This window comes from Kitasatospora sp. NPDC059327 (genome assembly GCF_042752535.1).
GTDB lineage: Bacteria > Actinomycetota > Actinomycetes > Streptomycetales > Streptomycetaceae > Kitasatospora.
Genome location: NZ_JBHYYB010000026.1, coordinates 57,672 through 113,079 on the forward strand (window position 1 = coordinate 57,672; position 55,408 = coordinate 113,079).

Annotated in this window: 46 protein-coding genes (1 of these 46 running past the window's edge); 34 read left to right on the top strand and 12 right to left on the bottom strand. The window is 73.3% G+C overall.

Annotation, left to right across the window (positions count from 1 at the left end):
• From ACFXHB_RS18085 to ACFXHB_RS18115, 7 genes are all read left to right on the top strand, one after another.
• Nucleotides 1-2,021: the 3' portion of a glycogen debranching N-terminal domain-containing protein gene (locus tag ACFXHB_RS18085; protein ID WP_380575371.1), read on the top strand. The gene continues 130 nt to the left of window position 1, outside the view; only the last 2,021 of its 2,151 coding nucleotides appear in the window; the start codon falls outside the window, past its left edge; it ends in the stop codon at nt 2,019-2,021.
• 131 nt (nt 2,022-2,152) lie between these two features.
• The gene (locus tag ACFXHB_RS18090) at nt 2,153-2,911 is read left to right on the top strand and encodes an NUDIX domain-containing protein (RefSeq protein ID WP_380575315.1); all 759 of its coding nucleotides are present in this window, start codon (nt 2,153-2,155) and stop codon (nt 2,909-2,911) included.
• Between the two features lie 307 nt (nt 2,912-3,218).
• On the top strand, nt 3,219-4,901 hold the full coding sequence (locus ACFXHB_RS18095; protein WP_380575316.1) for an ATP-binding cassette domain-containing protein: 1,683 nt from the start codon (nt 3,219-3,221) through the stop codon (nt 4,899-4,901).
• Between the two features lie 3 nt (nt 4,902-4,904).
• Nucleotides 4,905-5,810: a hypothetical protein gene (locus ACFXHB_RS18100; RefSeq protein ID WP_380575318.1), complete on the top strand. Its 906-nt coding sequence runs from the start codon at nt 4,905-4,907 to the stop codon at nt 5,808-5,810.
• 275 nt (nt 5,811-6,085) lie between these two features.
• The gene (locus ACFXHB_RS18105; RefSeq protein ID WP_380575319.1) at nt 6,086-6,964 is read left to right on the top strand and encodes a FadR/GntR family transcriptional regulator; all 879 of its coding nucleotides are present in this window, start codon (nt 6,086-6,088) and stop codon (nt 6,962-6,964) included.
• Between the two features lie 583 nt (nt 6,965-7,547).
• A complete protein-coding gene (locus ACFXHB_RS18110) occupies nt 7,548-9,188 on the top strand; it encodes an RNA polymerase sigma factor (RefSeq protein WP_380575320.1) in 1,641 nt (546 codons plus the stop codon).
• 325 nt (nt 9,189-9,513) lie between these two features.
• The gene (locus ACFXHB_RS18115) at nt 9,514-10,341 is read left to right on the top strand and encodes a S1 family peptidase (protein ID WP_380575373.1); all 828 of its coding nucleotides are present in this window, start codon (nt 9,514-9,516) and stop codon (nt 10,339-10,341) included.
• A 177-nt stretch (nt 10,342-10,518) separates the two neighbouring features.
• Here ACFXHB_RS18115 and ACFXHB_RS18120 read toward each other — a convergent pair whose 3' ends face one another.
• Nucleotides 10,519-10,752 carry a hypothetical protein gene (locus ACFXHB_RS18120; protein ID WP_380575322.1) on the bottom strand — a complete coding sequence of 78 codons (234 nt, stop codon included), beginning with the start codon at nt 10,750-10,752 and terminating at the stop codon, nt 10,519-10,521.
• Nucleotides 10,753-11,290: 538 nt separating this feature from the next.
• Here ACFXHB_RS18120 and ACFXHB_RS18125 point away from each other — a divergent pair.
• From ACFXHB_RS18125 to ACFXHB_RS18150, 6 genes are all read left to right on the top strand, one after another.
• A complete protein-coding gene (locus ACFXHB_RS18125) occupies nt 11,291-13,402 on the top strand; it encodes a type IIA DNA topoisomerase subunit B (RefSeq protein ID WP_380575324.1) in 2,112 nt (703 codons plus the stop codon).
• A 179-nt stretch (nt 13,403-13,581) separates the two neighbouring features.
• Nucleotides 13,582-14,067 (top strand): DUF1453 domain-containing protein, encoded by a 486-nt coding sequence (locus tag ACFXHB_RS18130; protein WP_380575325.1) that lies wholly within the window; start codon nt 13,582-13,584, stop codon nt 14,065-14,067.
• Between the two features lie 15 nt (nt 14,068-14,082).
• A complete protein-coding gene (locus ACFXHB_RS18135; RefSeq protein WP_380575326.1) occupies nt 14,083-15,258 on the top strand; it encodes a sensor histidine kinase in 1,176 nt (391 codons plus the stop codon).
• Nucleotides 15,255-15,956, top strand: coding sequence for a response regulator (locus ACFXHB_RS18140; RefSeq protein WP_380575328.1), 702 nt, complete (start codon nt 15,255-15,257; stop codon nt 15,954-15,956). Before ACFXHB_RS18135 ends, ACFXHB_RS18140 begins: the two co-directional genes overlap by 4 nt.
• A 124-nt stretch (nt 15,957-16,080) precedes the next feature.
• Nucleotides 16,081-16,605, top strand: coding sequence for a DUF485 domain-containing protein (locus ACFXHB_RS18145; RefSeq protein WP_380575329.1), 525 nt, complete (start codon nt 16,081-16,083; stop codon nt 16,603-16,605).
• Nucleotides 16,602-18,272 (top strand): cation acetate symporter, encoded by a 1,671-nt coding sequence (locus tag ACFXHB_RS18150; RefSeq protein ID WP_380575330.1) that lies wholly within the window; start codon nt 16,602-16,604, stop codon nt 18,270-18,272. The genes ACFXHB_RS18145 and ACFXHB_RS18150 overlap by 4 nt, the downstream gene beginning before the upstream one ends.
• Nucleotides 18,273-18,402: 130 nt before the next feature.
• Here the strand turns inward: ACFXHB_RS18150 and ACFXHB_RS18155 are convergent, their stop codons facing one another.
• Both ACFXHB_RS18155 and ACFXHB_RS18160 read right to left on the bottom strand, forming a co-directional pair.
• A complete protein-coding gene (locus tag ACFXHB_RS18155) occupies nt 18,403-19,092 on the bottom strand; it encodes a response regulator (RefSeq protein ID WP_380575331.1) in 690 nt (229 codons plus the stop codon).
• The gene (locus ACFXHB_RS18160; protein WP_380575332.1) at nt 19,092-20,738 is read right to left on the bottom strand and encodes an ATP-binding protein; all 1,647 of its coding nucleotides are present in this window, start codon (nt 20,736-20,738) and stop codon (nt 19,092-19,094) included. Before ACFXHB_RS18160 ends, ACFXHB_RS18155 begins: the two co-directional genes overlap by 1 nt.
• A gap of 261 nt (nt 20,739-20,999) precedes the next feature.
• On the opposite strand from ACFXHB_RS18160, the gene ACFXHB_RS18165 reads away from it, so the two are divergent.
• Genes ACFXHB_RS18165 through ACFXHB_RS18175 form a run of 3 tightly spaced genes read left to right on the top strand, consistent with a single transcriptional unit; the run spans nt 21,000 to nt 23,826 of the window.
• A complete protein-coding gene (locus ACFXHB_RS18165) occupies nt 21,000-21,833 on the top strand; it encodes an ABC transporter ATP-binding protein (protein ID WP_380575333.1) in 834 nt (277 codons plus the stop codon).
• 4 nt (nt 21,834-21,837) lie between these two features.
• Nucleotides 21,838-22,695: an ABC transporter permease gene (locus tag ACFXHB_RS18170; protein ID WP_380575374.1), complete on the top strand. Its 858-nt coding sequence runs from the start codon at nt 21,838-21,840 to the stop codon at nt 22,693-22,695.
• Between the two features lie 57 nt (nt 22,696-22,752).
• On the top strand, nt 22,753-23,826 hold the full coding sequence (locus tag ACFXHB_RS18175) for an ABC transporter substrate-binding protein (protein ID WP_380575334.1): 1,074 nt from the start codon (nt 22,753-22,755) through the stop codon (nt 23,824-23,826).
• Nucleotides 23,827-23,942: 116 nt separating this feature from the next.
• Here ACFXHB_RS18175 and ACFXHB_RS18180 read toward each other — a convergent pair whose 3' ends face one another.
• Both ACFXHB_RS18180 and ACFXHB_RS18185 read right to left on the bottom strand, forming a co-directional pair.
• Nucleotides 23,943-24,860: a sucrase ferredoxin gene (locus ACFXHB_RS18180; RefSeq protein ID WP_380575335.1), complete on the bottom strand. Its 918-nt coding sequence runs from the start codon at nt 24,858-24,860 to the stop codon at nt 23,943-23,945.
• A gap of 202 nt (nt 24,861-25,062) precedes the next feature.
• Nucleotides 25,063-27,513: a DNA topoisomerase (ATP-hydrolyzing) subunit A gene (locus tag ACFXHB_RS18185; protein WP_380575336.1), complete on the bottom strand. Its 2,451-nt coding sequence runs from the start codon at nt 27,511-27,513 to the stop codon at nt 25,063-25,065.
• Between the two features lie 270 nt (nt 27,514-27,783).
• Between ACFXHB_RS18185 and ACFXHB_RS18190 the strand changes: the two genes are divergently transcribed.
• The 3 genes from ACFXHB_RS18190 to ACFXHB_RS18200 all read left to right on the top strand — a co-directional run bounded on the left by ACFXHB_RS18190 (nt 27,784) and on the right by ACFXHB_RS18200 (nt 32,037).
• Entirely contained in the window at nt 27,784-29,157 is a 1,374-nt protein-coding gene (locus ACFXHB_RS18190; protein WP_380575338.1) for a M16 family metallopeptidase, read from the top strand.
• On the top strand, nt 29,154-30,545 hold the full coding sequence (locus ACFXHB_RS18195) for a M16 family metallopeptidase (RefSeq protein ID WP_380575340.1): 1,392 nt from the start codon (nt 29,154-29,156) through the stop codon (nt 30,543-30,545). The genes ACFXHB_RS18190 and ACFXHB_RS18195 overlap by 4 nt, the downstream gene beginning before the upstream one ends.
• 298 nt (nt 30,546-30,843) lie before the next feature.
• Entirely contained in the window at nt 30,844-32,037 is a 1,194-nt protein-coding gene (locus ACFXHB_RS18200) for an RtcB family protein (RefSeq protein WP_380575342.1), read from the top strand.
• Nucleotides 32,038-32,117: 80 nt separating this feature from the next.
• Here ACFXHB_RS18200 and ACFXHB_RS18205 read toward each other — a convergent pair whose 3' ends face one another.
• A complete protein-coding gene (locus tag ACFXHB_RS18205; protein WP_380575344.1) occupies nt 32,118-32,399 on the bottom strand; it encodes an HPr family phosphocarrier protein in 282 nt (93 codons plus the stop codon).
• Nucleotides 32,400-32,617: 218 nt separating this feature from the next.
• Between ACFXHB_RS18205 and ACFXHB_RS18210 the strand changes: the two genes are divergently transcribed.
• The 4 genes from ACFXHB_RS18210 (at nt 32,618) to ACFXHB_RS18225 (ending at nt 38,089) form a co-directional block, all read left to right on the top strand.
• A complete protein-coding gene (locus ACFXHB_RS18210; protein WP_380575345.1) occupies nt 32,618-35,482 on the top strand; it encodes a GNAT family N-acetyltransferase in 2,865 nt (954 codons plus the stop codon).
• 94 nt (nt 35,483-35,576) lie between these two features.
• The gene (locus ACFXHB_RS18215) at nt 35,577-36,176 is read left to right on the top strand and encodes a DUF5998 family protein (protein WP_380575346.1); all 600 of its coding nucleotides are present in this window, start codon (nt 35,577-35,579) and stop codon (nt 36,174-36,176) included.
• Nucleotides 36,177-36,214: 38 nt separating this feature from the next.
• Nucleotides 36,215-37,399 (top strand): alkaline phosphatase family protein, encoded by a 1,185-nt coding sequence (locus ACFXHB_RS18220; RefSeq protein ID WP_380575348.1) that lies wholly within the window; start codon nt 36,215-36,217, stop codon nt 37,397-37,399.
• A gap of 33 nt (nt 37,400-37,432) precedes the next feature.
• A complete protein-coding gene (locus tag ACFXHB_RS18225; protein ID WP_360630170.1) occupies nt 37,433-38,089 on the top strand; it encodes a thymidine kinase in 657 nt (218 codons plus the stop codon).
• A 6-nt stretch (nt 38,090-38,095) separates the two neighbouring features.
• Here the strand turns inward: ACFXHB_RS18225 and ACFXHB_RS18230 are convergent, their stop codons facing one another.
• Nucleotides 38,096-38,851: a VOC family protein gene (locus ACFXHB_RS18230; protein ID WP_380575350.1), complete on the bottom strand. Its 756-nt coding sequence runs from the start codon at nt 38,849-38,851 to the stop codon at nt 38,096-38,098.
• 155 nt (nt 38,852-39,006) lie between these two features.
• On the opposite strand from ACFXHB_RS18230, the gene ACFXHB_RS18235 reads away from it, so the two are divergent.
• Nucleotides 39,007-39,867 carry a sulfurtransferase gene (locus tag ACFXHB_RS18235; RefSeq protein WP_380575352.1) on the top strand — a complete coding sequence of 287 codons (861 nt, stop codon included), beginning with the start codon at nt 39,007-39,009 and terminating at the stop codon, nt 39,865-39,867.
• 108 nt (nt 39,868-39,975) lie between these two features.
• Here ACFXHB_RS18235 and sepH read toward each other — a convergent pair whose 3' ends face one another.
• Nucleotides 39,976-41,052 (bottom strand): septation protein SepH, encoded by a 1,077-nt coding sequence (sepH, locus tag ACFXHB_RS18240; RefSeq protein WP_380575353.1) that lies wholly within the window; start codon nt 41,050-41,052, stop codon nt 39,976-39,978.
• Nucleotides 41,053-41,568: 516 nt separating this feature from the next.
• On the opposite strand from sepH, the gene ACFXHB_RS18245 reads away from it, so the two are divergent.
• Nucleotides 41,569-42,459, top strand: a complete 891-nt coding sequence (locus tag ACFXHB_RS18245) for a hypothetical protein (protein WP_380575354.1) — start codon at nt 41,569-41,571, stop codon at nt 42,457-42,459.
• Nucleotides 42,460-42,505: 46 nt separating this feature from the next.
• Here ACFXHB_RS18245 and ACFXHB_RS18250 read toward each other — a convergent pair whose 3' ends face one another.
• Both ACFXHB_RS18250 and ACFXHB_RS18255 read right to left on the bottom strand, forming a co-directional pair.
• Complete coding sequence (locus tag ACFXHB_RS18250; protein ID WP_380575355.1) at nt 42,506-43,828, bottom strand: D-arabinono-1,4-lactone oxidase; 1,323 nt, start codon at nt 43,826-43,828, stop codon at nt 42,506-42,508.
• A gap of 115 nt (nt 43,829-43,943) precedes the next feature.
• Nucleotides 43,944-45,200, bottom strand: a complete 1,257-nt coding sequence (locus tag ACFXHB_RS18255) for an MFS transporter (RefSeq protein ID WP_380575357.1) — start codon at nt 45,198-45,200, stop codon at nt 43,944-43,946.
• A gap of 127 nt (nt 45,201-45,327) precedes the next feature.
• Here ACFXHB_RS18255 and ACFXHB_RS18260 point away from each other — a divergent pair, with 127 nt between their 5' ends.
• Nucleotides 45,328-46,470, top strand: coding sequence for a ferrochelatase (locus ACFXHB_RS18260; RefSeq protein ID WP_380575359.1), 1,143 nt, complete (start codon nt 45,328-45,330; stop codon nt 46,468-46,470).
• Nucleotides 46,471-46,490: 20 nt separating this feature from the next.
• Complete coding sequence (locus ACFXHB_RS18265) at nt 46,491-47,318, top strand: inositol monophosphatase family protein (protein ID WP_380575360.1); 828 nt, start codon at nt 46,491-46,493, stop codon at nt 47,316-47,318.
• Nucleotides 47,319-47,532: 214 nt separating this feature from the next.
• Here ACFXHB_RS18265 and ACFXHB_RS18270 read toward each other — a convergent pair whose 3' ends face one another.
• On the bottom strand, nt 47,533-47,718 hold the full coding sequence (locus ACFXHB_RS18270) for a hypothetical protein (protein WP_030301315.1): 186 nt from the start codon (nt 47,716-47,718) through the stop codon (nt 47,533-47,535).
• Between the two features lie 469 nt (nt 47,719-48,187).
• Here ACFXHB_RS18270 and ACFXHB_RS18275 point away from each other — a divergent pair, with 469 nt between their 5' ends.
• The 4 genes from ACFXHB_RS18275 (at nt 48,188) to ACFXHB_RS18290 (ending at nt 52,318) form a co-directional block, all read left to right on the top strand.
• The gene (locus ACFXHB_RS18275) at nt 48,188-48,841 is read left to right on the top strand and encodes a response regulator transcription factor (RefSeq protein ID WP_355364871.1); all 654 of its coding nucleotides are present in this window, start codon (nt 48,188-48,190) and stop codon (nt 48,839-48,841) included.
• 121 nt (nt 48,842-48,962) lie between these two features.
• Nucleotides 48,963-50,276 carry a sensor histidine kinase gene (locus ACFXHB_RS18280; protein ID WP_380575361.1) on the top strand — a complete coding sequence of 438 codons (1,314 nt, stop codon included), beginning with the start codon at nt 48,963-48,965 and terminating at the stop codon, nt 50,274-50,276.
• A 256-nt stretch (nt 50,277-50,532) separates the two neighbouring features.
• Entirely contained in the window at nt 50,533-51,516 is a 984-nt protein-coding gene (locus tag ACFXHB_RS18285) for an acyl-ACP desaturase (protein WP_380575362.1), read from the top strand.
• A 502-nt stretch (nt 51,517-52,018) separates the two neighbouring features.
• On the top strand, nt 52,019-52,318 hold the full coding sequence (locus ACFXHB_RS18290) for a DUF4193 domain-containing protein (protein WP_280668631.1): 300 nt from the start codon (nt 52,019-52,021) through the stop codon (nt 52,316-52,318).
• Between the two features lie 310 nt (nt 52,319-52,628).
• Here ACFXHB_RS18290 and ACFXHB_RS18295 read toward each other — a convergent pair whose 3' ends face one another.
• A complete protein-coding gene (locus ACFXHB_RS18295) occupies nt 52,629-53,078 on the bottom strand; it encodes a DUF3093 domain-containing protein (RefSeq protein ID WP_380575364.1) in 450 nt (149 codons plus the stop codon).
• Between the two features lie 141 nt (nt 53,079-53,219).
• Here ACFXHB_RS18295 and ACFXHB_RS18300 point away from each other — a divergent pair, with 141 nt between their 5' ends.
• From ACFXHB_RS18300 to ACFXHB_RS18310, 3 genes are all read left to right on the top strand, one after another.
• Entirely contained in the window at nt 53,220-53,792 is a 573-nt protein-coding gene (locus tag ACFXHB_RS18300; RefSeq protein ID WP_380575375.1) for a PaaI family thioesterase, read from the top strand.
• Nucleotides 53,789-54,256 carry a dUTP diphosphatase gene (dut, locus tag ACFXHB_RS18305; protein ID WP_380575365.1) on the top strand — a complete coding sequence of 156 codons (468 nt, stop codon included), beginning with the start codon at nt 53,789-53,791 and terminating at the stop codon, nt 54,254-54,256. The genes ACFXHB_RS18300 and dut overlap by 4 nt, the downstream gene beginning before the upstream one ends.
• A 69-nt stretch (nt 54,257-54,325) precedes the next feature.
• Nucleotides 54,326-55,132, top strand: a complete 807-nt coding sequence (locus tag ACFXHB_RS18310; protein ID WP_380575367.1) for a DUF3710 domain-containing protein — start codon at nt 54,326-54,328, stop codon at nt 55,130-55,132.
• The last annotated feature ends 276 nt before the right edge of the window (nt 55,133-55,408 follow it).

The following is a 55,408-nucleotide window of genomic DNA, read 5'->3' on the forward strand; positions in this document are numbered from 1 at the left end:
CGCGTCCGCAGCCCGCCGCCGTCCATCACGCGGTGCTCTGCGTCAACGCCCCCGCCATGGCCGCCTCCGGTCCGGACGGGCAACTGCGCGGCCACGGCCTCCACGGTTTCTACCGCTCCGGCGTCCGGGTACTGGCCCGGATGGAGTTGCGGATCGGTGGCATGGAGCCCCTGCCGCTCCAGGGCACCCTCACCACGGCGGCCCAGGCCCGCTTCCTCGGCGCCGTCCGGATCCCCGGCGATCCCGACCCCGATCCGGCGCTCACCGTCGAGCGCCTGCGCCACGCCGACGGGGTCGAGACCGTCACCGTCCGCAACACCGGTAGCCGGCCCGCCCGGCTGCCGCTGGAGATCGCCCTCGGCACGGACCTCGGCGCGGTCGGCGAGATCGCCGCCGGTCATCGGCCGCCGGACCTGCCCGGACAGGTGCAGTCCGCCGGGCTGCGCTGGGCCGGTCCCACCCACAGCGCCGTCGTCAGCGCCAAGCCGTCCCCGCACGCCGTCCTGGCCGGCGCCGGCGTGCTGCGCTGGGACTTGGAGGTGCAGCCCGGCGCCCGTTGGTCGGTCGAGCTGCGCACCGAGTTGGAGAGCACCACCCCCGGCCCCCGGCCGCCGGGTGGCCGGGGCACCGGAGTCCCGCTGCCGTGGGCGGAGCCGGAGATCCGCAGCGACGACCCCCGGGTCGGGCTGCTGGTGCCGCGCGCGCTGGACGCCCTCGGCGGCCTGCTGTTCGCCGACCCGGACCGACCGACCGACCTCTACCCGGCCTCCGGCGCGCCCTGGCGCTTCGGCCTCGCCCCGGCGGACGCGCTCTGGGCGGCCCGGCTGACCCTTCCGCTGGGTACCCGGCTGGCGGCCGGCACCCTGCGGGCGCTGGCCCGCCGTCAGCAGCTCGCGTCCGCGGCCGGCCAGGGCGGTCCCGGGCAGCCCGGCCGCCGCTCCGAGGGGCTGCTGCCCGGGGCGTTGCGGCACGGCGGCCCGGAGCTGCCGCCCACCTGCACGGCCACCGAGGCGACGTTGCTGTTCGTCACGGTGCTGGCCGAGGCCTGGCGTTGGGGCCTGCCCCGGCACGAGGTCGCGGAGCTGCTGCCGGCCGCCGAGCGGGCGCTCGGGGCGCTCCGCGAGGGCCTGGTCGACGGCTTCGTCACCGACCTCAGCCGCCCGGTGGAGGAGCGCGCCGCCCATCCGGTGGCGGCCCGGGCCGAGGTCCAGGCCCAGGCACACCGGGCCGCGCTGCACGGCGCCGAGCTGTTGGAGGCCTTCGGCCGCCCCGGCGCCGAGGAGTGGCGCACCTGGGCGGCAGCGCTGCGCGGGCGCTTCCGCGAGCGGTTCTGGATCGACGACCTCTCCGGTGGCCGTCCGGCGGCGGGCCTCGTCCCGGGAGGCCAGCCGCTACCGGCCGTCTCCTCCTCCTTCGTCCATCTCCTCGACCCGGGGCTCTGTGCCGACGGCGGCCGGCACGAGAGCCTGCTCGACCGCGAACAGACCAGACTGCTCGCCCAGCGGCTGGCCGCACCCGAACTGGACAGCGGCTGGGGTCTGCGCACGCTCAGCGCCAAGTCGCCCCGGTTCAATCCGCTCGGCCACCGCAGCGGGGCAGTGCGCGTCCACGAGACCGCCCTCGCGATCGCCGGGCTGGCCGAGGCCGGCCACGAGAACGAGGCCGGCGCGCTGCTGGAGGGACTGCTCGGCGCGGCCGCCCACTTCGAGGGACGACTGCCCGAGATGTACGCCGGAGAGCAGCGCGTCCCCGGCTGCCCGCCGGTGCCGCACCCGGCCGCCTGCCACCCGGCGGCGGTCTCGGCGGCCGGAGCCGTCCACGCGGTGTTCGCCCTCGCCGGGGTGCGCCCCGATGTGCCGGGCGGGCGGGTGATGGTCCGGCCGGCCAGTACGGCCCCGCTCGGCGAGCTGGAGCTGACCGGGCTGCGGGTCGCGGGTGAGCCGTTCTCGGTACGGGTGAGCCGGATCGGCGTCGCGATGGTGGAGGAGGCTTCCGCGGAGCTCCAACTGGTCGCCCGCTGACCTTCCTGATCCGTGCCGCCGTCGGTCGGGGCCGCCGCCGCCCCGACCGGTGGTCGGGACCGGGTGCGGCCAGGGCACGGTTCGTGCGCGGGCCTGTGCTTATCGTCAGAGAGACGACTATGATCGTCGCCATGTCGCGTTATGACCCGTCGGCCTTCCCCCCGTTCGCTGTCACGGTTGACCTGGTGGTGCTGACGGTGCGGGACCACGCGCTGTGCGCCCTGCTGGTCCGGCGGGGTGAGCCCCCCTTCCAGGGCTACTGGGCCCTGCCCGGCGGCTTCGTCCGCCCGGACGAGGGTCTGGCCGAGGCGGCGTCCCGGGAGCTGGCCGAGGAGACCGGCCTGCGCGCCTACTTCGCTCCCGGCCACGACGCGGCCGGCCCCGGCACGGCCGGCGCGCACCTGGAACAGCTCGCGACCTACGGTCACCCGCAGCGCGACCCCCGGATGCGGGTGGTCAGCGTGGCCTACCTCGTGCTGGCACCGGACCTGCCGACCCCGCGGGCCGGTGGCGACGCCAGCGGCGCCCGCTGGGCGCCGGTCGCCGAACTGCTCGGGCAGAGCCCGGTCGACGGCGTCCCGCTCGCCTTCGACCACGGGCTGATCCTGGCCGACGGGGTCGAGCGCGCCCGTTCCAAGATCGAGTACTCCTCGCTGGCGACGGCCTTCTGTCCCACCGAGTTCACCGTCGGCGAGCTGCGCCGGGTCTACGAGGCGGTGTGGGGCGTGGTGCTCGACCCGAGGAACTTCCACCGCAAGGTCACCGGTACCCCCGGCTTCCTGCTGCCCTCCGGCGGCACGACCACGCGTCAGGGCGGTCGCCCGGCCCAGCTGTTCACGGCCGGCGGGGCCACCGTGCTCAACCCGCCCATGCTGCGCCCGGAGTCCTGAGGCCGCTGCGCCCGGCCGCTGTGCCCGGCGGTTGTGCCCGCCCGCTTCGTCTGGCCGCTGTGCCCGGCCGGCGCTCGTACCGCCGCCCCCGAGCGTCCGCGGCTCCGGGTCCGATCAGTACCCCGTGGCTCCGTCGCAGGATCGGATTGTCCCCTGATCGGGTGAGGTGCGCGGGCAGCGGGCCCGTGCCGCTCCCGTAATGCCCGGAATCGCCGCTCAGGCCCCCTAATGTGCTGGCGCGGGGCCGTGCGGGCACGGTCCCGCGTCGCGCAGACCAGGTCGGCCGAGGGCACGGGAGCAGCCAGCGATGATCCAGATCACCGGACTGACCAAGGTCTACCGCAGGAGCGGGCCGCCGGCCGTGCTCGATCTGACCTTCGATGCCCGCCCAGGTGCGGTGACGGCCCTGTTGGGCCCCGAGGACGCGGGCAAGTCCACCGCGCTGCGGCTGATGCTCGAACTCGAACGCGGCCAGGGTGTCACGCTCTTCGGTGGCCGCACCTACCGGCGGCTCCGGCGCCCGGAGCGTGAGGTCGGCGTGCTGCTGCCCGGCCCCGGAGGAGCCGAGGGGGCGATGGCGGGGCATCCGGGCCGCAAGGCCGTCAGCCATCTCCGCATGCTGGCGGCGGCCGTCGGAGTACCCGCCCGGCGGGCCGACGAACTCCTGGAGCAGACCCGGCTGGCCGCCGTGGCCGGACAGCGGCTGCGCACCTTCTCGCCCGGCATGCACCGGCGGCTGGCCCTGGCGACGGCGCTGCTCGCGGATCCCGGCACCTTGGTGCTCGACGCGCCCACCGAGGGGTTGTCGCCGCGCAACGTGGAGTGGTTCCACTCCTTCCTGCGGTCGTTCGGCGTCGCGGGCGGCACGGTTCTGGTGACCACCCGCACGCCGCAGGAGGCCGCCCGGCTGGCGGACCGTGTGATCACGCTCGACCAGGGCCGCCTGGTGGCCGATCAGCCGGTGGCGGAGTTCTGCCGCACCCGGCTCAGCCCCGAGGTCGCCGTGCGCGGGCCGCAGATGGCCCGGTTGGCCGATCTGCTGTCGGGCCAGGGCGCCGCGGTCCGCCGGGACGGCGGGGCCGGCCTCGCCGTGGCGGGGATCGGCCGCACCGAGATCGGTGAACTCGCCTACCGGCACGGCATCCTGCTGCACGAGCTGGCCGACCGGGTGGTCGAGCAGCCCGCTCCCCGCGTCACCCTGCCCGCGGCTTCGGGGCGTTCGGGGCGGCTCCAGGTCGCGTCGGCGCCGGGCGAACCCCGCCCGGCCGAGCCCCGTGCGGGGACCCGCCGGTCGGCGAGGGCCGCCGGTGTGGCGACCGCCGCGCGGGAGGACGAAGTGCCCGAGGACGAGGTGCCGGAGGAGCACCGGGTGTCCCCGAACACGTCGTCCCGGGTACCCCCACCGAGCGCGGGGACGCCGAGCGCGGGCGCGCCGACCGCCGCCATGCCGAGTGCGGGCGCGCTGCCGGTCCTCGCGCTGCCCTCCTCGTCCGCTGTGGCCGCGGCCGCCGGCAGTGCCGCCGTCGCGGCCGCCACGGCGCTGTCGGCGGTCACGGGCCGCGCCGTCCGGTCCTCGCGCCGGCAGGACCAGCAGCCCCGGCCGGACCGCCGGCCGGACCCGTCCCACCGGCCCGAGCCGGAGAGCGGCGGGGCCACCGGCAGGACCAGCACGACCAACACGACCAGCACCACCGGCATCACCGACGCCGTCGGGGCCGCCGACGGCATCGAGAGCGCCGACACCTCTCCGACCGTCGCCGTGGACCGCCTGTTCCGCGACGGTCTCCGCGGCCTGGCCCGCTCCGGCGGCGATCCGGCTCCCGAGCCGCGGACCCGGCACGAGGACACGGCCGCTGGCGACCTGATGACCGCCGACACCGTCCGGCTCGGACGGCTGGACCCGGCGACGGCCGTCGGCGCGCCACCCACCCACCCGGCCCCGGCGGTCACCCCCGCCACCCCCGCCGCCCCCGACCACCGGAGCGAGTGAACCGTGCGTGTACTGGCCTACGAACTGCGCCGACTGCGCGGCCTCCGCTCCACCTGGCTGCTCCTGGCCGCCGTGCTGCTCTGCGACGCCGCAGTGGCCGCGGTGCTGGCCGCCCAGACGCCCGCCGGGCCGCTGACCGGGTCGGCGGGAGTGCGGCTGCTGACGGCGACCGTGCCGCTGATCCCGCTGCCGTTCGCGGCACTCGGCGCCGGGGTGCTGGGCGCGCTCTCCTACGGTCACGAGGTGCGACACCCCGGGCTGGCGGCCTCGCAGGTGTCGTATCCGCGCCGGGTGCGGCTGCTGCTGGCCAAGCTGCTGGTGATCGGCCCGGTGGGGGGGTTGCTGGCGCTCGCGACCCTGCTGGTCGACACGGTGGCCGTGCACGTCGCGCTCCCGGCCGGGGTCACGGTGGCGGCCTGGTCGGAGCCGGCCGCCCTGTCGGACCGGGTGTCCGAGGCGCTGTCCTCGGCCGGCCTCGCCGGGCTCGCCGACCTGCCCGGGGCGTTCGCCCCGGCGGCGCTCGCGGTCGGCCACGGGGCGCCGGCCGCCCTGCTGGCCTTCGTCCTGCTGGTGGTGGTGGCCGGTTGGACCGGGGTGCTGACGGCCTCGCTGACCCGCAGCGCCGCTGCCGGCGTGCTGCTGCTCTGCGCGCTGCCGCCGCTGCTGGAGTCCGGAGTGGCGCTGCTGCTGCGGCAGACGGGTACGGCCTGGCCGGCCCGCGCGACGGAGTTGCTGCCGTTCCAGTCCGGTGTCGAGTGGGCGTACGGATGGGTGTACGGCGGGGACCGCCGGGTTGCGGAGAGCGGTTCGGTGCTGACCGATCCCGCGCTCCTGGCCGCGGTGACGGCGCCGGCGTTCGTGCTGCTGCTGGTCTCCCTCCTGGTCCAGGCCCGGCGTCGGGCCCTCTGAGCCGTCGGACCGGCCTCCGGCCCCCGCCCGGACCGCCCCGCCCCGGGACGTCGCCGGAGGCCGGTCGAAGGACTCGCCGAAGCGCTGGAGACCGCCGGGAGGGCCCCCGCCCGGCCCGGACCCCCGCTGACGGTTCGACAAGATCGACCAGCAGTGGCCGTAATGTGCGGTTCTTCCTGATAAGAAGTCAATTATCCAGTCACGGTCGATCACCCTTTCGTGTGCTTTTCACGAGAATTCTCAAGCTGCGCCCGCCGATCGCCGACAAAGGACCTGTGAGTACCCTTGCGCACCCCACCATGACCCCCACCCGTTCCGCCGAAGGTGCCATCCCCGGCGCCGGCGAGCTGGACCGCTTCTCGTACGCCGACCGGCCGACCCCGCCGGCGCCCCGCTGGGAGGGCGCCGAGTCGGATCTGGCCCGGGTCGGCCGCAAGACCACCAGCAGCCGCGGTCGAGGCCTGCACGGCCAGCTCGTGCAGCAGCTCGGCCAGATGATCGTCTCGGGCGACCTCGGTGCCGACCGCCCGCTCGTCCCCGAGGAGATCGGCCAGCGTTTCGAGGTCTCCCGCACCGTCGTCCGTGAGTCGCTGCGCGTGCTGGAGGCCAAGGGCCTGGTCAGTGCCCGGCCGAACGTCGGCACCCGGGTCCGCCCGGTCGGCGACTGGAACCTGCTCGACCCGGACATCATCGAGTGGCGTGCCTTCGGCCCGCAGCGCGACGAGCAGCGCCGGGAGCTGTTCGAACTCCGCTGGGCGATCGAGCCGCTCGCCGCCCGGCTCGCCGCCGGCCACGGCCGGGAGGACGTCCAGCAGCGACTGGTCGAGCTGACCGAGATCATGGGCCACGCCTCGGCCCAGGCCGACCTCTCCACGTTCTCGCGGGCCGACGCCGAGCTGCACGCCCTGGTCCTGCAGATGGCGGGGAACCGGATGCTGGAGCACCTCTCCGGGATCGTCTCCTGCGCGCTGCAGGTGTCCGGCGGCCCGGCCACCGCCTGCGAGCGGCCCTCGGAGGCCTCGGTCAGCCTGCACGCCCGGCTGGTGGACGCCCTGGGCACCGGCGACGGCACGGCCGGCGAGGCCGCGGTGCGGGCGCTGCTCACCGTGCACCCGGAGATCGAGCCGTCCGTCCCCGCCCCTCGGGAGCACTGAGTCGCCCACCCGGCGACCGAGCGGCCCCGCGACCCCCTGGCCCTCCGGCCGCACCGCACGGCGCGGTCGGAGGGCTTCGTCGCGCCCACGCCCCCTCGGCGGCCGTCCGCCGCCCGCCGGCCGCCGCGCCCCCGACCCGTCCGTCGCCGTCCCCGTCGCCGCCGCGGCCGCGCCGAGCGCGCCGGTGGGTCCGACGGTGCACCGCCCCGATCCGCCGAATCGCCGCACCCCCGCGGTGGCCGTGCGCGAGAATGGCCTGCCCATGCCAAGAGCTTGGCCGCGAGTGAGGGATGATGGATGCGGGCCCCGAGCCGCGCACGCCGAGTGGTGTGACCCGCGACACGAAGGCCATGCGTAACACTTGACGAGTAGCAGCGATGTGTCCTGAGCGGAAGCAGCTCCGGAATACCCCAACATGTCAGAATGCTGTGTTGGTCTGCGGCGCTGCTGCCGTCCTGCAAACCCAGTCCTCAAGCCCGAGTCGGTCGGAATCGACACCGCGCGTCCGACGCGCGATTTCCTTCCCCGCCCGCTCGGGCGGCCGGTACGGGTTCGAGTCCACTCATCGTCCGAGAGGTTGTTCGTGTCGGCCAGCACATCCCGTTCACTTCCCCCCGAGATCGCCGAGTCCGCGGCTCTGCTGGCGCTCATCGAGCGGGGCAAGGCCCAGGGGCAGATCGCCGGTGACGACGTGCGCCAGGCGTTCGAGGCGGACCAGATCCCGGTCACCAAGTGGAAGAACGTCATGCGCAGCCTCAACCAGGTTCTGATTGAGGAGGGGGTGGACCTTATGGTCAGCGCGGCCGAGCCGGCCGGCGCCAAGCGCAAGAGCGTCGCTGCCAAGAGCCCCACCAAGCGCACTGCCACCAAGGCGGTCACCACCCGGAACCCGGCCGCCCCGGCGGCCCCGACCAAGCCCCCCGTGCGCATCGCGCCCGGTGCCACCATCTCGACCCCGGCGGTCGCGGCCGCCGCGGCCCCGCTCGGCACGGTGTCCGCCGAGATCACCGTCGACGGGACCGGGCTCTCCGCCGAGGCGAAGGCGTCCGCGGCCAAGAAGGCGGCCCCGGCGAAGAAGGCGGCCGCCAAGAAGACCGCCGCGCCGGCCAAGAAGACCGCTGCCAAGAAGACCGCCGCCACCAAGACGGGCAAGGGCGACGAGGAGATCTCCGGCGAGGAGGAGCTGCTCGAGGACGTCGCGCTGCCCGGCGACAAGGCGGGCGAGGAGGCGGAGCCCGAGGAGGAGTCGCAGGGGTTCGTCCTCTCCGACGACGACGAGGACGACGCCCCGGCCCAGCAGGTCGCGGTCGCCGGCGCCACCGCCGACCCGGTCAAGGACTACCTGAAGCAGATCGGCAAGGTCCCGCTGCTCAACGCCGAGCAGGAGGTCGAGCTCGCCAAGCGCATCGAGGCCGGCCTGTTCGCCGAGGACAAGCTCTCGGCCGCCGACAAGCTGGCTCCGAAGCTCAAGCGCGAGCTGGAGATCATCGCCGAGGACGGCCGCCGCGCCAAGAACCACCTGCTGGAGGCCAACCTCCGTCTGGTGGTCTCGCTGGCCAAGCGGTACACCGGCCGCGGCATGCTCTTCCTCGACCTGATCCAGGAGGGCAACCTCGGTCTGATCCGTGCGGTCGAGAAGTTCGACTACACCAAGGGCTACAAGTTCTCCACCTACGCCACGTGGTGGATCCGCCAGGCCATCACCCGCGCGATGGCCGACCAGGCCCGCACCATCCGTATCCCGGTGCACATGGTCGAGGTCATCAACAAGCTGGCCCGCGTCCAGCGCCAGATGCTCCAGGACCTGGGCCGCGAGCCCACCCCGGAGGAGCTGGCCAAGGAACTCGACATGACCCCGGAGAAGGTCATCGAGGTCCAGAAGTACGGTCGCGAGCCCATCTCGCTGCACACCCCGCTGGGTGAGGACGGCGACAGCGAGTTCGGTGACCTGATCGAGGACTCCGAGGCGGTCGTGCCGGCCGACGCGGTCTCCTTCACCCTGCTCCAGGAGCAGCTGCACTCGGTGCTCGACACCCTGTCCGAGCGTGAGGCGGGCGTGGTCTCGATGCGCTTCGGCCTGACGGACGGCCAGCCGAAGACGCTGGACGAGATCGGCAAGGTGTACGGGGTCACCCGTGAGCGCATCCGCCAGATCGAGTCCAAGACCATGTCGAAGCTGCGCCACCCGTCGCGTTCCCAGGTGCTGCGCGACTACCTGGACTGATCCGCCACCGGCGGGACCGTCGCCGGACCACCCGGTCCGGTGAGGTCCGGCGACCCGCCTTCCGAGAGGGCCCGGAGCATCGCGCTCCGGGCCCTCTCGCGTTTGTCCGGTGGGCCGCTCGGAGCCCGGCCCGTCAGCGTCCGGGTGGCCGTTGTCGCTCGTCCGGGTGGCGGTGCGGCGGGAAACGGTCGCGGATCGTAGTCGATCACCTACGCTGTGCCGGTTGCCTGCTGCCGAGCCAACTGGAGACACGGTGCTGCCCAACCCGGATCGCGCGGACCTGCTGACCGGCGCCTCGCCATCGGTACACCCGGTCACCCGGCCGGTGCGCCGCCGCCACCGGGCCGCCGTCCTCGGTCTGCTCGCGGCGCTGCCCGCGAGCCTGGTGGCGTTCGGCCCGGCCGCGCCGGCCCAGGCCCAGCGGCGGATCGTCGGCGGGGTCGCGACGACCACCGCGGAACACCCGTGGATGGTCGCGGTCGCCAGTCGCCAGCAGTTCGGCAACGGCCGCTCGGGGCAGTTCTGCGGTGGCGCGCTGGTCACCCCGACCAAGGTGGTGACGGCCGCGCACTGCTTCTACGACGAGTCCAAGGGCCGACGGGTGGACCGGCCCGGCCTGAAGGTCGTGGTCGGCCGGGACGACCTGCGGGGCTCGGTCGGCCGTGAGGTGCCCGTCCAGGAGGTCTGGATCCACCCGGACTACGCCTTCGCCGCCAATATGAACGATGTGGCGGTGCTCACGCTCAGTGAGTCGCAGGGTGCCCGGCCCGTGATCGACCTGGTCGGCCAGGGGGAGGTCGAGTCGTACCGGGCGGGCAACCGGGCACAGGTCTACGGCTGGGGGGACAGCACCGGCCGGGGTGACTACTCGCCCACGCTCCGTGGTGTCGACGTCTCGATCGTGCCGGACCAGGCCTGCGCGCAGGCCTACCCCGGGGGGTCAGACGGGCACTTCGACGCCCGTGGCATGGTCTGCGCCGGCGAGGAGAAGGGCGGGAAGGACGCCTGCCAGGGGGACAGCGGCGGCCCGCTGGTCGTCGCCGGCCGCCTGGCCGGGCTGGTCTCCTGGGGGACGGGCTGCGCGGAGGCGGCCCACCCGGGTGTCTACACCCGGATCGGTGCGGTCTCCGACGCGGTACGCGCCGTCCTGTAGTCGCCGGGTCACGTTCTGACGTGGCGTCGCCCGCTCCGGCCGACGCCCTGTCGTCGGCCGGAAACAGCAGAGCCGGGTGACCGACCCCCCGAGGGGGAACGGTCACCCGGCTCACCGGTCGCGCGTGGTGCGCGGCCGGACACAGCTCGTGGCCTGCTGCTGCTGTGGCGCCCGGTATCAGCGCTCTTCGTCGGCGGCCGTGGCGTTGGTGGCGGTGCTGAGCCGGCCGCTCTCGTCCTGTATCTCCACGGCGATCTTCTTGAGCTCGGGCTCGAACTTCCGGCCGTGATGGGCGCAGAAGAGCAGCTCTCCGCCGCTGGCGAGTACGACGCGCAGGTAAGCCTGGGCGCCGCAGCGGTCGCAGCGGTCAGCCGCGGTGAGCGGGCTCGCAGGGGTCAGAACAGTAGTCACGTCGCCTCTTCTCTAGCTCGACGAGCTGTCGTACCAGGGTCAACATCCAACCAGGCCGAAAACGTTCCCGCTCGTGGCTTTTCTTCTTTGAGGATTCTGCTGTGTTGATGAGGACGTGCCCCGGGGGCCGGTGGTTCATGCGTACCGAATCCCAGGATCCGCCCGTCGCTCGAACGCCCGATCGGGACGGGGTGCGAGGTCCGCGTAGCATAATCCTCTGCTGGGTTGGAGCATAAGCCCCGTCCTGGGCCCCGGTAGCCTGCATAACGGCAGTTCCGGAGCCTGCCCCCGGCCCCACGATCCGCCAGGACCGCTGGTACCGGGAGGAGATGGCGCTCCGGTACGCGGAAACCGGAGCGGTGCTTGTTCGCGCAGCGCGTACAAGCTGCGCGGGACCCTCCCGTCGTGCTGTGCACTCACCGCAGGGGCGTGCACACGCGGAGGAACTGCTGTCGGTGCGGTGTGCTGCACTGGCGGACGTTCCGGCTGTGCCCGGATGTGACCGATGAGACAGAACTTCACCGAGGAGAGTGCCCGCGTGAGTGCCGAAACGACCGTGCCGTCCGCACTGCTGGCCGGCGACGACGGCTCCAACTACACCGCTCGGCACCTGCTCGTCCTGGAGGGCCTGGAGGCGGTCCGCAAGCGCCCCGGCATGTACATCGGCTCCACCGACAGCCGGGGCCTGATGCACTGCCTCTGGGAGATCATCGACAACTCGGTCGACGAGGCCCTCGGCGGCTACTGCGACCACATCGACGTCGTCCTGCACGAGGACTCCTCGGTCGAGGTGCGCGACAACGGCCGCGGCATCCCGGTGGACGTCGAGCCCAAGACCGGGCTCTCCGGTGTCGAGGTCGTGATGACCAAGCTGCACGCCGGCGGCAAGTTCGGCGGCGGCTCGTACGCGGCCTCCGGCGGCCTGCACGGCGTCGGAGCGTCCGTCGTCAACGCCCTCTCGGCCCGGTTGGACGTGGAGGTCGACCGCGGTGGCCACACCCACGCGATCAGCTTCCGCCGGGGCACCCCCGGCATCTTCACCGAGGGCGGCCCGGATGCCCCGTTCGAGCCCGCCAACGGCCTCAGCAAGGCCCGCAAGGTGCCGAAGACCCGTACCGGCACCCGGATCCGCTACTGGGCCGACCGGCAGATCTTCCTCAAGGACGCCCGGCTCTCGCTGGAGCACCTGCACAACCGGGCCCGGCAGACCGCGTTCCTCGTCCCCGGCCTGACCATCGTCGTCCGTGACGAGCGACTGACCGAGAGTGACCAGGTCGAGGAGTCGACCTTCCGCTTCGACGGCGGCATCGCCGAGTTCTGCGAGTTCCTCGCGCCGGACAAGCCGGTCTGCGACGTGCTGCGGCTGCACGGCGAGGGGACCTTCAAGGAGACCGTCCCCGTCCTGGACGAGGTCGGCCACATGACGCCCACCGAGGTCACCCGCCACCTCGGGGTGGACATCGCGCTTCGCTGGGGCGCCGGGTACGACACCACGGTGCGCTCCTTCGTCAACATCATCGCCACCCCCAAGGGCGGCACCCACATCACCGGGTTCGAGCGCTCGCTCGCCAAGACCGTCAACGAGGCACTGCGCGCCGCCAAGCTGCTGCGCGTCGCCGAGGACGACATCACCAAGGACGACGCCACCGAGGGTCTCACCGCCGTGGTCACCGTCCGGCTCGCGGAGCCGCAGTTCGAGGGCCAGACGAAGGAGGTGCTGGGCACCTCGGCGGCCAACCGGATCGTCGCCGCGGTGGTCGCCAAGGAGCTCAAGGCCTTCCTGACCTCCGCCAAGAAGGACGAGAAGCTGCAGGCCAGGGCGGTGCTGGAGAAGGTCGCCGCCGCCGCCCGGACCAGGGTCGCCGCCCGTCAGCACAAGGAGGCCCAGCGCCGGAAGACCGCGCTGGAGACCAGCTCGCTGCCGGCCAAGCTCGCCGACTGCCGCAGCGACGACGTCGAGCGCAGCGAACTCTTCATCGTCGAGGGGGACTCCGCCCTCGGTACCGCCAAGCTGGCCCGCAACTCGGAGTTCCAGGCCCTGCTGCCGATCCGCGGCAAGATCCTCAATGTGCAGAAGGCGTCCGTGAGCGACATGCTCAAGAACACCGAGTGCGCCGCGATCATCCAGGTGATAGGGGCCGGTTCGGGCCGCACCTTCGACATCGACCAGGCCCGCTACGGCCGGGTCATCTTCATGGCCGACGCCGACGTCGACGGCTCGCACATCCGCTGCCTGCTGCTGACGCTATTTCAGCGGTACATGCGGCCCATGGTCGAGCAGGGTCGGGTCTTCGCCGCCGTCCCGCCGCTGCACCGGACCGAGCTCACCAACCCCAAGCGTGGTCAGGACAAGTACCACTACACCTACTCCGACGCCGAGCTGCGCTCCACCTTGCTGGAGTTCCAGCGCAAGGGCATGCGCTGGAAGGAGCCGGTGCAGCGCTACAAGGGTCTGGGCGAGATGGACGCCGACCAGCTGGCCGAGACCACCATGGACCCGCGCCACCGCACGCTGCGCCGGATCAACCTGGGCGACCTGGAGCAGGCCGAGAGGATCTTCGACCTGCTGATGGGCAACGACGTCGCCCCCCGCAAGGAGTTCATCGTCGACTCGGCGGCCACCCTGGACCGCTCCCGCATCGACGCCTGAGCGGCGCCCCCGGGCACACCCCCGCACAGCCGTGCGACGAGGGCCCTCCACCCATGGGTGGAGGGCCCTCGGGCGTTCGGCTCCATCCGTTCGTCCACCCCGGCTCCGATCAGCCGGGAGCGTCCGATCCGTAGCGTCGGGGAGGTCAGCAACCACCTCCTGGCGGGACGGAGAGTCCGATGAGCACCCTGGTCAACGTCGTCGCGGTCATCGCGGTGATGGCCCTGGTCGTCCGGCGCCAGATGCGCGCCCAGCGGCTGGACACCGATCGCCGCGTCTGGGTGCTGCCGCTGGTCCTCGGCGCGCTCGCGCTGCGCGACCCGCGGCTGATCGACCACGAGCACACCGCGCAGTCGGCCGTCCTGCTCGGCTGCGGACTGGTCGCGGTGCTCGCGATGGGTTCCGTGTGGGGCTGGACCGTCCGGCTCTGGCGGGCCGGGGACGGCGGGCTGTGGGCCAAGGGCACCAGGGCCACGGTGGCCGCCTGGGTCGGGATGATCGTCATCCGGCTCGGCCTCTACGGGGTCGGCGCGGCCCTGCACGTCCACCAGGCGGCCAGTGCGCTGCTGCTCGGCCTGGCGGTGCTGCTGCTGGTCCGCTCGCTCGTGGTGAACTGGAGGGCGCGGACGCTGGAGGCCCCGGGCCAGGTCGCAGGGCTGCGCTGACCCACCACCGCGAGCATGGAGGAGGCACCCGTGGCCGGGTGGTACTGGACCCGCTGGCCGTCCCGCGAGGGGCTGGAGCGCGACGCCGACAGCCGGCCGCGACGGGTCCTGACCGCGCTCGGCCGGGCCGTCCTGCTGGTCACCGTCTGCTGGGGGACGTTCTCCGCCGGCACCTACACCGGCTGGGCGGTGGTGGTCGCGGTGGCCGGGCTGGTCGCGGCCGTCGGCCTGTCCGCCGGGTACCTGCGCGCCGCCCGGGAGCAGCGGCCGGCGCTGTCGTTCGGGCTGGCCGCCGGCCTGCTCGGGGTGGCCTGGCTGGCCAACCGGGGCCAGGCCTTCCTGCTCGCCGACGTCCTCTGGTGCGGCCTGGCGGTGACCGCCCTGATCCGGCTGCCGCCCGCGCCGGCGCTGCTCACCGCGGCGGCCGCCCTCGGTTCGTACGCCGCGGCCAGCTGGGCGAGTTGGCTGAGCGTCGTCGCCACGGTCGGCGGCCTCGCGCTGCTCGGCTACCTGCTGCGGCTGGACACCGAGGCACGCGGCACCGCCCGGCGGCTGCTGGCCCAGGAGCGGGCCGCGCGGGCCGCCGAGGCGGAGAGCGCCGCGCTCGCCGAGCGGGCCAGGATCGCCCGGGAGATCCACGACGTGCTGGCCCACAGCCTCTCCGCGCAGCTCGTCCACCTGGAGGCGGCCCGGCTGATGCTGGACGCGGGCACCGACCGGGAGCGGGTCCGCGAACGGGTGGTGGCCGCACGGCGGATGGCGCAGGACGGCCTGGCCGACACCCGGCAGGCGCTCTCCGCGCTGCGCGGCGAGTTCACCCCGGTCGGCGAGTTCCTGGTGGAGCTGACCGGGCGTGAGCGGGCGGCGCTCTCCGTCACCGGGACGCCGCGCCCGCTCCCCGCCGAGGCGGGGCTCGCGGTGCGGCGCACCGCGCAGGAAGCGCTGACCAACGTGCGCAAACACGCCCCCGGCGCACGCTGCGCGCTCGAACTGCGCTACCTGCCCGAGGCGGTGGAGCTGGAGGTGCGCAACGGCCGGCCGGGGCGCGGCGAGCCGGCGGGCGGGCTGACGGACAGCGGCAGCGGGTACGGTCTGCTGGGGATGCGCGAACGCGCGGAACTGCTCGGCGGCACCCTGCTGGCGGGCCCGGACGAGGGAGGGTGGCGCGTGCTGCTGCGGGTACCGGCGTGAACGGGACGGACCCGACCAGGGTGCTGGTGTCGGACGACCAGACCGTGGTGCGCGAGGGCATCGTGATGCTGCTCGGCCTGCTGCCGGGCATCGAGGTGGTCGCCGCCGCCGCCGACGGCGAGGAGGCCGTCGCGCTGGTCGAGCGGCACCGCCCGGACGTGGTCCTGATGGACCTGCGGATGCCGCGCTGCGACGGCGTCGAGGCGACTCGCCGGATCCGGGCCGCGCACCCGGAGACGGAGGTGGTGGTGCTCACCACCTACGCCGACGACGACTCGCTCTTCCCCGCGCTGCAGGCCGGGGCGCGCGGTTACCTCACCAAGGACGCGGGCGGCGAGGAGATCGCCCGGGCCATCGCGGACGTCCGCTCGGGTGCGGCCGGGCTCTCCCCGCAGGTGCAGTCGCGCCTGCTGGAGCGGCTGGCGGACGGTGCGGCGCGGGCCGCCGCGCCGAGTGCGGCGCAGGCCGGGACGGGCCGGCCGGGGGAGCTGCCGGACGGGCTGACCGCCCGCGAGGCCGAGGTGCTGGCCCTGATCGCGGAGGGTCTCTCCAACACCGAGATCGCCCGGCGGCTGTTCGTCAGCCCGGCCACCGTGAAGACGCACATCAACAATCTGTTCGCCAAGACGGCGGTGCGCGACCGGGCCCAGGCGGTCGCGTACGCCTTCCGCCACGGGATCACCGGTACGCAGCAGTAGTCGGATGAGCGCCTGTCGGATCATCGATCACCTCATCGAGTGAACGTATCTGCAATGGGAGTTTGCGGGCTCCGCGGGCCCCCATCATGGGTTCGGTCAGAGCCCCGCCGGTCCAGGAGCAGCAGTGCCACAGCAGCAGACGAGCAGTCCCGGGCAGGGGCAGCGATTCGACTGGTGGGCCGCTCCCGCCGCGGCCCCCCAACCCGGTCGGCCCGCGCCGTCGGCGCCCCAGGGGCCGCCGAGCCCGCCGCCCGCCCGGGGGGAGACCGCGGCACCCGCCCGGCCGCTCCCGCCGGTACCCGCGCCGCCGGTCGAGGCCCCGCCGGCCGTCGACACCAGCAGCGAGGTGTACCGCGCCGTCCAGGCCAGCCAGGCGTTCCAGGAGATCAAGCGCGGCTACCGGGCCTTCGTCCTCCCGGTCAGCGGGGCGTTCCTCGGCTGGTACCTGCTCTACGTCGCGGCCCAGGCCGCCGCGCCAGGGGTGATGCGCAGCCAGGTCGCCGGCCCGGTCAACGTGGCCTGGCTGCTGGGCCTGCTGCAGTTCGCCTCGACCTTCGTGCTCACCTGGCTCTACGCCCGCAACGCCCGCACCAAGCGGGACCGGGCCGCGCTGGAGCTCCGCTGGGACACCCAGGACCAGCTGCGATGAGGACCGCCACCCCGCCCCCCGTCGCCCCGGCCGGAGACCACCACGACCTGGCCGTCGTGCTGTTCGCCGTCATCGTCCTGGTCACCCTGGGCATCACCCTCTGGGTGGGCCGCCGGGGCAGCGCCGCCGAGGACTTCTACGCCGGCGGCCGTGACTTCACCCCGCTGCAGAACGGCTTCGCCCTCTCCGGCGACTACCTCTCCGCCGCGTCGTTCCTCGGCGTCGCCGGGCTGATCGCGCTGTACGGCTACGACGGCGTGCTCTACAGCATCGGCTTCCTGGTCGCCTGGCTGGTGGTGCTGATGCTCGTCGCCGAACTGGTCCGCAACGCCGGCCGGTACACCCTCGCCGACGTGCTGGCCCTGCGGCTGCGGCGGCGCAAGGTCCGGGCGGCCGCCGGCGGCGCCAGTGTCGTCGTCACCCTGCTCTACCTGGTCGCCCAGATGGTCGGCGCGGGCAGCCTGGTCGCCCTGCTGCTCGGCACCAGCAGCAGTGAGGCCCGGACCTGGACCATCGTGGCGGTGGGCGGTCTGATGATCGTCTACGTCACGGTCGGCGGGATGCGGGCCACCACCTGGATCCAGATCGTCAAGGCCTTCCTGCTGATCGCGGGCTCGGTGCTGCTCACCGTGCTGCTGATGGTCCGCTTCCACGGGGACGTCGCCGAACTGATGCGGCAGGCCGCCCAGCACAGTGGCGCCGGGCAGCGGTACCTGGAGCCGGGGCTCAAGTACGGGGCGAGCTTCACCAGCCGGCTGGACTTCTTCAGCCTCGGCCTCGCACTGGTGCTGGGGACGGCGGGCCTGCCGCACATCCTCTCCCGCTTCTACACCGTGCCCACCGCGCGGGCCGCCCGGCGCTCCACGATGTGGGCGATCGGGCTGGTCGGCAGCTTCTACCTGATGGCCATCGCGCTCGGCCTGGGCGCCACCGCGCTGGTCGGCTCGGCCGAGGTCCGGCACGCCAACTCGGCGGGCAACACGGCCGTCCCGCTGCTCGCCCTCGTGCTCGGCGGCGGCAACGGCAGCACCGGCGGGGTGGTGCTGTTCGCACTGATCTCGGCGATCGCCTTCGCCACCATCCTCGCCGTGGTCGCCGGGCTGACGCTCGCCTCCTCGGCGGCCTTCGCCCACGACATCTGGGCGGGCGCCTGGCGGGGCCGCCCGCGTCGGCGGCGAGGTGGTGTCCCGGCCTCCCGGCGGGCCCGCAGGGAGGCCTCCGAGCAGGAGGAGGTCGGCGTCGCCCGGATCGCGGCGGTGGGGATCGGCGCGATCGCGATCGCGCTCAGCCTCTTCGCCCAGCAACTGAACGTCGCCTTCCTGGTCGGCCTGGCCTTCGCGGTGGCCGCCTCGGCCAACCTGCCGGTGCTGCTGTACACGCTGTTCTGGCGCCGGTTCACCCCCCAGGGCGCGGTCTGGTCGGTGTACGGCGGGCTGATCCCGGCGATCGTGCTGGTGACCTTCTCGCCGGTGGTCTCCGGCAGCAAGGTGGCGCTCTTCCCGGGGGTGGACTTCCACTGGTTCCCGCTGGAGAACCCGGGCATCATCTCCATCCCGCTGGGCTTCCTGGCCGGCTGGATCGGCACCCTCCTCTCGCCCGAACCGGCCGATCCGGACCGCTACGCCGAGCTGGAGGTCCGCTCCCTCACCGGCGCCGGCGCGGCCTGAGCCGCGGCCCGCGCGCCCACGGAGCCCCGACGGGCCTGGGAACCGTCGGGGCTCCGTGCTGCCCGCCGGGGACGGTCCTCGGCGCCCGCCACGGACCCGCCCCGGACCCCCGCCCGGGTGCGGGGCTCCGTCAGGCCCGGACGGCCAGGACGTAGCGGTGCTCCGGCCGCCCGGTGTCGCCGTAGCGCAGGGTGAGCCGCAGCCGGCTGTCCCGCTCCAACTGCTTGAGGTAGCGCTGCGCGGTCGAGCGGCTCAGACCGGTGGCGTCCGCGACCTCCTGGGCGGAGAGCGGCCGCCCCGCGCGCCGGAGCACCCCGAGCACCAGGTCGGTGGTGGGCGCCGAGTGGCCCTTCGGCAGGGCGACCGCCGGGGCCGCCGTGCTGCGCAGGGTGGCGAAGAGCCGGTCCACCTCGTCCTGGCCGGCCTCGCGGGCGGCCGGTCCGGCCAGCGCGTGCCGCAGCTGCGCGTACGCGACCAGCTTCTCCCGCAGCCCGGCGAAGGTGAACGGCTTGACCAGGTACTGCAGCGCGCCGTGCTGCATCGCGGCGTGCACCGTGGAGACGTCCCGGGCGGCCGTCACCATCATCACGTCGCAGGCCACCTGCCGTTCGCGCAGGCGCCGCACCAGGGCGAGACCGGTCTCGTCCGGCAGGTGGTGGTCGAGCAGCAGGAGGTCCACCGGGCGGCGCTCCAACGCGGCCAGCGCCTCGCCGGCCGAGTGCGCGGTGCCGGTGACCCGGAAGCCGGGCACCTTGGCCACGTAGGCGGCGTGCACGTCGGCGACCCGGAAGTCGTCGTCCACCACGAGTACGTCGATCATCAGGCCTCCACGAGCGGTGCGACGGGCGGTGCGGCGGTCGCCGACCCGGCGGTGGGCGAAGCGGGAGGGTCGCCGTGCAGGGCCTCGGGCAGTCCGACGGTGAACCGGGCACCGCCGAGCGGCCCGGCGTCGAGCACGATCCGGCCGCCGGTCCGTTCGACCAGCCGCCGCACCATCGCCAGCCCCAGCCCGCGCGGCCGGTGCGCGGGCGCGTCCTTGCTGGTCCAGCCCTCCTCGAAGACCCGCTCGCGCAGGCTCGCCGGTATGCCCGGACCGCTGTCCGCGACCTCGACCAGCAGGGTGGAGCCGGCCGCCACCAGGGTCACCACGACCTGACCGCCGCCGCCCGGTGCCAGCGCGTCCACGGCGTTGTCGATCAGGTTGCCGAGCACGGTGACCAGGGTCCGGGCGTCCACCACCGCGTCCGGCAGATGTGCCGCGGGGGCGACCGTCAGCCGGACCCCGCGCTCGCCCGCCACCGCCGCCTTGCCGGCCAGCAGCGCCGCGACGTGCGGATCCTGCACCTGCTCGGCGATCCGGGCGGCGACCGCCGCGTGCGAACCCGACTGCTCGGAGATGAACTCCACCGCCTGTGCGTGGCGGCCGAGCTCCAGCAGCCCGAGCACCGTGTGCATCCGGTTGGCGTGCTCGTGGTCCTGGGCCCGCAGCGCCTCGGTGAGGCTGCGGGTGGTGTCGAGCTCCCGGACCAGGGACTCCAGCTCGGTGCGGTCGCGCAGGGTCACCACCGCGCCGCCCTCGGCCGTCGCCATCCGGTTCACCACCAGCACCCGGTCGTCCCGGACGGCCGGAAGGTCGGTCCCGGAGATCCGCCCGGCCAGCACGTCGGCCAGCCGGCCCGGCGGCAGCACCTCGTCGATCGCCCGGCCGGGGCAGTCCTCGGGCAGGCCGAGCAGCCGCGTCGCCTCGTCGTTGGCCAGCCGGATCCGCCCCCGCCGGTCCAGGGCCACCATGCCCTCGCGGATCCCGTGCAGCATCGCCTCCCGCTCCACCAGCAGTGCCGCGATGTCGGCCAGCGCGATGTTGTGGGTGCGCCGCTTCAGCCGCCGGGCCAGCGCCAGCGTGGCGCCGGTGCCGGCGGCCAGGCCGGCGCCGGCGCAGAGCAGGATGCCGGTGAGCATCTTCAGCAGCCGCCGCCGGATCGAGTCGTCGCTGATGCCGACCGAGACCTCGCCGACGATGCGCCCGCCCGCGACCCGCAGCGGCACCTTGCCGCGCGCGGTGCGCCCCAGGGTGCCCTCCTGGATGGCGGTGACGCTGCGCCCGCTGAGGGCGGGCTCGGGGTCGGTGGAGACCCGCTGACCGATCCGGCCCGGGTCGGTGTGCGAGAGCCGGATGCCGTCCAGGTCGGTGACCACGACGAAGCTGGCACCGGTGGCGGTGCGGATCTGCTCGGCGTTGCGCTGCGCGGTGGCGGTGTCGCGGGCCTCGGCGGCCCGGGCGATCACCTCGTCGCTGGCGGTGGCCTGGGCGATCGACAGCGCGCGCTGCATCGCGTCGTGGTCCAGCTCGGAGCTGACCGGGGCCAGGAACAGGCCGGCGGTGACGACGGTGACGCCGACGGTCACCACGGTCTGGCTCAGCAGCAGCTGGGCGAAGACCCGGCGGGGCCAGCGGGGGTGCTTCATCCGGGCCTCCTCTCGGGGGCGGGGCGGACCGGGGTGGACCGGGGTGGACCTGGTGGAACCGGGCGGGGACGGGGCAGTGGTCGGCACACCCTATGTTTCCGAGGTGTTTCTGTCAGCCGTGCCCCCGCTGTTGTAGCGGAAGCAAAAGGAGCAGAACACCCCTCAAGGCGGAGAACCCGCAGTTCGCCGAGAAGCCTCCCGCCGCCGCCCCCGCCGCTCCTAGCCTCCCGGGGCAAGCACAGACGAAACCCGGGAGGTCTCATGAGCACAACCCCGGCGACCGGGCCGGCGCCGGCCCCGGCGATCGAGTTGACCGGCGCCACCAAGCGGTTCCGCACGCCGTCCGGCGCCCTGCACACCGCCGTTCGCGATCTCGACCTGACCGTCGCGCAGGGCGAGTTCGTCGCCGTGGTCGGCCCCACCGGCTGCGGCAAGTCCACCACGCTGACCCTGGTCAGCGGCCTGGAGGAGCCCACCGAGGGCGAGGTCCGGGTGTACGGCGAGCCGGTCGACGGGATCGACCCGAAGGTCGGCTTCGTGTTCCAGCAGGACGCCGTCTTCCCCTGGCGCACCGTGCTGTCGAACGTCACGGCCGGCCCGCGCTTCCGCGGTGTCCCGGCCGCCGAGGCCCGGGAACGGGCCCGCGACTGGCTGGCCCGGGTGGGCCTGGACGCCTTCGAGGACCGCTACCCGCACCAGCTCTCCGGCGGGATGCGCAAGCGCGTCGCGCTCGCCCAGACCTTCGTCAACGACCCCGGCATCCTGCTGATGGACGAGCCGTTCTCGGCGCTGGACGTGCAGACCCGCGCCCTGATGTCCGACCAGTTGCTGGAGCTGTGGGCCGGCACCGGCTCGTCCGTCGTCTTCGTGACCCACGACCTGGACGAGGCGATCGCGCTGGCCGACCGGGTCGTGGTGATGACGGCCGGCCCGGCCACCGTCAAGGAGATCTTCACCGTCGACCTGCCCCGCCCGCGCACCGTGGAGGCCGTCCGACTGGAGCCGAGGTTCGTCGAGTTGTACCGCGAGATCTGGGCTTCGCTCGGCGAAGAGGTGCGCATCACCCGGGAGAGAGGAGCGGGTCGTGCCGCTTGAGACCGTGCCGGCCGTCGCCGGAAAGCCCCCGGTGGTCACCGCCACCAGGACCGAAGCCCGTGAACGGGCCGCCCGCCAGCGCAGGTTGGGCATCCTCGGGGCCCGGATCGCGGTGCTCCTGGCCTTCCTCGGGCTCTGGGAGCTGTGCGCCCGGACGAACGTCGTCGACCCGTTCAACTTCTCCCAGCCGTCGAGGATCTGGGCGCAGATCTGGCAGTGGATCACCCACGGCACCGCTCAGGGCTCACTGGGCGAGCAGATCGGCTACACCCTCTACGAGGCCCTGACCGGCTGGGTGATCGGTGTCACCGGCGGTGTGCTGCTGGGCATCGCGCTCGGCCGGATCCGCTTCCTGGCCGACGTGTTCGGGCCCTACATCAAGGTGCTGAACGCGATCCCGCGGATCGTGCTGGCCCCGATCTTCCTGATCTGGTTCGGCCTCGGCCCGGCCTCCAAGGTGGCCTCGGCGGTGGTGCTGGTGTTCTTCCCGGTCTTCTTCAACGCCTTCCAGGGCGCCCGCGAGGTCGACCGCAACCTGGTGGCCAATGCCCGCATCCTGGGTGCCAACAACCGCAAGGTCACCCTGCAGGTGGTCATCCCGGCCGCCACTACCTGGATCTTCACCAGCCTCCACGTCAGCTTCGGGTTCGCGCTGATCGGCGCCATCGTCGGCGAGTACATCGGCGCGACCAAGGGCCTCGGACTGCTGGTCGCCGCCGCCCAGGGCACCTTCAACGCGGCCGGCGTGTACGCCGCGATGACCATCCTCGCCGTCGTCGCGCTGTTCACCGAGGGGCTGCTGACCTTCGCGGAGAAGAAGCTGTTCCGCTGGAAGCCCGCCGACTCCGGCGACGGCCGCTGACCCCCACCCCGTTCCGTAGCAGAGAGCTCGTTCCGTAGCAGAGAGGCACCCCCACCCATGCGCTCGAACCCGACCGGCAGAGTCGCCGCCGCCCTCGCCACCGTCCTGCTGTTCCCGCTCGCCGCCTGTGCCAACGACGCCGCCTCGGTGTCCCACAGCGGGGCCGCCCCGGCCGGGCAGAAGGTCGACGGGCCCAAGGTCAAGATCATGGTCGGCGGCCTGGACAAGGTCATCTACCTGCCCGCCATGCTCACCCAGCGCCTCGGCTTCTTCGCCGACGCCGGCGTCAACGTCGAGCTGATGAGCGAGCCGGCCGGCGTCAACGCCACCACCGCGCTGCTCGCCGGGGACGTCCAGGGCGCGGTCGGCTTCTACGACCACACCATCGACCTCCAGGCCAAGGGCAAGAACGTCGAGTCGGTGGTGCAGTTCTCGCAGGCACCGGGGGAGGTCGAGATCGTCTCCACTAAGCAGGCCGACGCCACCACCTCCGGTGCCGACTTCAAGGGCAAGAAGCTCGGTGTCACCAGCATCGGCTCCTCCACCGACTTCCTCACCAAGTACCTCGCCGTCAAGAACGGCACCGCGGTGAGCGAGTTCAGCCCGATCGCGGTCGGCGCCGGCCAGACCTTCATCGCCGCGCTCCAGCAGGGCAGCATCGACGCCGGGATGACCACGGACCCGACCGTGGCCAACATCCTCGACAAGGGGCTCGGCAAGATCCTCTACGACATGCGCACCCCCGAGGGCTCGCGTGCCGCACTCGGCGGGCTCTACCCCTCGTCCTCGCTCTACATGAACTCCGACTGGGTGGAGAAGAACAAGGACACCACCCAGAAACTCGCCAACGCCTTCGTCAAGACGCTGAAGTGGATGGCCGGTCACAGTCCCGAGGAGATCGCGGCGAAGATGCCCGCCGACTACGCGCAGGGCGGCGCCGAGCAGTACGCGGCCGCGATCAAGGCGACCCTGCCGATGTTCACCACGGACGGCGTGATGCCCGCCGACGGGCCGAAGACCGTCCTCGCGGTGCTCGCCGCCTTCCACCCGGACGTCAAGGGCAAGGAGGGCTCCATCGACCTCGCCCGGACCTACACCACGGAGTTCGTCGACAAGGTCACCACCGGCTGACCCCCCCCTCCGGTGGTCCCGTGCCCGGTCGGGCCGGGCCCCCGCCGGGGCTCCCCACCCGCACGAACCGACCCCTCGCCGACGGTCCCGCGCCCACCCCCACGGGCGCGGGGCCGTCACAGTTCCCGGACCGACAGCTCCCGGAGCGCCGCCACGTCCATCCGCGACGGCGTGCCCGCCGCCTTGCCGCAGCTCTCCGGGCGGGCCGGCTCGCTCGCGCCCTCGACGACGTCCACCTCCCAGGCCCGGCCGTCCCGGTGCCTTACGGTCACCAGCCAGCGCCCCGGTCCGGCCGCGCGCTGGGTCAGGGTCAGCGCGTCCACCTCGGTCTCGCCGGTGGCCACCCGCACCGCGTGGTCGGCCGCCTGGCCGGGGCGCTCCCACCCCGAGCAGCCCCGTGACCACTCCGGCACCACGTGCCCGGCCGCCGTCGCCGCCAGCACCTCCTTGGCGCTCTCCGCCGTCAGCCGCCCGTACGCGAAGCCGTACGGCAGCACCAGCATGGTGGGGGAGAAGCGGTGCCCACCCAGGTGCGTCACCTCCCACACCTCGCTGTGCCCGGCCGCGGCCAGCTGGGCCGCCAGCGGCCGGCCGAGCAGCGCGCAGCAGCGGTCCCGCCGGCCGTTGGTGCACACCAGGGCCACCGGCCCGCCGACGTGCTCCACGCCGAACCCGCCGTGCTCGCCCGCCCCGAGCGCCGCGAAGTCCAGCCCGAGCAGCTCCGCCGGATCCGCGACGTCCGCCCGGCGTACCCAGCAGCGGCCCGGCACGGTGTGCGCGACGAACACCTCGTGCCGCGCCGTCGGCAGGCAGTCGGCGTGCCGGCCCGGCCGTCGGATCAGCGCCACCCGCACGCCCGTCCCGGCGGCGGCCGCCTCCAGCGCCCGCCCCACGGCGGCGTCCAGGTGGCTCTCCGCGAGCGCCTTCGCGCCCCACGGGCCGGTCTGCTCGACCAGCAGCCAGGTGGTGGCGGTGGCCGCCGTGGCGGCCAGCGGCTCCGACAGTTCACGCGACAGCGTCGCACAGGTGCTCACGCAGGCAAGGCTACCCTTGGCCCCTTCCGCGACCGGGGTCTTGGCACCCGCTTGGCCCCCTGGTTCGGCCGCACGGGACCGGCTGCGCCGCCGCCGCGATCACCGGGGCGTCCGGCCGCGCCGCCGCCGTGACCATCAGCCCCGACGCGAAGGAGGGACACCGGACGCCGGTACCCCTCCCTCGACCCGAGGCCGCCGGCCGTTACACCGGCCCGGCCACCACACCGATCGGCGCCGTCACCGGCGTGCCCGAACCGTCCCGGCGCGGGTCACGCTCCGGCAGGTCCACCGGGGCCCCCTTCGTGGTGGCGGCACGGGCGGGCGCGGCGCCCGCCCAGGCGAAGGACAGCGCCTCCTCACCGCGCAGGAACCGCTGACAGCGGACGCCGCCGGTGGCCCGGCCCTTGCGCGGGTACTGCTCGAACGGGGTGACCTTCCAGGAGGTCTGCTCCTCACCGGTCAGCGTGCCCGAGGCACCGGCCACCGAGACCACCACCGCGTCCACGCCCGGATCCACGGCGGTGAAGGAGAGCACCCGGGCACCGTCCGACAGCTTGATCCCCGCCATGCCGCCGGCCGGGCGGCCCTGCGGACGGACCTGGCCCGCCGGGTAGCGCAGCAGCTGGGCGTCGGAGGCGATGAAGACCAAGTCCTCCTCGCCGGTGCGCAGTTCGACCGCGCCGACCAGCTCGTCACCCTCCTTGAGGGCGATCACCTCGAACTCGTCCTTGTTCGCCGGCCACTCCGGCACCACCCGCTTCACCACACCCTGCACCGTGCCCAGCGCCAGGCCCGGCGAGGACTCGTCCAGCGTGGTCAACGCCAGTGCCCGCTCGCCCGTCTCCAGCCGCAGGAACTCGCCGACCGCGGCGCCGCCCGCCAGCGTCGGCGACGGCGTCGGCGGCAGCGCCGGCAGATCGATCACCGGCAGCCGCAGCACCCGGCCGGCCGACGTCACCACACCGATGTCCGCGCGTGCCGTCGCCGGCACCGCCGAGACGATCACGTCGTGCTTGGCCCGCTTCTCCGACACCTCGAACGGCTCGCCGTCCGCCGTCCGCGCCAGCAGCCCCGTCGAGGAGAGCAGCACCCGGCACGGGTCGTCCGCCACCTCCAACGGAACGGACAACGCCGCCGACGGGGCCGCGCCCGCCTCCAGCAGCACCGTCCGCCGCTCGGTGCCGAACTGCTTCGACACCGCGCCCAGTTCGCCCGACACCACGCTGCGCAGCCGGGAGTCCGACTCCAGGATCTCGGTCAGCTCCGCGATCTCGGAGGCGAGCTTCGCCTGCTCCTCCTCCAACTCCACCCGGTCGAACCGGGTGAGCCGGCGCAGCGGCGTGTCCAGGATGTAGGCGGTCTGCGTCTCGGAGAGCGAGAAGTGCTCCATCAGGCGCTCCTTCGCCCGCGCCGCGTTGTCGCTCGATCGGATGATCGCGATGACCTCGTCGATGTCGACCAGCGCCACCAGCAGGCCCTCGACCAGGTGCAGCCGCTCCTGGCGCTTGCGCCGGCGGAACTCGCTGCGCCGGCGGACCACCTCGAAGCGGTGGTCGACGTAGACCTCCAGCAGTTCCTTCAGACCCAGCGTCAGCGGCTGGCCGTCCACCAGGGCCACGTTGTTGATGCCGAAGGTCTCCTCCATCGGCGTCAACTTGTAGAGCTGCTCCAGCAGCGCCTCCGGCACGAAGCCGTTCTTCACCTCGATCACCAGCCGCAGCCCGTGCTCGCGGTCGGTGAGGTCCTTGACGTCCGCGATGCCCTGCAGCTTCTTCGCGTTGACCAGGTCCTTGATCTTCGAGATGACCTTCTCCGGGCCGACGTTGTACGGCAGCTCGGTGACCACGATGCCCTTGCGGCGGGCCGTCACGCTCTCGATCGTCGTCGTCGCCCGGATCTTGAAGGTGCCGCGGCCCGACTCGTACGCGTCCCGGATGCCCGAGAGGCCCACGATCCGGCCGCCCGTCGGCAGATCCGGACCGGGCACGAACCGCATCAGCGTGTCCAGGTCCGCGTTCGGGTGCTTGATCAGGTGACGGGCCGCCGCCACCACCTCGGACAGGTTGTGCGGGGGCATGTTGGTCGCCATGCCGACCGCGATCCCCGTCGCGCCGTTCACCAGCAGGTTCGGGAACGCGGCCGGCAGCGCCAGCGGCTCCTGCTCGCTGCCGTCGTAGTTCGGCCCGAAGTCGACCGTGTCCTCGTGGATCGACTCGACCATCGCCATCGACGCCGCCGTCAACCGCGACTCGGTGTAGCGCATCGCGGCCGGCGGGTCGTCGTTGCCCAGCGAACCGAAGTTCCCGTGCCCGTCGATCAGCGGCAGCCGCATCGAGAACGGCTGCGCCATCCGGACGACCGAGTCGTAGATCGACGCGTCACCGTGCGGGTGCAGCCGGCCCATCACCTCGCCCACCACGCGGGCGCACTTCACGTGCGCGCGGTCCGGCCGCAGGCCCATCTCATTGGCCTGGTAGAGGATCCGCCGGTGCACCGGCTTCAGACCGTCCCGCGCGTCGGGCAGCGCACGCGAGTAGATCACCGAGTAGGCGTACTCCAGGAAGGAGCCCTGCATCTCGTCCACGACGTCGACGTCGAGGATCCGCTCCTCGAAATCTCCGGGCGGCGGGGTCTGCGAACTGCGGCGGGCCATCGCGGCGGGGCTCCCTTACGTCTCGCTTGCGTCTCGTCTGCGTCAGTCGTCGTCTGCGTCTGCCGTCGTGTGCTGTCCTCGTCGGCTGTCGTCAACAGGGCTCAGCGCCCCCATTGTGGACCCTCGCGCCGACACTCCGAGCCAGCGCCCCTCTTCCGCCCCTGGCGAACGCCCGGTCAGCGCGGACACATCCGAGCCCTCCCCGCGTTGCACCACAATGGGGGACGCCACATGAACCCCCGACATCGACGACGGGAAGGACCCGAGCGCATGGCCAACCCGGCCCCCGCATCCGCCTCCACCGGAGGAACTGGCGCTGCCATCGCCATCACCGAGCACCGCCTGGCCAACGGCCTGCGCGTCGTCCTCTCCGAGGACCACCTCACCCCGGTCGCCGCCGTCTGCCTCTGGTACGACGTGGGCTCCCGCCACGAGGTGAAGGGCCGCACCGGTCTGGCCCACCTGTTCGAGCACCTCATGTTCCAGGGCTCGGCCAACGTCTCGAACAACGGCCACTTCGAGCTCGTCCAGGGTGCCGGCGGCTCGCTCAACGGCACCACCAGCTTCGAGCGCACCAACTACTTCGAGACCATGCCCGCCCACCAGCTGGAGCTCGCCCTCTGGCTGGAGGCCGACCGGATGGGCTCGCTGCTCGCCGCCCTGGACGAGACGTCCATGGAGAACCAGCGCGACGTCGTCAAGAACGAGCGCCGCCAGCGCTACGACAACGTCCCCTACGGCACCGCCTTCGAGAAGCTCACCGCGCTCTCCTTCCCCGACGGCCACCCGTACCACCACACCCCGATCGGCTCCATGGCCGACCTCGACGCCGCCACCCTGGCGGACGCCCGGGCGTTCTTCAGCACCTACTACGCGCCGAACAACGCCGTGCTCTCCGTGGTCGGCGACATCGACCCCGAGCAGACCATCGCCTGGGTCGAGAAGTACTTCGGCTCCATCCCCGGCCACGACGGCAAGCAGCCCCCGCGCGACGGCACCCTGCCCGACACCTTCGGCCGGGAGGTCCGCGAGCACATCCGCGAGGACGTCCCGTCCCGCGCCCTGATGGCCGCCTACCGCCTCCCGCACGACGGCACCCGCGAGGCCGACGCCGCCGACCTGGCCCTCACCATCCTCGGCAGCGGCGAGTCCAGCCGCCTCTACAACCGCCTCGTCCGCCGCGACCGCACCGCCGTCGCCGCCGGCTTCGGCCTGCTCCGCCTCTCCGGCGCCCCCAGCCTCGGCTGGCTCGACGTCAAGACCTCCGGCGACGCCACCATCGAGCAGATCGACGCCGCCGTCGACGAGGAGCTCGCCCGGTTCGCCGCCGAGGGTCCCACCGCCGCCGAACTGGAGCGCGCCCAGGCCCAGATCGAGCGCGAGTGGCTCGACCGGCTCACCACCGTCTCCGGCCGCGCCGACGAACTCTGCCGCTACGCCGTCCTGTTCGGGGACCCGAAGCTGCTGGGCAGCGCGCTGTCCAAGGTGCTCGACGTCACCGCCGAGGAGGTGCAGGCCGTCGCCCAGGCCCGACTGCACCCGCGGAACCGGGCCGTCCTGGTCTACGAGCCCACCACCGCCGACGACACCGATGCCGACGAGACCGCCACCGACGCCACCGAAGAGGAGGGCGCTGCCGCATGAGCACCGACTACGTCCCCGCCATGACGTTCCACCCCCAGCCCGAGCCCGGCACCGCCACCCCGTGGGCGTTCCCCGCCCCCGAGCGCGCCGCCCTCGGCAACGGCATCACCGTCCTGCACTGCCACCGCCCCGGCCAGCAGCTCGTCGCCGTCGAGGTCCAGCTCGACGTGCCGCTCGCCGCCGAGCCCGAGGGCCTGGACGGCATCGCCAACATCCTCGCCCGCGCGTTCAACGAGGGCACCGACACCCTCACCGCCGAGGAGTTCGCCGCCGAGCTGGAGCGCGCCGGCGCCACCCTCGACGCGCACGCCGACCACCCCGGCCTCCGGGTCTCCCTGGAGGTGCCCGCCTCCCGGCTCCCGCGCGGCCTCGCCCTGCTCGCCGACGCGCTGCGCGCGCCCGCGCTGCCCGAGGACGAGATCGAGCGCCTGGTCGCCAACCGGCTCGACGAGCTCGTCCACGAGCAGGCCAACCCGGCCCGCCGCGCCGCCAAGGCCCTCTACGCCGAGCTCTTCGACGGCGCCGACCGCCTCTCCCGCCCCCGCGGCGGCACCCCCGAGACGGTCAAGTCGATCGACCGGGCCGCCGTCAAGGCCTTCTACGACGCCCACGTCCGCCCCGCGACGACCACCGTCGTGGTGGTCGGCGACCTCACCGGCATCGACCTGCCCGCGCTCCTGGAGTCCACCCTCGGCGTCTGGACCGGCACCACCGCCGCGCCCACCGTCCACGCTCCGGTCACCGCCGACGACACCGGCCGCGTGGTGATCGTCGACCGGCCCGGCTCGGTCCAGACCCAGCTGCTGATCGGCCGGATCGGCCCGGACCGCCACGACCCGGCCTGGGCCGCCCAGATCCTCGGCACCTACTGCCTCGGCGGTACCCTCACCTCCCGCCTGGACCGCGTCCTGCGCGAGGAGAAGGGCTACACCTACGGCGTCCGGGCCTTCGCCCAGCCGCTGCGCTCCGCGGCCGACGGCTCCGGCCGCGCGCTGATCGCGATCAGCGGGTCGGTGGACACCGCGTCCACCGCCCCGGCGCTCGCCGACACCTGGACCATCCTGCGCACCCTCGCCGCCGAGGGCCTCACCGACGCCGAGCGCGACGAGGCCGTGCAGTTCCTGGTCGGCGTGGCCCCGCTCAAGTACGAGACCGCGGGCTCGGTCGCCGGCACCCTGGCCGACCAGGTCGAGCAGGACCTGCCGGACGACTACCAGGCCGAGGTCTACCGCAAGCTCGCCGAGCTGCCGACGGCTGCCGCCACGGAGGCCGTCGTCGCGGCCTTCCCCTCGGACCGCCTGGTCATCGTCCTGGTCGGCGACGCCGCCACCATCGCCGACCCGGTGCGCGAGCTGGGCATCGGCGAGGTCACCGTGGTCACCGCCTGACACCCGCGACGGACAGGGCCCGGTGGAGCACTGCGCTCCGCCGGGCCCTGTCGTGTTAATTCCCTTGCGGGCCCCGGACGCTGCGTGGGTAGATGTTCCCCGGCACACGGCACACACGTACGAGAGGAGGCGGTCACCATGCGGGTCGAGCGAACCATACGACGCTCCCCGAGGCCGTCCTCCCTCTGTGCCCAGGGCGTCTGAGCCCCACCCCAGGACTTCCCCGAGCCGCACCGGGACTCTTCGCGCGGCACCCCACCCAGGCTTGATTCAGCCGATCTTTGGAGGTCGTACCACCATGTCGTACACCGAGGTACCCGGTATCCGCGTTCCGATCCGGATGTGGACCGACCCGGCCGCCGTCGAGGGACAGGCCATGCAGCAGCTGCGCAACATCAGCTCGCTGCCCTGGCTGCACGGCCTCGCCGTGATGCCCGACGTCCACCTGGGCAAGGGCGCCACGGTCGGCTCCGTGATCGCCATGAAGGGCGCCGTCTGCCCGGCGGCGGTGGGCGTCGACATCGGCTGCGGGATGAGCGCGGTCAAGACCTCGCTCACCGCCAAGGACCTGCCCGACGACCTCTCGCGGCTGCGCTCCAAGATCGAGCAGGCCATCCCGGTCGGCCGCGGCCTGCACACCGACCCGGTCGACCCGACCAAGCTGCACGGCTTCGCCACGGCGGGCTGGGACGACTTCTGGCAGCGCTTCGACGGGGTGGCCCACGAGGTCAAGTGGCGGCGCGAGCGGGCCATGCAGCAGATGGCGACGCTCGGCGGAGGAAATCACTTCATCGAATTGTGTGTCGATAGCACCGGAGCGGTGTGGCTGATGCTGCACTCCGGTTCCCGCAACATCGGCAAGGAGCTCGCGGAGCACCACATGGGTGTCGCGCGCTCCCTGCCGCACAACCAGGGGCTGGTCGACCACGACCTCGCCGTCTTCATCGCCGACACCCCGCAGATGGCCGCCTACCGCGAGGACCTCTTCTGGGCGCAGGAGTACGCCAAGAAGAACCGCGCGGTGATGATGGCGCTCTTCCAGGACGTCGTCCGCCGTGAATTCCCCAAGGCGAAGGTCGGATTCGACCAGGTCATCAGCTGCCACCACAACTACGTGGCGGAGGAGCGGTACGACGGTGTCGACCTGTTGGTGACCCGCAAGGGCGCGATCAGGGCCGGCTCCGGTGACTTCGGCATCATCCCGGGTTCGATGGGCACCGGTTCGTACATCGTCCGCGGTCTCGGCAACGAGGCGGCGTTCAACTCGGCCTCGCACGGCGCCGGCCGGAAGATGAGCCGCAACGCCGCGAAGAAGCGGTTCACCACGCAGGACCTGGTCGAGCAGACCAAGGGCGTGGAGTGCCGCAAGGACAGCGGCGTGGTGGACGAGATCCCGGGCGCGTACAAGCCGATCGAGAAGGTCATCGCCCAGCAGCGGGACCTCGTCGAGGTCGTGGCCCACCTGAAGCAGGTCGTCTGCGTCAAGGGCTGACGCGCCGACTCCGGAACGCCCCGGTCATGCGGAAGGGGGGCACCGCCGTGTGGCGGTGCCCCCCTTCGCGTGGACGTCGCTCAGGCGGCGGCGGGGAGCTCGTCGAGGCCCTCCTGGACCAGCTTGGCGAGGCGGTCCAGGGCCTCGTCGGCGCCCTCGGCGTCGGAGGCGAGGATGACCTCTTCGCCGCCCTGGGCGCCGAGGCCGAGCAGTCCGAGCATGGAGGCGGCGTTGATCGGGTTGCCGCCGGGCTTGGCGATGGTGATCGGCACGCCGGTGGCCGTGACCGCCCGGACGAAGACGGAGGCGGGACGGGCGTGCAGGCCCTCGGCCCAACCGATGGTGACGCGGCGCTCAGCCATGAGACGTGCCTTTCCGGTGAAGCTGGTCATGGCCGCGTAGGGGGGTACGACCATGTTGTCTAGACCAGTGTTGCACGCAGGCAACCCCTTCGAGCCGCCGCGTTCGGGACTTGTGATTGTTTCTTTCGGGGGCATAACCCCCGGCCAGTGGCCGTGTCCACCCTGCCGTGAGGACACGTCCGGCGCCATTCGGCTCGCCGCCGGATAACCTGACGAATGTGGACGACTCCGCGGCACCGCACCCCGAGCAGGACCCGCAGAACCGGCCGGCTCCGCAGCGTCGGCAGGACCAGGACGCGGACTACCCGCAGCACTGGGAGGCCGACATCCTGCTGCGTGACGGCGGCACGGCCCGGATCCGGCCGATCACGCCCGCCGACGCCGGCCGGCTGGTCGAGTTCTACGAGCAGGTCTCGGAGCAGTCCAAGTACTTCCGCTTCTTCGCGCCCTACCCGCGGCTCTCCGACAAGGACGTCCGCCGCTTCACCCACCACGACTTCGTGAACCGGGTCGGCCTGGCCGTGGTGGTCCGCGACCACTTCATCGCCACCGTCCGCTACGACCGGATCGACGCCGACGGCCGCCCCTGCGAGACCGGGACCGACGCCGAGGTGGCGTTCCTGGTGCAGGACGCCCACCAGGGCCGCGGGGTCGCCTCCGCCCTGCTGGAGCACATCGCCGCGGTGGCCCAGGAGCGCGGCATCCGCCGCTTCCAGGCCGAGGTGCTGCCGGAGAACCGCAAGATGGTGAAGGTCTTCACCGACGCCGGCTACACCCAGCACCGCAGCTTCGCGGACGGCGTGGTCCACCTGGAGTTCGACCTGGAGCCGACCGCCGCCTCGCTCGCCGTGATGCGGGCGCGCGAGCACCGCGCCGAGGCGCGCTCCGTCCAGCGGCTGCTCACCCCGCGCTCGGTCGCGGTGCTCGGCGTCTCCCGCCATCCGCAGACCGTCGGCCGGGCGATCCTGCGCGACCTGCTCGGCGGACTGCCCCACGGGGACGACCGCCGGGTCTACGCGGTGAACCGCAACGCCCCGCCCGGGACCGAGCTGGACGGCGTCCCGGTGCACCGCTCGGTCCTGGAGATCCCCGGCCCGGTGGACCTCGCGGTGATCGCCGTCCCGGCGGCAGCCGTCCCCGCCGCGGTGGCCGACTGCGGCGCGCACGGCGTGCAGGGACTGGTGGTGGTCACCGCCGGGTACGCCGAGACCGGCCCGGAGGGCCGCGACCGCCAGCGCGCGCTGGTCCGCCAGGCCCGCGCGGCCGGCATGCGGGTGATCGGCCCGAACGCCTTCGGCCTGATCAACACCGACCCGGAACTCCCGCTGAACGCCTCGCTCGCCCCCGTGCTGCCGCGCCGCGGCGGCTTCGGCATCTTCTGCCAGTCCGGCGCGATCGGTGTCGCCCTGCTGGAGGCCGCCCACCGCCGCGGCCTCGGTGTCTCCTCCTTCGCGTCGGTCGGCAACCGTTCCGACGTCTCGGGCAACGACTTCCTCCAGTACTGGGCGGAGGACCCGGACACCGACGTGGTGCTGCTCTACCTGGAGTCCTTCGGCAACCCCCGCAAGTTCACCCGGATCGCCCGCCGGCTCGCCGCCGTCAAGCCGATCGTGGTGGTCAAGGGCGCCCGCCACACCGGCAGCCTGCCGCCCGGCCACGCCGTCCCGGTCACCGCCAGCGGGCTGCGCGACGCCACCGTCGACGCCCTGTTCGAGCAGGCCGGTGTCACCAGAGTGGAGACCATCACCGAGCTGTACGACACCGGGGAGCTGCTCGCCCTCCAGCCGCTGCCGCCGGGCGACCGGATCGCCGTGGTCGGCAACTCCGACTCGCTCGGCCTGCTCACCCACGACGCCTGCCTCAGCGCCGGCCTGCGCCCCCGCACCCCCGTCGACCTCACCACCGCCGCCACCGGCGAGAACTTCCGGATCGCCCTGGACGTGGCACTCGACGACCCGGCCGTGGACGCGGTGATCGCGGTCGCGATCCCGCCCATCGGCACCTCGGCGCACGCCTTCATGGGGGGCCGGTTGACCGGCCCGGACGACCCGGAGATGGGCTCCGACGACCCCGAGATCGCCGCCGCCCTGCTCGAAGCGGGCCGACGCGCCGGGGAGTTGGGCAAGCCGCTGATGCTCGCCCACCTGGCGTTGACCGATCTGCCGACCAGGCTGCGCCCGGGGGGCATCCCCGCCTACCCCGCGCCGGAGCGGGCCGTCCGGGCCCTCGCGCACGCCGTCCACTACGCCCAGTGGCGCCGCCGGACGGCCGAGGCCGAGGAGACCGCCCGGGTGCCGGAGCTGGACCGGGTCGACGAGGGCGGCGCCCGCGGCCTGGTCGAGGCCGCGCTCAGCACCCGCACCGCGATCGCCGCCCGCACCCAGCCCGGCGGTGCGCGGATCACGCTGCCGGAGGCCGACACCACCGCCCTGCTCGCCCGCTACGGCATCGACGTCTCCCCGACCCTGCCCGCGCCCGACGAGGAGTCCGCCGTCCGCGCCGCCGCGACGCTCGGCTACCCGGTGGCGCTCAAGGCGACCGCCCCGCACCTGCGGCACCGCCCCGACCTCGGCAGCGTCCGACTCGACCTGACCGGTGAACCGGGGCTGCGCCGTGCGCACCAGGAGCTGGACGCGCTGCTCGGCGGAGCCGCCCAGGCCGAGCTGGTCGTGCAGCGGCTGGCCCCGCGCGGCGTCGACACCGTGATCGGTGCCACCGTCGACCCGGCGGTGGGCGCGATCCTCTCCTTCGGTCTGGCCGGCGCCCCGGCGGAACTGCTGGGTGACGTCGCCCACCGTCTGGTTCCCGCCACCGACCAGGATGTCGCCGGACTGATTCGCGAGGTCCGGGCGGCGCCGTTGCTGTTCGGCTGGCGGGGTGCCGAGGCGGTGGACACCGCCGCGCTGGAGGAGCTGCTGCTGAGGGTGTCGCGGCTGGTCGACGACCTGCCGGAGGTCGCCTCGGTGGACCTCGAACCCGTGGTCGTCGCCCCGCACGGACTGGCGATCCTGGGGGCGCGGGTACGGATCGCGCCCCTGCCCGTCCGCAGCGATCTGGGCCCGCGCGCGATGAGCACGCTGTAACCTTCCTTGGTTGCGCCCTGCCCGGGGGCGCTGTTGTCCGGAAGCTCGGCGCCGCGCCGCCCGCTTCGTCGGCGGACCATGCCAGGATGGAGTTATGGCGAAGACCGGTACCACCACCACTCAGGACCTGCGCTCGGCGATCGAGCGCAGCGGTTACTACCCGGCCCTGGTGTCCGAGGCGGTCGAGTCCGCGGTGGGTCCCGAGCCGATCAGCTCCTACCTGGTGCACCAGGAGACCACCTTCGACGCCAACGAGGTGCGCCGGCACGTCACGGTGCTGGTGCTGACCCCGACCCGCTTCGTGGTGAGCCACACCGACGAGCAGTCCGGCGGCGAGGCCGGCCCCGCGGTGCCCTACGCGACCACGTCCACCGAGAGCGTCCGGCTCGACCGGATCGGCTCGGTCGTGGTGAGCCGGATGGTCGCCAACCCGGAGACCTACACCCCCGGCACGCTGCCGCGCGAGGTCGTGCTCACGATCGGCTGGGGTGCGGTGCAGCGCCTGGACCTGGAGCCGGCCGGCTGTTCGGACCCGAACTGCGAGGCCGATCACGGCTACACCGGCTCGGCCACCGCTGACGACCTGTCACTGCGGGTCAGTGAGGCGGGTGACGGCCCGGAGACGGTCGCCCAGGCCCTGGTGTTCGCCCGCGCCCTCTCCGACGCCACGATCAGCAACGCCCCGCGGGTCTGAGCGGACGCACCGGAAGCCAGGAAGCCAGCCTCACCACGATGTTCTTCGCACCCGACGGCCATGACGCCTTCGAGATCCTCGCCCCCGCCACCGCCCCGGCGCCCCTGTACGGCGGGGGTTCGCTCTGTGATCTGCTGCCCTCGGTGGCGGCCGGGCTCGGCGTATCCGGCTTCACCGCCACGCTGCCGCTCGCACCGGCCGACCGGGTGGTGGTGTTCCTGGTCGACGGACTCGGCTGGGAGCTGCTGCTGCGCCACCCCGAGTACGCGCCCTTCCTCTCCTCGCTGACCGGCAGCTCGCTCGGTGGCACCGGCCGTCCGCTGACCGCCGGTTTCCCCTCCACCACCGCCACCTCACTGGCCTCGGTGGGCACCGGCACCCCGCCCGGCCTGCACGGTCTGGCCGGTTACACGGTGGCGGTGCCGGGCGCCGGCCACCTGATGAACCAGCTGCGCTGGCAGCCGCCGGTCGACCCGGGCACCTGGCAGCCGTACCCGACGGTGTTCGAGCGGACGCATGCCGCCGGGGTGGCGACCGCCCAGGTCTCCTCGCCGCTGTTCGCCCAGACCCCGCTGACCCGGGTGGCGCTCTCCGGCGGCAGCTTCCTCGGCCGCACCACCGGTGAGGAGCGGATGGACCAGGCCGCCCGCTGGCTGGCCGAGCACGACCGTGCCCTGGTCTACACCTACGTGAGCGAGCTGGACGGCGCGGGACACCGGTTCGGGGTGGACTCCGACGACTGGCGGATGACGCTGGACGCGGTGGACCGCCTCGCCCGGCGCCTGGCCGAGCAGTTGCCGCCGCGCTCGGCGATGTACGTCACCGCCGACCACGGCATGATCGACATCGCTCCGGAGGACCGGATCGACTTCGACGAGGACTGGGAGCTCGGCGCGGGCGTCGCCCTGCTCGGCGGCGAGGGCCGGGCCCGGCACGTGTACGCGGTGCCCGGCGCGGCCGCCGACGTGTACACGGTCTGGAGCGAGGTCCTGGGCGACCGGATGTGGGTCGCCACCCGGGACGAGGCGATCGCCGCCGGTTGGTTCGGCCCCTCGGTGGACGAGCGGGTCTATCAGCGGATCGGCGACGTGGTCGCCGCGGCGCGGGACGACATCGCCGTGATCGCCTCCCGCAACGAGCCGGGCGAGTCCGCGATGATCGGGCTGCACGGCTCGATGACCCCGGTCGAGCAGTTCGTGCCCCTGCTCGAAGTCCGCGCGTGAACCTCCCCGATGTGAAAGGCCTTTGCACCACCCATGGCTGAACTGGTGTTCTTCTCGGGCACGATGGACTGCGGGAAGTCGACGCTCGCGCTCCAGATGGACCACAACCACGCCGCCCGCGGCCGGCAGGGGATCATCCTCACCCGCAACGACCGGGCCGGCGCGGCCACCGTCTCCAGCCGGCTCGGCCTGCGGACCGAGGCGGTCGAGGTGACGGACGACTTCGACTTCCACGCCCACGTCGTGCACCGGCTCTCGGCCGGCGGCCGGGTGGACTACCTGATCTGTGACGAGGCCCAGTTCTTCGCCGCCGAGCAGGTCGACCAGCTGGCCCGGGTGGTGGACGAGCTCGGCATCGACGTCTTCACCTTCGGCATCACCACCGACTTCCGCACCCGGCTGTTCCCCGGCTCCCAGCGGCTGATCGAGCTGGCCGACCGGGTCGAGGTCCTGCAGGTCGAGGCCCTCTGCTGGTGCGGCGCGCGGGCCACCCACAACGCCCGGACGGTGGGCGGCGTGATGGTGGTCGAGGGTGCCCAGGTCGTGATCGGTGACATCTCGGTGCGCGAGGACGAGGTCGGGTACGAGGTGCTCTGCCGCCGTCACCACCGTCGTCGGCTGACCGCCGCCACCGCCCGCGTCTCGGTGCTCTCCCCGGACGTGCTGCCCTTCGAGGAACAACAGGCCTGACCGCTCCTACCGGAGACCCGCCCGCAGCACCGAGAAGTGCCCGCCCTGCGGGTCCGCCAGCCGCGCCACCGGGCCGCGCCCGCTGTCGTGCGGCTCCACCAGCACCCGGCCGCCCAGCGCGACCGCGCGACGGGCCGTCAGTTCGACGTCCTGGACGGCGAAGTGGACCCGCCAGCGCGGCGGGTGGCCGCGCAACTCGGCGCCGCGCCGGATGCCCGCCACCGGCCGGCCGCCCACCAGCAGCGCGGACCCGGCGCCTACGGGTGCCACCGGCCGCCCGAGCACCGCGCCGTAGAAGACCGCGGCGCCCTCCTCGTCCGGGGTGAGCAGTTCGGCCCAGGCCGGTCCGCCGGGCTCCGGCCCGGCCTCGTGGCCGAGGTGCTCCTCGCCCTGCCAGAGGCCGAAGACCGCGCCGGAGACGTCGGCCGCGATCGCCAGCCGGCCGGCCCGCTCGGCCTGGAGCGGTCCGACCGCCACCGTTCCGCCGCACTCGCGCACCAGTTGGGTGGTCCGGTCGGCGCTGTCCACCGCGAAGTAGGTGGTCCACTGCACCGGGAAGCCGGGCACCGCGGCGACGCCGAGGCCGGCCACCGGCGCGCCGCCGGACTCGGCCCGTACGTAGGCGCCCAGTTGGGTGGGGCCGGGGGTGTACGACCAGTCGAGCAGCTCGCCGTAGAACGCGCGGGCGCCGGCCAGGTCGTCGGTCATCAGGCTGACCCAGCACGGCGTGCCCTGGGCCAGCCGGAGTGTCACCGCGGGCATGCGGGCCTCCTCACGGGGCGGTCGGCGCACGGAGCTGCGCACGTGAAGGTGATGGTTCCACCCGGGCGCGCGTCGTACCCTCGGGCCGCGCGGAAAGTCCGGCAAAGACCGCACAAAGAGCGTCGAGTTGGTGGTGCTGCGCGAGAATGACCGCCATGACGACCTCTCACGATGACTCCCCGCTGGTTTCGGTGGCCGGCCTGGGGGAGGCGCTCGCCTCGGCGCGCCCACCGGTGCTGCTCGACGTGCGCTGGCAGCTCGGCGGCCCGCCGGGCATCGAGGACTACACGGCGGGTCATCTGCCCGGCGCGCACTTCGTCGCGCTGGACACCGACCTCGCCGCTCCGGCCGGGCCGCCCGGCCGCGGCGGCCGGCACCCGTTGCCCGACCCCGAGGAGTTCGGTGCCGCGCTGCGCGCGCTCGGGGTCCGGGCCGACCGCCCGGTGGTGGTGTACGACGGTGCGACCTCGCTGGCCGCCGCCCGTGCCTGGTGGCTGCTGCGCTGGGCCGGCCACCCGGACGTGCGGGTGCTGGACGGCGGGTTCGCCGCGTGGCAGGCGGCCGGGCTGCCGGTGACCACCGAGGTCGACGCGCCGGAGCCGGGCGACTTCAAGCCGGTACCCGGGCAGTTGCCGACCGTCGACGGGGACGGCGCGGCCGCGTTGGCCCGGACCGGCCTGCTGCTGGACGCGCGGGCGGGGGAGCGCTACCGCGGTGAGACCGAGCCGATCGACCCGCGGGCCGGGCACGTTCCAGGGGCGCTGTCCGCGCCGACCACCGAGAACGTCGGCCCGGACGGCCGGTTCCGGCCGGTCGCCGAACTGGCCGAGCGGTTCCGCGCGCTGGGCGCGGGCGAGCGGGAGACGGCGGTGTACTGCGGTTCGGGAGTGACGGCGGCCCACCAGATCCTCGCACTGGCGGTGGCCGGGCTGCCGGCCGCGCTGTACCCGGGCTCGTGGAGCGAGTGGTCGAGCGACGAGAGCCGCCCGGTGGCGGTCACCGGACAGCCGGGCTGATCCCGGGCGGCCCAGCAACGACGAATGGCGAGCAACGAGGAAGGGGTGGGCGGCCGAACCGGCCGCCCACCCCTCCTTCGACACCCTGCGGCGCGAACGCCGCCGGGCCTACTCCTGCTTCTTGCGCCGGCTGCCGAAGACGATCTCGTCCCAGCTGGGCACGGTGGCCCGCCGCCCGGGCCGGACACCGTCCGCCTCGGCCTGCCGGTCGGTCGTACCGACCAGCCGCTCCCGGTGCGGGGCGACGGCGCGCGGCATCAGGATGTCCGCGTACGCCGAGCCGGCGCCGACCGCGGGCGCGGCGGCGGCAGGCTCCTCCGTCTCCTCGGCGACCTCGGTGGGCAGCGCCGGTTCGATCGGGGCGGGGCCGACCGCGAGGTCCCCCCGGAAGGCGGGGACGACGTCGAGCAGGCTGGTCAGCGAGTCGCGCGACTCGGCGGTGGCCTCACGGGACTCCCGCACCTCGCGGGAGGACATGATGCGGTCGGCCGAGGGCCGGTCGATCATCGGGCGCGGCGGCCGCTCCTGGGGGAGCCGGGCGATCCGCGGGATGAACGGGAAGACCGACTCCTCCTCGCGCTCGACGTTCTCGCCGATCAGCGCACGGGCCTCGTCGTCGTTCGGCTGGACCAGGCGGCGCGGCGGGTCGTACGTCCAGGACGCGCTGCGGCCCTCGCCGTCGGCCCGGTAGGAGAGGATGACCTCCCAGGTGCCGTCGTCGCGCCGCCAGGAGTCCCAGCGCTCGGTGTCCTTCTCGGCGCCGCGCAGCGCGAGCCGCTCGGCGACCGCCTCGCCCAACTGCGGTCCGGAGGACTCGCCGTGGCGGCGGATCGCGGTCTTGCGGGCCCGCTCGGCCATGAAGGCGCGCTCCGCGAGCACCGGCCCCTCGAAGCGGCGGACCCGGTCGACGGAGATGCCGGCCGCCTGCGCGACCTCCTCGGCGGAGGCACCGGCTCGTATCCGCGCCTGGATGTCCCGGGGGCGGAGGTGGCTCTCGACCTCGATCTCGATCTGGCCGAGGCGCGGACGGTCACCACGGATGGCGGCGCGCAGCCGCTCGTCGATGGGGAGGGTGTACTCCGTGCTGTCGGCGGCCTTGAGCACCAGCCGTGTGCCGTCGTTGCTGACGGCCACAACCCGCAGTTCGGGCACGGTTACCTCCCGGGTGGTGCCTGCCGACGTCACCTGCGTCGCTGCTCCCGTACTGAGTGTGGCCTGCCCGCTCGCGACTGGCCACAACCTTGCTGAGTTCCCCGGCGTGTCGGGCTTACGCCCGGTCACACCGCTGTGGCACGGTTGCCTTTTTGCCACGTCATCCGTCGACGTCGCGCCTGGGTGTCCCGGCCGTCCTCGCACGAGCAGTGACGCGACGATCCGGGACGGACGTCGCCGTGCGTGCCCGCGCCGTGGCTCTTTGTCAATCTGCCGCTTGATAGGCAGTCGACAAGTCGACCCAAGGCTCAGGCTTTACGAACAGTACTCCATTCGTGGCATCCAAAGGGGCGGCTCGCCGCTCAAGTCTCCCGCGATTCACGGGAATCTCAAGAGCGCGCACCCCCAATGGCCGACGACCGGCCGATGCACGGTGATCATCTTCACATATATCTCCCGCACAGAACCGCATTTTCGACCCTTGTGTCCTTCTTTGGGCAAGATGGAGTGACTTGTTCGAAGACCAGTCGTACTGACCGAGGGATGTCGATGCCGGAGCAGAAGCCCGCCGAGGAGGGCGGCAAGGAAGGTCGCAGGCGAATTGATCTGAGTGTGGCTCAGGTCGTGGCGAGTGCGCTGGCCACCGTGGCGGGGGCGCTGCTCGCCTCCGAACTCGGCGTCTACGGAACCATTCTGGGTGCGGCGGTGGTGAGTGTCGGCGCGACCACCGGCGGCGCGGTGTTCCAGCACATCTTCCGGCGCACCGGTGAGCAGCTGCGCGGGGCGGTGGACCGCACCGGTCCCGGGCCGGTGGTGAACGGACTGCGCCAGGTGCCGGATTCCGCCCCGCCGGCCCCGGTGGCGGTCTCCGCCGACTGGAACGAGCCGCGGGTGGTCCGGGCGCGTCGGCGGTGGACCTGGAAGTCGTACGCGGCGATGTCCGCGCTGGTCTTCGTGCTGGCGATGGCGCCGATACTCGCCTTCGAGCTGGCGACCGGGCAGCCGGTGTCGGCCACGGTGAAGGGGGAGTCGGGCAGCGGCACCTCGTTGGGCGGCACGGTCGCCCCCAAGCCGCCGGCCCCGCCCGCGGGTGAGCCCTCGACCGGACCCTCGACCGGACCGTCGGGCCTTCCGTCGCAGGGCGCGGGCGGCGCTTCGCCCTCGCCGTCGGCGGGCAGCGGCGGCGCGGCCTCGGAGCCGGCCGTCCCGAGCGGGAGTCCGGACGCGGGCGGCGGTGGCAAGGCCTCGCCCTCGGCGGGCCCGAGCGGGACGCCGTCCGCGGAGCCGTCCGGCGGTGCGTCCGGCGCGCCGTCCACGCCGGCCGCGCCGACCTCGAAGCCGGCCGGGACGACGGCCCCGCAGCCCCCCGCCCCGAGCGGCGCGCCGGCCGGGGCCTCGCCGCCGGTCGCCGCCCCGACCGGTTCGGCCGACGGCCGGTAGGGCCTCGCGTGCGACGCCCCCCGGTCGCCCGGGGGGGCGTCGCCGGTCAGGCGCCCAGCACCCGCCGCAGATAGTCGTTGCCGAAGACGCGCCGCGGGTCGACCTCGTCGCGCAGCGCGGTGAAGTCGGCGAAGTGCGGGTAGACCTCGGCGAGGTAGCCGGCGTCGCGGGTGTGCAGCTTGCCCCAGTGCGGGCGGCCCCGGTGGGCGGTCATCAGCTTCTCCACCTCGGTGAAGTAGCCCTGCTCGGCGGTGCCCCGGTAGAGGTGGACGGCGATGTAGGCGGTGTCCCGGCCGTTCGCGGTGGAGAGCCAGAGGTCGTCGGCGGGGGCGAACCGGACCTCGACCGGGAAGCTGATCCGCCAGTCGGAGCGTTCGATCAGGGCCCTGAGCTCGCGCAGCACCTCGCCGAGCGCCTCGCGCGGAACCGCGTACTCCATCTCGATGAAGCGGACCTTGCGCGGGCTGGTGAACACCTTGTGGGCGGTGTCGGTGTAGCTGCGGTCCGACCAGGCGCGGCTGGCCAGCGAGGCGATGGTCGGGACGCTGCGGGGGAAGCGCCGGCCGACCCGGCAGGCGCCCTCCCAGACCGTGTTGGAGAGGAAGTCGTCCTCCAGCCAGCCCTTGAACCGGGGCAGCGGGGCGGCCGGTCCCTGGCTGCGGTTGTTGCGCTTGGTGGAGCAGCGGTCGGTGTGCGGGAACCAGTAGAACTCGAAGTGCTCGTTCACCGCGGTGAGCTCGTCGAGCCGGTCGAGCACCTCGTCGAAGCGCATCGGCTGCTCGTGGGCGGTGAGCAGGAAGGCCGGTTCGACGGCGAGGGTCACCGCGGTGATCACGCCGAGGGCGCCGAGGCCGAGCCGGGCGCCGTGGAAGAGCCGGGGGTCCTCGGTGGGGGAGCAGTGCCGGACGCTGCCGTCGGCGAGGACGATCTCCAGGGCCCGGATCTGGGCGGCGAGCGAGCCCGAGTCCCGGCCGGTGCCGTGGGTGCCGGTACTGGTCGCGCCGGCGACGGTCTGCACCTCGATGTCGCCCATGTTGGTGAGCGCGAGCCCGGCGGCGGCCAGCAGGAGGTTGAGCCGGGCGAGCGGGAGGCCCGCCTCGACGGTGACCGTTCCGGCCTCGCGGTCGATGCCGCGGACGGCGGTCATCGCGTACGGGCGGACCAGGACGCCGCCCTCGGCCGAGGCGATCGCGGTGAAGGAGTGGCCGGAGCCGACCGCCTTGACGGTGTGCCCCTGCCCGGCGGCCCGGGTGATCTCCTTGGCCAGTTCCTCCGCCGTGCCGGGCGTGACCACCTTGGCGGGGTGGGCTGCCTGGTTGCCGGCCCAGTTGGTCCAGCGGGTCCGGGGTGCGGTACTGGCCTGGGGCATGCGGTGCCTCCTGCTCCGTGGCCGAACGGTGTCCGGCGCGATCCCGGGGCGTAGCGGCCGCCCCGGTGTCCCTACCCGCGGGTAGGCCCCGCGAGTAGGGAGGAGAGTAGTCAGTTCACCGTTCGAGGTCTACGGGGTGGGCGGCCGGCTGCGCCTTCGCGGCGGCGGCCAGGCCCGCGCCGAGGCGCCGCAGGCCGACCAGGGCGGTCAGCACACCGAACACCCCGGCGGTCACCGGCACCCAGTATCCGGCGGCGGCGCCGGAGGCGTCCACCACCCAGCCTCCGGCCGAGGAGCCGAGGGCGACACCGAGGGCCAGTCCGGTGGTGGTCCAGGTCATGCCCTCGGTCAGCTGGGCGGCCGGGACGAGCCGCTCGACCAGGGCCATCGCGGTGATCAGGGTGGGGGAGATGGCGATACCGGCGACCAGCAGGGCCGCGCCGACCGCGACCAGCCCGCCCAGGCCCCCCACCGACTCGGCGACCAGCAGCAGCGGCACCATGCTGACGGCCATGAACAGGACGCCGCCGAAGAACCGGCCGGACATCGAGCCCTTGAGCCGGAGGGTGCCGAACACCACGCCGGCCAGACAGGAGCCGAGGGCCCACAGAGCCAGGATCACGCTGGCGACGGCCTTGTGGCCCTGGGCCTCGGAGTAGGCGACGGTGACGACCTCCACCGAGCCGAAGATCGCTCCGGTGGCGACGAAGGTCAGGATCAGCACCTGGAGGCCGCGGTTGAGGATCACCGAGCTGCCGGCGTGCCGGGCGGCCGGGTGGACGGGGGGCTCGGTGGAGCGCTGCCCGGCGAACAGCAGCACGCCCACCGTGAGGAAGAGCCCGGCGAGCAGGACGCCGGCCTCCGGGAAGACGGCGGTGGCCAGGCCGATGGAGAGGATCGGGCCCACGATGAAGCAGATCTCGTCGACCACGGCCTCGAAGGAGTACGCGGTGTGCAGCTTGGGCGCGTCGTTCCGGTAGAGGTGGGCCCAGCGGGCTCGGACCATCGCGCCGGTGCTCGGCATCACGCCCATGCCGGCCGCGAAGAGGAAGAGCGTCCAGTCCGGCGCCCCCACCCGGGCGCAGAGCAGCAGCCCGACGGCGGCCACCACGGTGATCGCGGTGGCCGGCAGCACGATCCGGCGCTGTCCGTGCCGGTCCACCAGCCGGGAGACCTGGGGCCCGAGCACGGCGGCGGACACCGCCAGCGTCGCCGAGACCAGGCCCGCCACCCCGTAGGACCCTCTCAGCTGGGAGAGCATGGTCACGATGCCGATCCCGGTCATGGAGATCGGCAGCCGGGCGACGAAGCCGGTGGTGGAAAAGGCCAGACTGCCGGGGGCGGCGAATATCTGGCGGTAGCTGGACAGCACGGGAGCTCCGCGGGGGTAAGGAACGAGGCTGGACTACACAGCTTACGTACCTTGGCAAACAGTATTTTCCGGACACCGGTGCGGCCCCGGCGCCGTGGCCCGGCCCCTCAATGGCAGGATCGGTCCCATGCCCGATGTGCGCAATCCCTCTCCGTCCGGGGCCGCTCCCTACGACGCCCTGTTGCTGCTCTCCTTCGGTGGGCCCGAGGCCCCCGAGGACGTCGTCCCCTTCCTGGAGAACGTGACCAGGGGGCGCGGAATCCCCAAGGAGCGGCTCAAGGAGGTGGGCAAGCACTACTTCATGTTCGGTGGCGTGAGCCCGATCAACGAGCAGAACCGCGAGCTGCTGGCGGCCCTGCGCAAGGACTTCGCCGAGCACGGCCTGGACCTCCCGGTCTACTGGGGCAACCGCAACTGGGCGCCCTACCTGACCGACGCCCTGCGCGAGCTCGCCGCGGACGGGCACCGCCGCGTCGCCGTCCTCGCCACCAGCGCCTACGCCGGGTACTCGGGCTGCCGCCAGTACCGGGAGAACCTCGCCGACGCGCTGGCGCGGCTGGCCGAGGAGGGGCTGCCCGAACTCCGGGTCGACAAGCTCCGGCACTTCTACAACCACCCGGGCTTCGTCGGGCCGATGACGGACGCCACGCTGGCCGCGCTGGCCCGGCTGCCCGAGGACGTCCGGGCCGGCGCCCGGCTGGCGTTCACCACGCACTCCGTCCCGGACACCATGGCGCAGAGCTCCGGCGCCCCGGACGACCCGGCCCGCGGCCGGCCGGGCGGTGCGTACGTCGCCCAGCACCTGGACGTCGCCCGGCTGATCGCGACGGCCGTCGCCGAGCGGACCGGCGTCGCGGACCGGCCCTGGGAGCTGGTCTTCCAGAGCCGCAGCGGCGCCCCGCACACCCCGTGGCTGGAACCCGACATCTGCGACCACCTGGAGGCCCAGCACGCGGCCGGCGCGCCCGCCGTCGTGATGGTCCCGATCGGGTTCGTCTCCGATCACATGGAGGTCAAGTACGACCTGGACACCGAGGCGGTGGCCAAGGCCGCCGAGCTCGGTCTGCCGGTCGCCCGCGCGGCCACCGTCGGCGCCGACCCCCGGTTCACCGCCGCCGTGCGGGAGCTGGTCCTGGAGCGGGCCGCCACCGAGCGGGGCCTGCCGGTGACCCGTTGCGCCCTGGGCGCGCTCGGCCCCAGCCACGACGTGTGCGCGGTGGCCTGCTGCCCGAACCCGCGCACCCCCCGCCCGGCCGCCGCCGAGCGCTGACCCCGACCCGAGGAGACCCCGTGCCCAGCCCCGGCCTGCCCGACGGCCCGCCCGATGCCCTGCTCGACGAACTGCTCGACGTCGCCCTGGACGCCGCCCGCCGGGCCGGCGCGCTGCTGCGCGACAACCGGCCCGCCGATCTGGGCGTGGCGGGGACCAAGAGCAGCCCGGTCGACGTGGTCACCGAGATGGACCTCGCCTCCGAGAAGCTCGTCCTGGAACTGATCGGCACCCGCCGGCCGGACGACGGCTACCTCGGCGAGGAGGGCGCCGAGCGGCCCGGCACCAGCGGGGTCCGGTGGGTCGTCGACCCGCTCGACGGCACCGTCAACTACCTGTACGGGCTGCCCTCCTGGGCCGTCAGCGTGGCGGCCGAGCTGGACGGCCGGACGGTCGTCGGCGTGGTCCACGCCCCGGCGCGCGGCGAACTCTTCCAGGCGGTGCTGGGCCGCGGCGCCCAGCTGGACGGCCGGCCGGTGACGGCCCGGCCGGCGCCGCCGTGGGGGCAGGCGCTGATCGCCACCGGCTTCGGCTACGTGCGGTCGCGGCGGGTCCGGCAGGCCGAGGTGCTGCTCGCGCTGATGCCGGAGGTCCGGGACATCCGCCGGGGCGGGGCCGCCGCCGTGGACCTCTGCGACGTCGCGGCCGGACGCCTGGACGGCTACTACGAGCGCGGGCTGGCCCCCTGGGACCTGGCGGCCGGCTGTCTGATCGCGGCCGAGGCCGGTGCCCTGGTCGGCGGCCGCCCCGGGCACGGCCCGGACGGCGAGCTGACCGTCGCGGCCGCGCCCGGGGTCTACGAGCCGCTCCAGGAGCGGCTGGCCCGACTGCGCGCCTGGGCCGATTGACCTGTCGGCCGGCAGGACACCGGCGGGCCGGGCCCCGGGCGGAACCCGGCCCGCCGGTGTCCACGGCCGCTCTCGTACCGTCGGTCTTCCGCCGCCCGCGGCCGGGCAGCGAAGAGCCCTGGCACACGGGGAATGCCAGGGCTTGAGGTTTCGCACGGCCCCCACAGGGTCGCTGGTGCCGGAGTCCGGCTTCGGGTCGGGCAGGTCGGGCGGATCAGGCAGCGGTGCGGTGGCGCTCCAGCACCGTGTCGACGCCGTGTTCGGCGGCGAGTCGGCGCAGGTCGTCCAGCTCGGACTGCTCCACCTCGGCGAGGAACTCGTCCCCGGCCTCGATCGCGCGGTGCAGGTCCTGCTCGGCGTTGGCGATGCGCTGCAGGATTCCGGCGGTGAAGGCGTCCATACGGGCCCCCTTACTGTGTCGGACGTGCACGTTCGTGCGTCCCCCGCCCGAGGGTCGTGGTAGCCAGCGGAAGCGTCCGATCCGGTAGGTCGTGATCTCCGGTCGGGCGCGGAGACGGCCCTCGGCCGCTCCCGGTGACGCCCCAACCCCAGGGCCGGCGCGGATGATGAACGCACGGCGGGTGGGTGCGATCGGCCACTAGCCAGATCGCGGGTGTGAACCTGTCCTCCCCCGCCCCCGGACGGGGAAACCTGTCCGGGCGAGAAAGTTGCCTGTGTCACAGTCCAAGCGGAGTGCTCCCGGCACGAATCGCGACGGAGGCCGTGTGGTCGGCGGCGACGACCGGGCCGCGCACGCCCCTGCCCCCGGGGCAGCTTATCGCTGCTTTACCGCCCGACCAGGCAGGATGGGGACACCGTCGGAGCCGTGCGTCCGCTTCCGGGGCCGGCCTGGAGAAGGGACAACGACCGTGCGGGTTCTCGTCGTCGAGGACGAGCAGCTGCTCGCCGAGGCCGTCGCTACCGGCCTGCGCCGCGAGGCGATGGCCGTCGACGTGGTGTACGACGGGGAGGCCGCGCTCCAGCGCATCGCGGTCAACGACTACGACGTGGTCGTTCTCGACCGCGACCTGCCCCTGGTCCACGGGGACGACGTCTGTCGCAGCGTGGTCGAGCAGGGCCTCGCCACCCGGGTGATCATGCTGACCGCCTCCGGCGACATCAGCGACCGGGTCGAGGGCCTGGAGATCGGCGCGGACGACTACCTCCCCAAGCCGTTCGCTTTCAGCGAACTCGTCGCCCGCGTAAGGGCGCTGGGCCGCCGGGCCACCGTCCCGCTGCCGCCGGTGCTGGAGCGCGCCGGCATCTCGCTCGACCCCGGCCGCCGCGAGGTGATCCGCGACGGGCGGCCCGTCCAGCTCGCTCCCAAGGAGTTCGCCGTACTGGAGGTGCTGATGCGGGCCGGCGGTGCCGTCGTCTCCGCCGAGCAGCTCCTGGAGAAGGCCTGGGACGAGCACACCGACCCGTTCACCAACGTCGTACGCGTCACCGTGATGACGCTGCGCCGCAAGCTCGGCGACCCGCCGGTGATCGTCACCGTGCCGGGCTCCGGCTACCGGATCTGACGCGGGTCCGGCCGGACCCGCGCACCCCCGCCAGGCCCCCCGGGGCCCAGCGGGGCCCCTGGACGCCGGCGGATCCCACCCACCACGCGCCCGCCCCGGCGGACGCCCCGAGAGGACCATCATGACCACCCCGCCCCCGGCCGGCGGGCCCTCCGGCGCGCCCGCCGGCGGCCCGCGCGCCGTGCCGCCCCGGTCCGTACCGCCGAAGCCCGTGCACCCGCCGCGCGCGCCCCGGCTGCACCATGCGTCGCACGACACCTACGTGCCCGGCGACGGCATGCTCGCCTGGCTGCCGTTCCGCCCCACCATCCGGATCCGGCTGACCCTGCTCTACGGCGGGATGTTCCTGATGGCCGGCGTCGTCCTGCTGCTGCTGATGTACTTCTTCGTCCGGCAGGCCCTGCACGACGTCCAGCCGCCGCCCTTCCTGTTCGGCAAGGACATCACCGTCAACGGCGTGCCGATGACCAGCGAGCAGTTCAACCAGTACCTCGCCAACCGGCACGAGATCGCCTCCAACTCGGCCCTCAACACGCTGCTGCGCAAGGCCCTCACGGTGCTGGTCTGCCTCGCCGTGATCGCCTTCGCCGCCGGCTACGCGATGGCCGGCCGGGTGCTTCGCCCGCTCGGACGGATCACCCGCACCGCCCGCGAGGTGGCCTCCTCCGACCTGCACCGGCGGATCGAGCTGGACGGGCCGGACGACGAGCTCAAGGAGCTCGCCGACACCTTCGACGACATGCTCGACCGGCTGGACCGCTCCTTCGACTCCCAGCGCCGCTTCGTCGCCAACGCCTCGCACGAGCTGCGCACCCCCTTGGCGATCAACCGGACCCTGCTGGAGGTCCAGCTCTCCGACCCCGCCGCCTCGGCCGACCTCCAACAGCTCGGCAAGACGCTGCTGGCCACCAACGAGCGCAGCGAGCAACTGGTGGAGGGCCTGCTGCTGCTCGCCCGCAGCGACAACGAACTCACCGACCGCCGGCCGGTGGAGCTCTCCGAGGTCGCCACCCGGGCCCTGGTGCAGACCCGGGCCGAGGCCGACCGGCGCGAGGTCGAGCTGCGCGCCACCCTGAACCGGGCCGAGGTCGCCGGCAACGGCGTGCTGCTGGAGCGGATCGCGCTGAACCTGCTGCAGAACGCCGTGCGCTACAACTCCCCCGGCGGCTGGGTCGAGATCAGCACCGCCGAGGTCCCCGGCGGCGGCGAGCTGGTGGTGTCCAACACCGGACCGGTGGTGCCCGGCTACGAACTGGAGCACATCTTCGAACCGTTCCGCCGGGTCAAGGGCGCCGACCGCACCCGCAGCGACAAGGGCGTCGGTCTGGGCCTGTCCATCGTCCGCTCGGTGGTCCGGGCGCACGGAGGCACCATCGAGGCCACCCCGCGCTCCGGTGGCGGCCTCACCATGCGGGTCCGGATCCCGGGGGCCTGAGCGTCCCCACAGGCCCCTCACGCCCCCGCTGCGCCGTTCGTACCGCCTGCGCTCCGTGCGCCGACCAATCCCGCCGCCCCCGCCGGGCCCTGTCAAGACGACATAAGGCCTGGCGGGGGCGGCTTGTCTTTTCCGGTCCGAGCAACTTACGGTGTCGTAACCTACGGAACCGTAAGTGCGTCGACTTCGTCGTCCCCGACGTGCCCCGCCCAACGCGCCCGTCCCCGCGCGTGCCCGTCCTTCAGGAGCAAGACTCGTGACCATCGCCCCCGTGCAGCGCAACGCCTCGCTCGGTTCGAGCGCCTGGACCGACGCGCGGCTGATCATGGCCCTCGAAGAGGTGGTGGAGACCGAGCTCAACCGCCACCTGAAGGTCGCCAAGGACTGGATGCCGCACGAGTTCATCCCGTGGAGCCAGGGCCGAGACTTCGACGGCGTGCTCGGCGGTGAGGCCTGGGCGGTGGAGCAGTCCCAGGTGACCCCGCTCGGCCGGGTGTCGCTGGTGGTCAACCTGCTGACCGAGGACAACCTCCCCAGCTACCACCACGAGATCGCGACCATGTTCGGCCGCGAGGGCGCCTGGGGCACCTGGGTGCACCGCTGGACGGCGGAGGAGGGCCGGCACGGCATAGCCATCCGCGACTACCTGCTCGCCACCCGGGCCGTCGACCCGAACGAGCTGGAGCGGGCTCGGATGAGCCACATGTCGGAGGGCTTCGAGTCCGACAACTCGCACAGCATGCTGCACTCGGTCGCCTACGTGGCCTTCCAGGAGCTGGCCACCCGGATCTCGCACCGCAACACCGGCCACTTCGCCGGCGACCCGCTCTGCGACCAGTTGCTCGCGAAGATCGCCAATGACGAGAACCTGCACATGGTCTTCTACCGGAACCTGCTGAAGGCCGCCCTGGAGATCGCCCCCGACCAGGCCATGCGGGCCATCGCCGACGTGGTGACCGACTTCCGGATGCCCGGCCACGGCATCCCCGGCTTCGAGCGGGCCGCCGCCCAGATCGCCATCGGCGGCGTCTACAACCTGCGCATCCACCACGACGACGTGCTGCAGCCGGTGCTGCGCCACCTCAAGGTCATGGAGGTCGGCGGACTGGGCCCGGACGGTCTGCGGGCCCAGGACGAGCTCGGGGTCTTCCTCGGCGGGCTGGACGCGCAGGCGACCAAGTTCGACGAGCGGCAGGCGGCGCTGCTGGCCCGCCGGGCCGCGCGCAAGGCCTCCCAGTAGCAGCCGGACACGAACCGCGGGGCGTGCCGGGCGACGGACCCGGCCGTTCCCGTTGGGTGGATTTTCCGTGGTTTGCCCCGGAAGATTCAGAACGTGAGCAAGGTCACACCGTGTCGCTGCGCGGGGCGGGGCGACCTCGGAGCGTGATCATGGTGAACGGTGCTCCGGTTGCGGTGCGTGATGAAGTTCGGGGCCGGACTCGCTCGGCCGGATCGGGTGAGCCCCCTGGTGGGCAAGGGAACGATCGAGTGGCCGCAAGGCCTGTGATGACTCAGCGTGCCCGCCGAGCGGTCCCGGCGGCCGGTCCGGGATGGCCCAGCGTGAGGCCTCCCGCGCCCGATCGGATCACCCCAACGGACCCCTGGCTGAGTGTCGATTGAGTAACAGGGCTTGAAGTAAGGCAAAATCTCCGCCTCGGGTCGGGCACAAGACCGACCCCCCATGCGTTACGTGCGCTGGAGATACCGCACACACCGCACAACCCGGAGGGGGAGAGCGAAAAATGGCAACTGACTACGACACCCCGCGCAAGACCGATGACGACCTCAATGAGGACAGCATCGAGGAACTGAAGGCTCGGCGGAACGAGAAGAGCACCAGCTCGGTCGACGTCGACGAGTTCGACGCGGCGGAGGGCCTTGAGCTCCCCGGCGCGGACCTCTCGAACGAGGAGCTCTCGGTCCGGGTGCTGCCGCGCCAGGCCGACGAGTTCACCTGCATGAGCTGCTTCCTGGTCCACCACCGCAGCCAGCTGTACAGCGAGAAGAACGGCAACCCGATCTGCCGGGACTGCGGCGCCTGAGTATCAGGGCGGCCATGGGCCCGCGCTCGCGGAACCTCGCGAGACCGGCACAGCGCCCCTTCCGGCCCCGGGCAGCGGGGCCGGACGGCAGTACCGGCGGCCGTCCAGGCGGACGCATTGGCAGTACCGCGTCGGGTCGTACCGGCGCAGTACCGCGCACCGCGCGGGTGGCAGCACCTCGTGGAGTACGGAGAAATCTGGGACGGTCCCGCATCGCGGAACCGTCCCTCTCCGTTTTCGGGCCGTTGTGGCCGTTGTGGCCGTTGTGGCCGGTGCGGCCGTGGTGTCGGGGCGCCGGGCGCGCCGGGCGTCAGGCGCGGGCGCCGCGGCGGGCCTCGTCCAGGGCCTCGGCCAGCTTCATCGGCGAGCGGGTCGACAGATAGAGGTACGGCGTCGGGTCGGCCGGGTCGGTCACCTCGACGCGCAGGGCGGTCGGGACGTAGCTGCGCATCAGCATGAAGGCCCGCGGGTCCGACTTCGGACCGCGCCAGGCCACCGCCTCGGCGGGACTGAGCGGGTGCGCGGCGCCCAGGGCGTCGACCGGGATCCGGGCCTGGCCGGCCACCAGGGAGCCCTGCACCACGCGGATCCGGGCGGAGCCGTAGCTGCTGATCGCGGCCGCGCCGGCGGCGATGCCGACCACCAGCCCGACCAGCGCGCCCACCGCGCTGAGACGCAGCAGGATCATCGCGAGCGTGAGCCCGATCGCGACCGGGAGCAACCACCAGGAGCGCGGCACGGTGAGGCGTTCGTCGTACATGCCCCCATTGTGGTCGCCGTTACGGGCGGCCCGGGACGGCACCCCCGGACCCGCCTCGCCTACCGGTCGGTAGGGTTGGGCACCGTGACCGGTTCCGTAGCACCCGCCTCCCCGTCCGCCCAGCCGGCGCCGACCCCGCCGCTGTCGCCGACCACGCCCCCGCCGGGTGCCGTCCTGCCCCCGCGCGCTCCGCAGGCACCCGCCCCGGGCACCCGGCTCGGCTCGCACTACGAGCACTGTTTCGGCTGCGGCCCGCAGCACCCGGGCGGCCTGCGGATCGACGCGGTGGCCGGCCACGGACTGGACGTCACCGCCGAGTTCACCGTTCGCTCCACCCACCAGGGCGGCCCCGGCCTCGCCCACGGCGGGCTGTTGACCACGGCGATGGACGAGACGCTCGGCACGCTGAACTGGCTGCTGCACGCCCCCGCCGTCACGGGCCGGCTGGAGACCGACTTCCTCTGCCCGGTCCCGGTCGACTCGGTGCTGCACCTGCGCGCGTGGGTCACCGGTGTGCACGGCCGGAAGATCTACAGCGCCGGCGAGGCGCGCATCGGCGGCCCCGACGGACCGGTCGCCGTCCGCGCCCAGGCACTCTTCATCGAGGTGAAGCTGGAACACTTCACCAAGCACGGTCGTCCCGAGGACATCGGGAAGGTCCTCGACGACCCGGATCTGATGAAGCGCGCCCGAGCCTTTGAGGTGAACCCTTGAGCAGCACCCCCCGTCCGCCGGTAGACGTCCTGATCAGGCGAATCGACACCGAGCTGCCGCTGCCCGCGTACGCGCAGCCCGGTGACGCGGGCGCCGATCTGCGGACCACCGTCGACGCCGAGCTGGCCCCCGGTGAGCGGGTCGTCCTGCCCACCGGCATCGCCATCGCGCTGCCGGACGGCTACGCGGCGTTCGTCCACCCGCGCTCCGGGCTCGCAGCTCGTTGCGGAGTTGCTCTGGTGAACGCCCCAGGGACGGTCGATGCCGGGTACCGTGGAGAGATCAAGGTGATCGTCGTCAACTTGGACCCGCGCGAAGCCGTCAACTTCCGCCGAGGGGATCGGATCGCCCAGCTGGTCATCCAGCAGGTCGAGAAGGCCCGCTTCCACGAGGTGGCCGAACTGCCCGGGTCGGCACGAGCCGAGGGCGGGTTCGGGTCGACCGGCGGCCACGCAGCGGTCTAGGCTGCCCGCGGCCTCGCAGGAAGCCGAGCAGGTATTCGCATCGGTCTTGGACCGGGAAGGACAGTGACCGTGTTCCGTCGTCGCCAGAAGAGCGAGGACGCTGTCGAGCAGCTCGCCGACGACGCCATCAGCGCCGACGAGGCGGCCGATGACGTCGAAGGTTCCGCCGAGAGCGAGAACGTGACCGAGCTGGACCCGGTGGAGCGGGTCGGCCTGCCGCCGGCTCCGCGCCCGGACGGTCCGTGGGACCACTCCGAGCTGGAGCAGCCGGAGGAAGGCCGGGTCGACCTCGGGGGCCTGCTGGTCCCCGGTGTCGAGGGCATGGAACTGCGCGTCGAGGTGGCCGGCGACGCGATCGTGGCCGCGACGCTGGTGCTCGGCAACAGCGCCATCCAGCTGCAGGCCTTCGCGGCTCCCAAGTCCGAGGGCATCTGGGGCGAGGTCCGCGAGGAGATCGCCAACGGCATCACCTCGCAGGGCGGCCTCATCGAGGAGGAGGAGGGCCCGCTCGGCTGGCACCTCCGGGCCCAGGTCCCCGTGCAGCTGCCGGACGGCACGCAGGGTGTCCAGCTGGTGCGCTTCGTCGGCTGCGACGGGCCGCGCTGGTTCCTGCGCGGTGTGATCTCGGGCCAGGCCGCGGTGCAGCCGGAGATGGCCGGAATCCTGGAGCAGGTCTTCCAGCAGACGGTCGTCGTTCGTGGTGAGAGCCCGATGGCTCCGCGCGACCCGATCGTGCTGAAGCTTCCCGAGGACGCGCAGATGGTGGCCGACGGTGGCGGGGCAGCCGCCGCTGCCGGAGAGGGTGACAGCAGCCGCTTCGGTGGCGCCGCACTCGACCCGTTCGCCCGCGGCCCGGAGATCACCGAGGTCCGCTGAACAGGCGGACCGCTCGCCGATCGCCCCCGCCCGGGATCCCCGGCCGGGGGCGATTTGCATGTGGCGGGCCGGTCCCCGTACAGTTCCGGAGTCGCACCGAGAGGGGCGGCGGAATGCGAGTCGGACGAATGAATCTCCGGAAAACGGAGTGGAAAACGTCTGATAAGCTTCAAACACGAAAGAACGAAGCGCCCGGAGGGCCCGCTGGAAGGCGGTCCGAAGGAAGTGTCCGTTCCTTGAGAACTCAACAGCGTGCCAAAAGTCAACGCCAGATAT

Coding starts and splice junctions, on each gene's coding strand:
- ACFXHB_RS18230 (WP_380575350.1), bottom strand. CDS start 38,851: ATGCCCGCGGTGACACTCCGGCTGGCCCAGGGCACGCCGTGCTGGGTC.
- ACFXHB_RS18235 (WP_380575352.1), top strand. CDS start 39,007: ATGACGACCTCTCACGATGACTCCCCGCTGGTTTCGGTGGCCGGCCTG.
- ACFXHB_RS18295 (WP_380575364.1), bottom strand. CDS start 53,078: ATGTACGACGAACGCCTCACCGTGCCGCGCTCCTGGTGGTTGCTCCCG.
- ACFXHB_RS18270 (WP_030301315.1), bottom strand. CDS start 47,718: ATGGACGCCTTCACCGCCGGAATCCTGCAGCGCATCGCCAACGCCGAG.
- ACFXHB_RS18260 (WP_380575359.1), top strand. CDS start 45,328: ATGCCCGATGTGCGCAATCCCTCTCCGTCCGGGGCCGCTCCCTACGAC.
- ACFXHB_RS18130 (WP_380575325.1), top strand. CDS start 13,582: ATGAGCACCCTGGTCAACGTCGTCGCGGTCATCGCGGTGATGGCCCTG.
- ACFXHB_RS18250 (WP_380575355.1), bottom strand. CDS start 43,828: ATGCCCCAGGCCAGTACCGCACCCCGGACCCGCTGGACCAACTGGGCC.
- ACFXHB_RS18155 (WP_380575331.1), bottom strand. CDS start 19,092: ATGATCGACGTACTCGTGGTGGACGACGACTTCCGGGTCGCCGACGTG.
- ACFXHB_RS18280 (WP_380575361.1), top strand. CDS start 48,963: ATGACCACCCCGCCCCCGGCCGGCGGGCCCTCCGGCGCGCCCGCCGGC.
- ACFXHB_RS18225 (WP_360630170.1), top strand. CDS start 37,433: ATGGCTGAACTGGTGTTCTTCTCGGGCACGATGGACTGCGGGAAGTCG.
- ACFXHB_RS18215 (WP_380575346.1), top strand. CDS start 35,577: ATGGCGAAGACCGGTACCACCACCACTCAGGACCTGCGCTCGGCGATC.
- ACFXHB_RS18245 (WP_380575354.1), top strand. CDS start 41,569: ATGCCGGAGCAGAAGCCCGCCGAGGAGGGCGGCAAGGAAGGTCGCAGG.
- ACFXHB_RS18190 (WP_380575338.1), top strand. CDS start 27,784: ATGGCCAACCCGGCCCCCGCATCCGCCTCCACCGGAGGAACTGGCGCT.
- ACFXHB_RS18095 (WP_380575316.1), top strand. CDS start 3,219: ATGATCCAGATCACCGGACTGACCAAGGTCTACCGCAGGAGCGGGCCG.
- ACFXHB_RS18135 (WP_380575326.1), top strand. CDS start 14,083: ATGGAGGAGGCACCCGTGGCCGGGTGGTACTGGACCCGCTGGCCGTCC.
- ACFXHB_RS18220 (WP_380575348.1), top strand. CDS start 36,215: ATGTTCTTCGCACCCGACGGCCATGACGCCTTCGAGATCCTCGCCCCC.
- ACFXHB_RS18290 (WP_280668631.1), top strand. CDS start 52,019: ATGGCAACTGACTACGACACCCCGCGCAAGACCGATGACGACCTCAAT.
- ACFXHB_RS18185 (WP_380575336.1), bottom strand. CDS start 27,513: ATGGCCCGCCGCAGTTCGCAGACCCCGCCGCCCGGAGATTTCGAGGAG.
- ACFXHB_RS18090 (WP_380575315.1), top strand. CDS start 2,153: ATGTCGCGTTATGACCCGTCGGCCTTCCCCCCGTTCGCTGTCACGGTT.
- ACFXHB_RS18160 (WP_380575332.1), bottom strand. CDS start 20,738: ATGAAGCACCCCCGCTGGCCCCGCCGGGTCTTCGCCCAGCTGCTGCTG.
- ACFXHB_RS18150 (WP_380575330.1), top strand. CDS start 16,602: ATGAGGACCGCCACCCCGCCCCCCGTCGCCCCGGCCGGAGACCACCAC.
- ACFXHB_RS18165 (WP_380575333.1), top strand. CDS start 21,000: ATGAGCACAACCCCGGCGACCGGGCCGGCGCCGGCCCCGGCGATCGAG.
- ACFXHB_RS18175 (WP_380575334.1), top strand. CDS start 22,753: ATGCGCTCGAACCCGACCGGCAGAGTCGCCGCCGCCCTCGCCACCGTC.
- ACFXHB_RS18205 (WP_380575344.1), bottom strand. CDS start 32,399: ATGGCTGAGCGCCGCGTCACCATCGGTTGGGCCGAGGGCCTGCACGCC.
- ACFXHB_RS18195 (WP_380575340.1), top strand. CDS start 29,154: ATGAGCACCGACTACGTCCCCGCCATGACGTTCCACCCCCAGCCCGAG.
- ACFXHB_RS18200 (WP_380575342.1), top strand. CDS start 30,844: ATGTCGTACACCGAGGTACCCGGTATCCGCGTTCCGATCCGGATGTGG.